This is a genomic window from Desulfovibrio oxyclinae DSM 11498, assembly GCF_000375485.1.
Taxonomy (GTDB): domain Bacteria; phylum Desulfobacterota; class Desulfovibrionia; order Desulfovibrionales; family Desulfovibrionaceae; genus Pseudodesulfovibrio; species Pseudodesulfovibrio oxyclinae.
The window spans coordinates 113,172-170,561 of record NZ_AQXE01000009.1 but is presented as its reverse complement, the minus strand read 5'-3'; the positions used below and the strand labels follow the sequence as shown (position 1 = coordinate 170,561).

50 protein-coding genes and 2 tRNA genes (2 of these 52 running past the window's edge) are annotated in these 57,390 nt (G+C 55.6%); 30 read left to right on the top strand and 22 right to left on the bottom strand.

Going from position 1 to position 57,390, the window contains the following annotated elements:
* The 3 genes from nifS to B149_RS0111375 all read right to left on the bottom strand — a co-directional run.
* Positions 1–986: the 5' portion of a cysteine desulfurase NifS gene (gene nifS / locus B149_RS0111385; protein ID WP_018125285.1), read on the bottom strand. 211 nt of this gene lie to the left of the window's left edge; the window shows 986 of its 1,197 coding nt (coding positions 1–986); it begins with the start codon at positions 984–986; its stop codon lies beyond the left edge, outside the window.
* 2 nt (positions 987–988) lie between these two features.
* The gene (gene nifU, locus B149_RS0111380; protein WP_018125284.1) at positions 989–1,843 is read right to left on the bottom strand and encodes a Fe-S cluster assembly protein NifU; all 855 of its coding nucleotides are present in this window, start codon (positions 1,841–1,843) and stop codon (positions 989–991) included.
* Between the two features lie 131 nt (positions 1,844–1,974).
* The gene (locus B149_RS0111375; protein ID WP_018125283.1) at positions 1,975–2,235 is read right to left on the bottom strand and encodes a DUF493 family protein; all 261 of its coding nucleotides are present in this window, start codon (positions 2,233–2,235) and stop codon (positions 1,975–1,977) included.
* 181 nt (positions 2,236–2,416) lie between these two features.
* On the opposite strand from B149_RS0111375, the gene B149_RS0111370 reads away from it, so the two are divergent.
* Both B149_RS0111370 and B149_RS0111365 read left to right on the top strand, forming a co-directional pair.
* A complete protein-coding gene (locus B149_RS0111370) occupies positions 2,417–4,567 on the top strand; it encodes an EAL domain-containing response regulator (RefSeq protein ID WP_018125282.1) in 2,151 nt (716 codons plus the stop codon).
* Positions 4,568–4,587: 20 nt separating this feature from the next.
* Positions 4,588–4,770 carry a hypothetical protein gene (locus B149_RS0111365; RefSeq protein WP_018125281.1) on the top strand — a complete coding sequence of 61 codons (183 nt, stop codon included), beginning with the start codon at positions 4,588–4,590 and terminating at the stop codon, positions 4,768–4,770.
* Between the two features lie 199 nt (positions 4,771–4,969).
* Here the strand turns inward: B149_RS0111365 and B149_RS0111360 are convergent, their stop codons facing one another.
* The 3 genes from B149_RS0111360 to B149_RS0111350 form a co-directional block, all read right to left on the bottom strand.
* On the bottom strand, positions 4,970–5,272 hold the full coding sequence (locus B149_RS0111360; protein WP_018125280.1) for a hypothetical protein: 303 nt from the start codon (positions 5,270–5,272) through the stop codon (positions 4,970–4,972).
* Positions 5,273–5,499: 227 nt separating this feature from the next.
* Positions 5,500–7,041, bottom strand: a complete 1,542-nt coding sequence (locus tag B149_RS0111355; protein WP_018125279.1) for a glycine betaine uptake BCCT transporter — start codon at positions 7,039–7,041, stop codon at positions 5,500–5,502.
* Between the two features lie 31 nt (positions 7,042–7,072).
* Positions 7,073–7,897 carry a universal stress protein gene (locus B149_RS0111350; RefSeq protein ID WP_018125278.1) on the bottom strand — a complete coding sequence of 275 codons (825 nt, stop codon included), beginning with the start codon at positions 7,895–7,897 and terminating at the stop codon, positions 7,073–7,075.
* 320 nt (positions 7,898–8,217) lie between these two features.
* Here B149_RS0111350 and B149_RS0111345 point away from each other — a divergent pair, with 320 nt between their 5' ends.
* The 4 genes from B149_RS0111345 (at position 8,218) to B149_RS18725 (ending at position 12,396) form a co-directional block, all read left to right on the top strand.
* Positions 8,218–8,604 carry an Hsp20/alpha crystallin family protein gene (locus tag B149_RS0111345; RefSeq protein ID WP_169332919.1) on the top strand — a complete coding sequence of 129 codons (387 nt, stop codon included), beginning with the start codon at positions 8,218–8,220 and terminating at the stop codon, positions 8,602–8,604.
* A 9-nt stretch (positions 8,605–8,613) separates the two neighbouring features.
* The gene (locus B149_RS0111340; protein ID WP_018125276.1) at positions 8,614–11,115 is read left to right on the top strand and encodes a Lon protease family protein; all 2,502 of its coding nucleotides are present in this window, start codon (positions 8,614–8,616) and stop codon (positions 11,113–11,115) included.
* A 99-nt stretch (positions 11,116–11,214) separates the two neighbouring features.
* Positions 11,215–12,216 carry a PEGA domain-containing protein gene (locus B149_RS0111335; RefSeq protein ID WP_018125275.1) on the top strand — a complete coding sequence of 334 codons (1,002 nt, stop codon included), beginning with the start codon at positions 11,215–11,217 and terminating at the stop codon, positions 12,214–12,216.
* A gap of 6 nt (positions 12,217–12,222) precedes the next feature.
* Complete coding sequence (locus tag B149_RS18725; protein ID WP_018125274.1) at positions 12,223–12,396, top strand: hypothetical protein; 174 nt, start codon at positions 12,223–12,225, stop codon at positions 12,394–12,396.
* A 61-nt stretch (positions 12,397–12,457) separates the two neighbouring features.
* On the opposite strand, the gene B149_RS0111325 is transcribed toward B149_RS18725, so the two are convergent.
* Positions 12,458–12,533: transfer RNA gene (locus tag B149_RS0111325), tRNA-Thr, on the bottom strand.
* Positions 12,534–12,780: 247 nt separating this feature from the next.
* On the opposite strand from B149_RS0111325, the gene B149_RS18005 reads away from it, so the two are divergent.
* Positions 12,781–14,493, top strand: coding sequence for a methyl-accepting chemotaxis protein (locus tag B149_RS18005; RefSeq protein WP_018125273.1), 1,713 nt, complete (start codon positions 12,781–12,783; stop codon positions 14,491–14,493).
* A 99-nt stretch (positions 14,494–14,592) separates the two neighbouring features.
* On the opposite strand, the gene B149_RS0111315 is transcribed toward B149_RS18005, so the two are convergent.
* Positions 14,593–15,225 (bottom strand): nitroreductase family protein, encoded by a 633-nt coding sequence (locus B149_RS0111315; protein WP_018125272.1) that lies wholly within the window; start codon positions 15,223–15,225, stop codon positions 14,593–14,595.
* 216 nt (positions 15,226–15,441) lie between these two features.
* Here B149_RS0111315 and B149_RS0111310 point away from each other — a divergent pair, with 216 nt between their 5' ends.
* The gene (locus tag B149_RS0111310; RefSeq protein WP_342661892.1) at positions 15,442–16,479 is read left to right on the top strand and encodes an aldo/keto reductase; all 1,038 of its coding nucleotides are present in this window, start codon (positions 15,442–15,444) and stop codon (positions 16,477–16,479) included.
* 264 nt (positions 16,480–16,743) lie between these two features.
* Here the strand turns inward: B149_RS0111310 and B149_RS0111305 are convergent.
* Positions 16,744–16,820, bottom strand: a tRNA-Pro gene (locus B149_RS0111305).
* Positions 16,821–17,005: 185 nt separating this feature from the next.
* Here B149_RS0111305 and B149_RS19015 point away from each other — a divergent pair.
* Both B149_RS19015 and B149_RS0111295 read left to right on the top strand, forming a co-directional pair.
* Positions 17,006–18,997, top strand: a complete 1,992-nt coding sequence (locus B149_RS19015; RefSeq protein ID WP_018125270.1) for a HAMP domain-containing methyl-accepting chemotaxis protein — start codon at positions 17,006–17,008, stop codon at positions 18,995–18,997.
* A gap of 86 nt (positions 18,998–19,083) precedes the next feature.
* Positions 19,084–19,599, top strand: coding sequence for a chemotaxis protein CheW (locus tag B149_RS0111295; RefSeq protein WP_018125269.1), 516 nt, complete (start codon positions 19,084–19,086; stop codon positions 19,597–19,599).
* 96 nt (positions 19,600–19,695) lie between these two features.
* Here the strand turns inward: B149_RS0111295 and B149_RS0111290 are convergent, their stop codons facing one another.
* The 3 genes from B149_RS0111290 to B149_RS0111280 form a co-directional block, all read right to left on the bottom strand.
* Entirely contained in the window at positions 19,696–20,151 is a 456-nt protein-coding gene (locus B149_RS0111290) for a metal-dependent hydrolase (RefSeq protein ID WP_018125268.1), read from the bottom strand.
* 333 nt (positions 20,152–20,484) lie between these two features.
* Positions 20,485–21,648, bottom strand: coding sequence for a SufB/SufD family protein (locus B149_RS0111285; protein ID WP_018125267.1), 1,164 nt, complete (start codon positions 21,646–21,648; stop codon positions 20,485–20,487).
* Positions 21,649–21,666: 18 nt separating this feature from the next.
* Positions 21,667–22,425, bottom strand: a complete 759-nt coding sequence (locus B149_RS0111280) for an ABC transporter ATP-binding protein (RefSeq protein WP_018125266.1) — start codon at positions 22,423–22,425, stop codon at positions 21,667–21,669.
* Positions 22,426–22,612: 187 nt separating this feature from the next.
* On the opposite strand from B149_RS0111280, the gene B149_RS0111275 reads away from it, so the two are divergent.
* Positions 22,613–23,356, top strand: coding sequence for a Smr/MutS family protein (locus tag B149_RS0111275; RefSeq protein ID WP_018125265.1), 744 nt, complete (start codon positions 22,613–22,615; stop codon positions 23,354–23,356).
* A 77-nt stretch (positions 23,357–23,433) separates the two neighbouring features.
* On the opposite strand, the gene B149_RS0111270 is transcribed toward B149_RS0111275, so the two are convergent.
* Entirely contained in the window at positions 23,434–24,528 is a 1,095-nt protein-coding gene (locus tag B149_RS0111270) for a glycosyltransferase family 4 protein (protein WP_018125264.1), read from the bottom strand.
* Complete coding sequence (gene sucD / locus B149_RS0111265; RefSeq protein WP_018125263.1) at positions 24,529–26,607, bottom strand: succinate--CoA ligase subunit alpha; 2,079 nt, start codon at positions 26,605–26,607, stop codon at positions 24,529–24,531.
* 207 nt (positions 26,608–26,814) lie between these two features.
* On the opposite strand from sucD, the gene B149_RS0111260 reads away from it, so the two are divergent.
* Positions 26,815–27,576 (top strand): hypothetical protein, encoded by a 762-nt coding sequence (locus B149_RS0111260; RefSeq protein ID WP_026167580.1) that lies wholly within the window; start codon positions 26,815–26,817, stop codon positions 27,574–27,576.
* Between the two features lie 29 nt (positions 27,577–27,605).
* Here B149_RS0111260 and B149_RS0111255 read toward each other — a convergent pair whose 3' ends face one another.
* Positions 27,606–28,520 carry a hypothetical protein gene (locus B149_RS0111255; RefSeq protein WP_018125261.1) on the bottom strand — a complete coding sequence of 305 codons (915 nt, stop codon included), beginning with the start codon at positions 28,518–28,520 and terminating at the stop codon, positions 27,606–27,608.
* Between the two features lie 64 nt (positions 28,521–28,584).
* A complete protein-coding gene (locus B149_RS0111250) occupies positions 28,585–29,703 on the bottom strand; it encodes a tRNA nucleotidyltransferase/poly(A) polymerase-related protein (RefSeq protein ID WP_018125260.1) in 1,119 nt (372 codons plus the stop codon).
* A 26-nt stretch (positions 29,704–29,729) separates the two neighbouring features.
* On the opposite strand from B149_RS0111250, the gene B149_RS17080 reads away from it, so the two are divergent.
* From B149_RS17080 to B149_RS17075, 4 genes are all read left to right on the top strand, one after another.
* Positions 29,730–30,638: a biotin--[acetyl-CoA-carboxylase] ligase gene (locus B149_RS17080; RefSeq protein ID WP_018125259.1), complete on the top strand. Its 909-nt coding sequence runs from the start codon at positions 29,730–29,732 to the stop codon at positions 30,636–30,638.
* Positions 30,639–30,716: 78 nt separating this feature from the next.
* The gene (locus tag B149_RS0111240) at positions 30,717–34,418 is read left to right on the top strand and encodes a pyruvate carboxylase (RefSeq protein WP_018125258.1); all 3,702 of its coding nucleotides are present in this window, start codon (positions 30,717–30,719) and stop codon (positions 34,416–34,418) included.
* A 180-nt stretch (positions 34,419–34,598) separates the two neighbouring features.
* A complete protein-coding gene (locus B149_RS0111235) occupies positions 34,599–38,189 on the top strand; it encodes a PEP/pyruvate-binding domain-containing protein (protein ID WP_018125257.1) in 3,591 nt (1,196 codons plus the stop codon).
* A gap of 65 nt (positions 38,190–38,254) precedes the next feature.
* Entirely contained in the window at positions 38,255–39,028 is a 774-nt protein-coding gene (locus B149_RS17075) for a DsbA family protein (protein ID WP_018125256.1), read from the top strand.
* 73 nt (positions 39,029–39,101) lie between these two features.
* Here B149_RS17075 and B149_RS0111225 read toward each other — a convergent pair whose 3' ends face one another.
* Both B149_RS0111225 and B149_RS0111220 read right to left on the bottom strand, forming a co-directional pair.
* Positions 39,102–39,368, bottom strand: coding sequence for a hypothetical protein (locus tag B149_RS0111225; protein ID WP_018125255.1), 267 nt, complete (start codon positions 39,366–39,368; stop codon positions 39,102–39,104).
* Positions 39,369–39,440: 72 nt separating this feature from the next.
* Positions 39,441–39,818, bottom strand: a complete 378-nt coding sequence (locus B149_RS0111220) for a flagellar protein FlaG (RefSeq protein ID WP_169332918.1) — start codon at positions 39,816–39,818, stop codon at positions 39,441–39,443.
* A gap of 381 nt (positions 39,819–40,199) precedes the next feature.
* On the opposite strand from B149_RS0111220, the gene B149_RS0111215 reads away from it, so the two are divergent.
* The 6 genes from B149_RS0111215 (at position 40,200) to B149_RS17065 (ending at position 44,595) form a co-directional block, all read left to right on the top strand.
* Positions 40,200–40,373, top strand: coding sequence for a hypothetical protein (locus tag B149_RS0111215; protein ID WP_156816811.1), 174 nt, complete (start codon positions 40,200–40,202; stop codon positions 40,371–40,373).
* Between the two features lie 186 nt (positions 40,374–40,559).
* A complete protein-coding gene (locus B149_RS0111210) occupies positions 40,560–41,675 on the top strand; it encodes a FapA family protein (protein ID WP_018125252.1) in 1,116 nt (371 codons plus the stop codon).
* An 8-nt stretch (positions 41,676–41,683) separates the two neighbouring features.
* Positions 41,684–42,439: a motility protein A gene (locus B149_RS0111205; RefSeq protein ID WP_018125251.1), complete on the top strand. Its 756-nt coding sequence runs from the start codon at positions 41,684–41,686 to the stop codon at positions 42,437–42,439.
* A 24-nt stretch (positions 42,440–42,463) separates the two neighbouring features.
* Positions 42,464–43,222: an OmpA/MotB family protein gene (locus tag B149_RS0111200; RefSeq protein WP_026167579.1), complete on the top strand. Its 759-nt coding sequence runs from the start codon at positions 42,464–42,466 to the stop codon at positions 43,220–43,222.
* Between the two features lie 18 nt (positions 43,223–43,240).
* Positions 43,241–44,005: an OmpA/MotB family protein gene (locus B149_RS17070; RefSeq protein ID WP_040372670.1), complete on the top strand. Its 765-nt coding sequence runs from the start codon at positions 43,241–43,243 to the stop codon at positions 44,003–44,005.
* A 140-nt stretch (positions 44,006–44,145) separates the two neighbouring features.
* Positions 44,146–44,595 (top strand): hypothetical protein, encoded by a 450-nt coding sequence (locus B149_RS17065; RefSeq protein ID WP_018125248.1) that lies wholly within the window; start codon positions 44,146–44,148, stop codon positions 44,593–44,595.
* Here the strand turns inward: B149_RS17065 and B149_RS0111185 are convergent.
* Positions 44,573–45,685 carry an ABC transporter substrate-binding protein gene (locus B149_RS0111185; RefSeq protein ID WP_018125247.1) on the bottom strand — a complete coding sequence of 371 codons (1,113 nt, stop codon included), beginning with the start codon at positions 45,683–45,685 and terminating at the stop codon, positions 44,573–44,575. The genes B149_RS17065 and B149_RS0111185 overlap by 23 nt on opposite strands.
* Before the next feature lie 247 nt (positions 45,686–45,932).
* Between B149_RS0111185 and B149_RS18000 the strand changes: the two genes are divergently transcribed.
* On the top strand, positions 45,933–48,674 hold the full coding sequence (locus B149_RS18000; RefSeq protein ID WP_018125246.1) for a transporter substrate-binding domain-containing protein: 2,742 nt from the start codon (positions 45,933–45,935) through the stop codon (positions 48,672–48,674).
* 66 nt (positions 48,675–48,740) lie between these two features.
* On the opposite strand, the gene B149_RS0111175 is transcribed toward B149_RS18000, so the two are convergent.
* A complete protein-coding gene (locus B149_RS0111175) occupies positions 48,741–49,265 on the bottom strand; it encodes an Hsp20/alpha crystallin family protein (RefSeq protein WP_018125245.1) in 525 nt (174 codons plus the stop codon).
* Positions 49,266–49,412: 147 nt separating this feature from the next.
* Between B149_RS0111175 and B149_RS0111170 the strand changes: the two genes are divergently transcribed.
* The 7 genes from B149_RS0111170 to B149_RS17995 all read left to right on the top strand — a co-directional run bounded on the left by B149_RS0111170 (position 49,413) and on the right by B149_RS17995 (position 56,215).
* Positions 49,413–49,949 (top strand): acyloxyacyl hydrolase, encoded by a 537-nt coding sequence (locus B149_RS0111170; protein WP_018125244.1) that lies wholly within the window; start codon positions 49,413–49,415, stop codon positions 49,947–49,949.
* A gap of 107 nt (positions 49,950–50,056) precedes the next feature.
* Positions 50,057–50,719, top strand: coding sequence for a DUF4197 domain-containing protein (locus B149_RS17055; RefSeq protein ID WP_169332917.1), 663 nt, complete (start codon positions 50,057–50,059; stop codon positions 50,717–50,719).
* 115 nt (positions 50,720–50,834) lie between these two features.
* On the top strand, positions 50,835–51,584 hold the full coding sequence (locus B149_RS0111160; RefSeq protein ID WP_018125242.1) for a class I SAM-dependent methyltransferase: 750 nt from the start codon (positions 50,835–50,837) through the stop codon (positions 51,582–51,584).
* Between the two features lie 1,625 nt (positions 51,585–53,209).
* Positions 53,210–53,791 (top strand): recombinase family protein, encoded by a 582-nt coding sequence (locus B149_RS0111155; RefSeq protein WP_018125241.1) that lies wholly within the window; start codon positions 53,210–53,212, stop codon positions 53,789–53,791.
* A 208-nt stretch (positions 53,792–53,999) separates the two neighbouring features.
* Positions 54,000–54,272, top strand: coding sequence for a hypothetical protein (locus B149_RS18570; protein ID WP_018125240.1), 273 nt, complete (start codon positions 54,000–54,002; stop codon positions 54,270–54,272).
* Between the two features lie 1,029 nt (positions 54,273–55,301).
* Complete coding sequence (locus B149_RS0111145; RefSeq protein ID WP_018125239.1) at positions 55,302–55,547, top strand: hypothetical protein; 246 nt, start codon at positions 55,302–55,304, stop codon at positions 55,545–55,547.
* Positions 55,547–56,215 carry a BRO-N domain-containing protein gene (locus tag B149_RS17995; RefSeq protein WP_018125238.1) on the top strand — a complete coding sequence of 223 codons (669 nt, stop codon included), beginning with the start codon at positions 55,547–55,549 and terminating at the stop codon, positions 56,213–56,215. Before B149_RS0111145 ends, B149_RS17995 begins: the two co-directional genes overlap by 1 nt.
* Before the next feature lie 158 nt (positions 56,216–56,373).
* On the opposite strand, the gene B149_RS0111135 is transcribed toward B149_RS17995, so the two are convergent.
* Both B149_RS0111135 and B149_RS0111130 read right to left on the bottom strand, forming a co-directional pair.
* Positions 56,374–56,790, bottom strand: coding sequence for a hypothetical protein (locus B149_RS0111135; protein ID WP_018125237.1), 417 nt, complete (start codon positions 56,788–56,790; stop codon positions 56,374–56,376).
* Positions 56,791–56,988: 198 nt separating this feature from the next.
* Positions 56,989–57,390 carry the end of a site-specific integrase gene (locus B149_RS0111130; RefSeq protein ID WP_018125236.1) on the bottom strand. It continues 1,203 nt past the right edge of the window, so 402 of the gene's 1,605 nt are visible here — the last part of the coding sequence; its start codon lies beyond the right edge, outside the window — the gene reads right to left on this strand; it ends in the stop codon at positions 56,989–56,991.

Below are 57,390 nucleotides of genomic sequence, written 5' to 3'. Positions count from 1 at the left end.
CTGCCGGAAGTGCAGGCCGAGCCGGAACTTGCGCAGATGGAAAGCTGGTCCATCATCAGCAGGATGGCCTCGCCCTCGACGTAGCCGAAGGAGATGTTGCTGGTGTTGGGCAGGCGTTTTTCCTTGTCGCCGTTGAGCTTGGCGTCGGTGATGGATTCCATCAGACCCGTTTCGAGCTTGTCGCGCAGAGCCTTCACGGAGTCGTTTTCCTCGGCGATGTGTTCGCCGGCGATCTCGCAGGCGCGGCCGAGGGCGATGATGCCCGTTGTATTCTCGGTCCCTGCGCGGCGGCCGCGTTCCTGATGTCCGCCGACCATGAAGGGCCGGAAGGGCAGGGCCTTGCGGACGTAAAGCGCTCCGACGCCCTTGGGCGCGTGCAGCTTGTGTCCGGAAAGGGAAAGCATGTCGATGGGCATCTCGCTCAGGTTCATGGGAATCTTGCCCACGGCCTGCACGGCGTCCGTATGAAACATAACGCCCTTTTCGCGACAGATGGCACCGATTTCCTCCACCGGGAAAATAACGCCGGTTTCGTTGTTGGCCCACATGACGGAGACCACGGCCGTGTCATCGCGGATGGCTGCCTTGAGGTCATCGAGATTCAGGTTGCCGTCGGTGTCCACGTTCAGGAAGGTGACTTCGTAGCCTTCACGTTTTTCAAGATGCTTGCACAGGCTCAGGATGGCCGGGTGCTCAACGCGGGTGGTCACGATGTGCTTCTTGCCGGGTTGCGCGTTGAGCGCGGAGCGGATCGCCGTGTTGTCGGACTCGGTGCCGCAGGCCGTGAAAATGATTTCCCGGGGCTCACAGCCCAGCAGTTTTGCCACACGTTCGCGGGCTTCGGTGATCTTTCCGCCGACCTCGCCGCCAAAGCGGTGCATGCTGGAAGGGTTGCCGTACAGCTCGCTGAAATACGGCAGCATCTCGTCGAGCACTTGCGGGTCAACCTTGGTGGTGGCGTTGTTGTCCATGTAGATGGTGCTCATGACTACCCCTCCTCAACGGTGATTTCGGGATCGACCTTTTCCTGCAGGCGCGCTTCCACGAGGCCCTTGAGGGTGGCCTGACTGGAAGGACAGCCCGCGCACATGCCGAGCAGCCGTACATAGACCTTGGTGCGATCCACATCCACCAGCTCGATGTTGCCGCCGTCCTTTTGGAGCATGGGGCGGATTTCCTCTTCGACCACCTGGTCGATGAGGCGCATACGCTGCATGTTCGTCAAACCATGCGCCGGGGGGGCGTCCTGCACGGGCACTTCGCATGCGGCCTTTTCGCCGTGCGCCTGCGCCAACAGGTCTTCAATGTCCGGGACGCACTTGCCGCAGCCGCCGCCGGCCTTGGTGAAGTTGGTCACGTCCTCGACGGTCTTGAGGTCGTTCTCGCGAATGGCGCGAAGGATTTCCTCGTCGAAGATGCCGAAGCATTCGCAGATGAGTTCGCCTTCATGGGAATGTTCGGCCACGGTTCCGGCTTCGCCGCGGTAGTTGCGGATGGCCTGTTCGAGCGCCTCCTGTCCCATCACGGAGCAGTGCATCTTCTCGCGGGGCAGGCCGCCGAGGTATTCGGCGATGTCCTTGTTGGTGAGCTTTTCCGCCTTGTCGATGCTCATGCCGATGATCATCTCGGTGAGGGCGGAGCTGGATGCGATGGCGCTAGCGCAGCCGAAGGTCTGGAACTTGGCATCTTCGATGACGCCGTCGTCATTGACCTTGAGAAAGAGCTTCAGCGCGTCCCCGCAGGCGAGGGAGCCAACTTCTCCGATGCCGTCGGCATCCTCGATGGTTCCGGTGTTGCGGGGATTGAGAAAGTGTTCCTTGACCTTGTCGGTATATTCCCACATGGGGCGCTCCTTTTGCTTGAGGCTATGGAATCGGTGCAGGGAATTTTTCCATGTCTACACCTGTTAAAACGCTTGCGCCGTGTTGTCCACCCGTTACGCGGGTTTTAATCTACTCTTTTGGTATGGAATGTCTAGAGCGACATGATGCCCGGAATGTCCGAAGCGCGCTCGTACACTTCCATGACTTCCGCCGCGGAGCAGACCGTGGGTTCCATGGTTACGCTGGTATATTTTCCGGTGCGGGATTCCTTGTAGGAACAATTGTGGTCGGAAAACTCTTTCTCAAAGAGGGAGAGGTTTTCCGTGGGAAGTATGAATTTGAACACGTACGGGCAGGGCCAGTCGTGGTGTTCGTCGAGGGTTTCCATGAACTGCCGGTTTTTTTCCGTCATGTTGTGTCTCCTTGGAGTATGCAATCCGATGACTATAAGGGTGGATTTCCGATTGTCAATGCGAACAGGATTGATGCGTGCATCCTGCCGAAAATCGGTGCAGTATATAATTCGTTATTCCCAAGATGACTGGTAGTAACTGTTCTAAGTCAAATTCCCGTTTAACCGCAGTGAAGAGAGCATGAGCGAGCGCATAAACATACTCATCGTCGACGACGAACAGATTAATCTGAAGCTGCTCAGAGGGATTCTCAAAGGCTTTCAGCTGAACATACTCTCGGCCATGTCCGGCGAAGAGGCGCTCAAGATCGCTGCCAGAGGCGATTTCGCTCTGATTCTGCTGGATGTGATGATGCCGGGCATGGACGGCTTCGAGTGCGCGGAAAGGCTGCGTGAAAAGCCGGAAACCCGTTCCACGCCGATTATTTTCGTCACCGCCATCAACAAGGAACAGCGTCACATCTTCCGAGGTTATGAACTCGGTGCGGTGGACTACCTTTTCAAGCCCGTGGAGCCGGAAGTCCTGCGCGGGAAGGTGCGGACCTTCGTGGAGTTGCATCGGCAGCGCAGGAGTATCGAAACCGCGGCAACGAGACTTTCCACGCTGGTGCACAAGCTTGAGGAATCCAGAAACGCGCTTGAGGAATCCGAGCGGCGTTACCGCATCGTGGCGGATTACAACTACGACTGGGAAAGCTGGATTTCCCCGGATGACCGTACGCTCTATGTCAGTCCGGCCTGCGAACGCATCAGCGGATACCCGCCGGAGCGGTTCATCAACGATCCCGGATTTATGGAAACCATCATGCATCAGGACGACATTCCCCTGTGGCGTGATTTCCTTTCCGACGAAGAGCACGGGGACGGCGGCTCGATAGATTTCAGAATCTACAACAGCAACGCCCGTATGCGCTGGGTCAATGCGGTCAAGCGCAGTGTGGTGGATCAGGACGAGCATCTTGGGTCGCGCGTCAGCCTTCGTGACGTGACGGAGCGCCGCGAGATGGAGGAGCGCATGGAGCATCAGGCGCTTCACGACCCCATGACCGGCCTGCCCAACCGGGTGCTTTGCATGGAGCGCGTGAATCGAGCCCGTCAGCGCGCCAAGCGTCATTCCATGTATTTCGCCGTGCTGCTGCTTGATCTGGACCGATTCAAGGTCATCAACGAGACGCTTGGGCACGTGGCTGGCGACAAGCTGCTGGCCGAAGTAGCGGATCGGTTGCGCGGCTGCGTGCGCGACATGGATACGGTGGGACGTTTCGGGGGTGACGAGTTCGTGCTGCTCGTGGAGGAATTCCATGACCACGATCATGTGAAAACCGTGGCGGATAAGATCATATCTGAATTGCAAAAGCCGTTCATGCTCGGAATGGACGAGGTTCGGTCCTCGGCGAGCATGGGCGTGGTCGTTTCCGACGGCAAGTGCGAGGATTGTTCCGAGGACATTCTGCATAATGCCCACATTGCCATGTATGCCGCCAAGGATGCGGGCAAGAATCAGTATACGTTCTTTGAAGATTCCATGCGGGAGAAGGCCGTGCGGACGCTCACGCTGGAAAAGGACCTGCGCCGCGCCCTCAGGGATGATGAATTCATTCTGCACTACCAGCCCATAATCAACCTTGAAAGTGCCGAGGTAACCGGATTTGAAACGCTCATTCGCTGGGAACATCCGGACAGGGGGCTGGTGAGTCCCGGGGAATTCATCCCCATTGCCGAGGATTCCGGGCTTATCGTGGAAATGGGGGAGTGGGTGCTGCGAAAAGCCGCAGGCGTGTTTACAGAATGGCTGAAGCAGTGCAGGCGTCCAGAGCAGGTATTCTTTTCGGTGAATATCTCGGCAAGGCAGTTCCGGGAACCGTCGCTGGTTCAGATGGTGGACAGCGTGTTGGCGGAAACAGGCCTGCCGCCCAAACACCTCAAACTGGAGATAACCGAAACGGTCATCATGCTCGACGTGATGGACTCCGTAAGGAAACTCAATGCACTCAAGGACATCGGGATATCTCTTTCCGTGGATGACTTCGGCACGGGGTATTCCTCGATGAGTTATCTCCAGAAGTTCCCCGTGGACCAGCTCAAGGTGGACCTGAGTTTTGTTCAGCGGCTTGATCGCGACCGTGACAGCGTTGAGATCGTTCGGGCCATCATCAACCTTGCCCACGCTCTCAAACTTTCCGTCGTGGCAGAGGGAATCGAGACTCAGGAGCAGAAGGATACCCTTTACTCCTTGCATTGCGACCATGGTCAGGGCTATCTGTTCTCGAAACCGGTTCCCGAATCGGACGCGAGGGAAATACTCCTTACTCCGAACGCCCTGAAGCTGTAACGAAACGCAAGGATTACACCATGACCATGAACAGCCCAAGCATCGTCACCTGGATGCTGTCCGTTCTCTGCGGGCTTGTCGGCATCCTCATCAATCTCGACGTCATGTCCATCCCGGCCCTCGAAGACCTGATCCGCCCCTTCTGGCTGGTCAGTACCGGCTTTGTCGGTCTCGCCCTCGGCAATGTCTTCAAATGGCTCTGATTTTTTTCGGTATTTCGAAAAACGAAAGGCCCGCTCAAGCCAAGGCGTTTTCTATAAATGTTGAAAAAAAGGCCCCGAATTCGGGGCCTTTTTTGAATTGGTAATTAGTGCCGATTCTAAACGAGAGGAACCATTTGTTCTCAGAAAAATGTATTTATTCATCTCCACGTTATGTCGAGTAGAAAAAGAGCAGATGGTTTCACTCTCGTTTTATACCCGGCATGTCATCCGCACATCCGTCGCAGTATTCTTCTAACCCCAAAAGTGCGGCGTGGACAGATGCTGGATCGCATCTGTCTCGGACAATCAAGTGCATGGCATCTATAAATATTTGCTTCTTGCGCTGTTCAAAATCCATATTTTGAATGTGGGTGTAACATGCAAGGCCGGTCATCAAGTAACGGTCACTTTTCCCAGTTGTGTCTGGCCAAGGAACCAGCGCAACATTGTCAGTTCCAGGATCCCAGCAAAGCATCATATTCAGGGCATTCTGCATAGGCATTTCCCTCCTCCGTTTGAGCAAGAATCTATCAAGGCCTAGCCGATACCAAAAGGGCTATCTCGTATTGGTGAAACCACAACCTGGGAAAATATCTCACCCATAAGAATCCCGTCTGTTCGCAATAGCAAACAGGGGGTTACCGTTGATTTAAGTCGTTTTCGTCAACATATATGGAAAACGTCTTGCGCTCAAGCGGGCCTTTCGTTTTATGAATGGTCGTTTTCCCTCTACTCTTCCTGAGAGAAGGAAACTGCTTCGCTTTTGGGCGTTTCCACGTAGCGCTCCTTGCGGAATTCGTATCGCACCCCGCGTAGCAGACAGAGGCACAGCAGCAGCATGATCCCCGCAAACGGCAGCGCCGCCGCGATGGCCATTCGCTGCAATCCTTCAAGTCCGCCGGAAAAGAGCAGGATGGCGGCCGTGGCGGAAACGGTCAGGCCCCAGATGAGCTTCTTGGCGGCCGGAGGATTTTCCTGTCCGCCGGAGGTCATCATGCTGAGCACGAAGGTAGCCGAGTCGGCCGAGGTGACGAAGAAGACCACCAGCAGCACCACGGTGAGCATGGTCAGCACTTCGCTGAGCGGATAGAACGAGTAGAGCTTGAAAAGCCCTGTGGAGATGTCTTCCGACACGGCGGCCGCAATGCCCGCTCCCTGATGCAGTTCCAGATTGAATGCCGCGCCGCCGAACACGCTGAACCAGACGAAGGTGAGCAGTGTCGGCACGATGAGCGCGCCCGTCACGAATTCGCGGATGGTCCTGCCGCGGGAGATACTTGCCACGAACAGGCCCACGAACGGCGACCACGAAATCCACCATGCCCAGTAGAAGAGCGTCCAGTTCTGCGTCCACTCCAGTCCCCGGAAGGGGTTGGTGGACAGGCTCATGCTGAACAGAGACGAAGCGTAGTCCGCAAAGGTGCTCACCAGCACGTTCATGGACATGTTCGTTGGGCCCACGAAGAGCATGAACAGCAGGATCAGGATGGCAAGCATCACGTTGGTCTTGCTGAGAATCTGGATGCCCTTGTCGAGGCCCGTCATGCTGGAGATCATGAACAGTACGGTGACCACGGCGATGATGATCAGGGTGGTGGTGAAGGTGCCCTCGAATGGGAACACCCAAGCAAGTCCCGTGTTGATCTGAAGTGCTCCCAAGCCTAGCGAAGTCACAATACCGAAGACCGTGGCGAATACGGCCAAGATGTCGATGAAGTACCCGATGGGACCGTAAATGCGGTCACCGATGAGCGGATAGAAGCAACTGGAGATGAGCGGCGGCATTCCGCGCCTGAAGGAAAAATAGGCGATGGAAAGGCTCATGACGATGTAGATGGCCCACGGGTGCACGCCCCAGTGGAAGAAGCTGTAGCGCATGGCGAACTTGGCGGCTTCCGGCGAGGCGTCGGCGATGTAGGCTGGCGGGTTCAGGTAATGGCTCATGGGTTCGGCAACGCCCCAGAAGATGAGACCGATGCCCATGCCTGCTGCGAAGAGCATGCTGAACCAGCCGAAATAGGAGAATCTGGGCTTTTCATGGTCGCCGCCGAGTTTGATCTCGCCGTACTTGCTGAACGCCATGAACAGGCTGAACAGCAGGAAGAGAAACGCCGAAAGCAGGTACGTCCAGCCGAAGTTGCTGATGATGTACGAGTGCATGTCGGCTGTCCATGCGTCCAGCCCCTCAGGTGTGTATACGCCGATCAGCACCAGCAGGAGCACGATCAGCAGGGATATTGCGAAAACGATGTTTTTTTTCAGCTTGAACATCGGGGATCGTTCCTTGTTGCTTGTCCGCCCCTCAGGAGGCGGAGATGCTGCAGATGCCGGGAATGATGAAGACGTTGCAACGCGCCTTGTGCGGCAGGATTTCCGCGGTGGAGCCGATGATGCGGCTCAAAGTGTCCGGCTTTTCCGATTTGCCCACCACGATCAGATCCACGCCTTTGGACTTTGCCTGCCGGATGATCTGCCTGCGAACCATGCCGATGGTCTCGATGACCTCGACCTGATCATAGGCATGGGCGCATTCGTCCGCCAGCCGCTGGAGGTTGTCGAGCACGTTCTGCTTTCGATCCTTTTCGGTGACCGGGTCCGGAGCTCGTTCTCCCACATGCAGCAGGTAGAGCTGGTGCGCCTTGAACCGGCTGTTGACCAGATACGGCATGACTACCGCGTCAGTGAACTTGAAGTCCGTGGCATAGAGCACGCTATCGAGATCCACCACGGGTTTGAAGAGCTTCGGATTGTAAACGAAAACGGGCAGGTTGCTCATGCGCAGGATGTCGGAGTCGATGCTGCCGATGAGCGCCTGCCGGAGCAGGGCCTTGGGCTGCCAGAAAATGGCCACGTAGTCGGCACCGGAGTTCTCGGCCGCCTCCATGACCATGGTGGGAGCGTGCCCCGTGCGGATGGTTGTCTCAACGGTGAGGCCGAGGTCCGCCACTTCCTTGGCGAGCTGGGAAAGCTGTTCGGCAGCTTCTTCCCTGCGCCGGTAGTTGCTGCTGGTCCTGACGTGAACGAGCACGACCTGGCTGGTGCCGAAGTTCTTCAGGAACGTGACCATGTCCAGCAGTTTCTTTTTGGGTTCCGCAAGACTTATCTTGAGCGCCGCTTTTTGGAGCACGCCTGTTCCTCCTTGCTTTCCATTGGTGCGGGATTGTTTATCCCGAGTCCTGCCTCCTGGCAAAACTGCCGCATCCAAAGGGGTTTAGCCGGCCGTTCGCCGGATGGACACACCCCGCATACATGCGGTGAACCGTTTCGTCAAAAGCATACTTCATGAAAAGGGCACGCGTCATCAGGGTTAGTCGCGTTATGGATGATGTCCGGGTGGTTGTCCTTTTCCCTCTTTATGCTATCAATTGCGGTAATGATGTTTCTCTCTCCCCAGCGTGCAAGGAGGACGTTTCGATGCCGGATTTGAGAATATGGAGTCAACGTGAATTGACCAAACTGAAACGGGACATTGATCGCCTGTTCGATGATTTCTGTTCCGATTTCGATCTGCCCAGAACCGGGTCTTCGATGGTGGGCGGCATACGGTTTCGCATGGACGACACCCGTCTGCTTGCCCGGCTGCGGCTACCGGAAGGCATGGACAGTGACGATATCGCGATAAGCGTCAACGATGACGTCATGGTCATTGAAGGCAGGCACCAGATGTCGGGTCCGGGAGTTTCCGGAACGCAGGTGTTCCGCAAGCGCGTCAATCTGCCGTGCCGAATCCGGCCGGAAGACGTGAAGGCTTCGTTCAGGGAAAACATGCTCGAAATCGAAATGCCTCGTTGCGGTTGCTCCACCGTTCGCACCATTCGCATCGAGAAAGGATGAGGAGTTGATATGGCTCAGCGCAAAAAGACACCGAAAGTTCCCGTTGAAAATCTTCGTCTGAAGGTCGATCCCTCAAAGTTGGGCTTCAAGACAACCGACGACATAGAGCCGCTCACCGATATCATAGGGCAGCAAAGAGGGGTGGAGGCGTTCCGCTTCGGCATGGGGATGCGCCGCAAGGGGTATAACATCTTTGTCACCGGCGAGCCGGGAACCGGCAGACTCTCCACGGTCCGGCAACTTCTCAAAAATCTCAACGGCGAGCGCGAGACACCGGACGACCTCTGTTACGTCAACAATTTCAAGAAGAACGAGTATCCCATCCTGCTGCGCTTCGAGGCCGGGCAGGGAAACAAGTTCAAGAAAGCCATGCAGGAGTTCGTGGAGGCGGTAAAGCGCGAGGCTCCGCAGCTTTTCGAGAGCGAGGAATACATCCAGCGCAAGAACGAGATTCACGAAGCGCATGAAAAGAAGGTCATGTCCTTCTACAAGGCCATTGAGGACAAGGTGAAGGACACCGGCCTCGTCATGGTCCGGATGCAGATGGGACCGTATCAACGCCCGGACATCGTGCCGCTGGTGGACAACGAACCCAAACGCATGATTCAGTTGGAAGAGATGGTCGAGAATGGCCGGTTCCCGCGCGAGGAGTTCGAGCGGCTCAAGGAGCTTCGCGAGAAGATCAAGCATGAGGTGGACGACATCGTCCAGAACATCCGTGACCTGAATCAGGAAGTGAACAAGAAGCACGACGAAGTGGACCGTCTGATGTTCCTGAATCTGGCCGAGGAGCACATGGCGCCGGTCCGGGAGGAATTTCCCGGAGAAAAAGTGGGCGACTACCTCGACTCGGTGCTGGACAATATGGTGGAGAATCTCGACGTCATCAAGAAGCTCGGAAAGTCGATGCAGGGCCCCATGCCCGGAATGATGATGCCGGGGCCCGATCCCGATGCGCTCATGCGGCCGTATTCCGTAAATCTGCTGGTGGACAACTCCGAGCAGGAAGGGCCGCCGGTGATCATCGAATCGTACCCCACGTACCGGAATCTTTTCGGCAGCATCGACCGCACCATGGAGCGCCACGGCGGTTGGCACACGGATTTCAGCCGCATCAACGCGGGCAGCTTCGTCAAGGCCAATGGCGGCTATCTGGTGATCAACCTCATGGACGCCATCATGGAACCGGGCGTATGGCAGACCCTCAAACGATCGCTCAAGACCGAAAAGATCGAGATCGAAACCTACGACCCGTACTATTTCATCACGGCCATTGGGCTGAAACCCGAGCCTATCGACATGGAAGTCAAGGTCGTGGTGCTGGGTGACAACAGGTTGTATCAGCTGCTCAGGTACTATGATCAGGACATGGCCAAAATATTCAAAGTGCGCGCCGATTACGAGTCTTCCATGGATCGAGATGAAGACGCGGTGAATCAGGTGGCCCGGTTTATCCGTCACGAGGCGGAGCGTGATGGCCTGCGTCCATTTGCTGCGGATGGCGTGGCCGCTGTGCTTGAGCAGTCCGTACGCATGGCGGGCAGGCAAGAGAAATTGACCACCGCCTTCCCCAAGCTCTCGGATCTGCTGGCCGAAGCCGATCACTTTGCGAGTGTGGACAAGGCCGACACTGTTGGACAGGAGCATGTCAGGAAGGCTCTTGAGGCCAGAGTGCACCGGACCAACCAGATCGAGGAACGCATTCAGGAGATGATCGACCGAGGCAGCCTGTTCGTGGACACGGATGGGGAGAAGGTCGGTCAGGTCAACGGCTTGGCCGTGTATTCGCTGGGCGATTATGCCTTCGGCAAGCCTTCGCGGATCACCGCCACCACCGGCATGGGCAAGGCCGGGATCATCAACATTGAGCGCGAGGCCGACATGTCCGGTCCCACGCACAACAAGGGCGTGCTGATCCTCGCCGGATATCTGCGAGAGATGTTCGCACAGGACAAACCCATCAGCCTTTCGGCGAGCCTCGCCTTTGAACAGAGTTACGGCGGCATAGACGGGGACTCCGCATCATCCACCGAACTCTACGCGTTGCTTTCCAGCCTGTCCGGGATACCGCTCAGGCAGGACATCGCCGTGACCGGATCCGTGAACCAGCGGGGCGAAGTACAGCCCATCGGCGGCGTGAACGAGAAAATCGAAGGTTTCTACCTGTGCTGCAAACATGCCGGGCTGACGGGGGATCAGGGCGTGATGGTGCCTGAGGCCAACGTCAAGGACCTCATGCTGCTGCCGGAAGTGGTCGATGCCGTGAAGGATGGCAAATTCAACGTATGGTCGGTGAAGACCATAGCGGAAGGCATCGAACTGCTCACGGGCGTGAAAGCCGGAACCATGAATAAATCCGGCAAGTACACCGCCAACTCCGTTTTCAGAAAGGTAAACGACAGGTTGCTGGAGCTGGCCGAAGGGTTGCGCGACTTCGGCAAGGGACCGAATGACGACAACGGCAAAAACGGTAAAAGCAGCGGAAAAAAGAGCTCAGGCAAGAAAACATGACAATGAAACCGGGCCGCTTCAGGGCGGTCCGGTTTTTCCGGCTTTCCTTGTCGGGGTGCCTCTGCTATCCATGGGGAAAATACCTTGATGGAGGGTTTGATGAAGAGATTTCCAGCACTTTTGCTTGTCGTTGTGTCCCTGATGTTTGCCGGATGTCAGGCCGAAGTTTTCAAACAGAATATCCCCGTCAGCACCAACCCTTTGGGTGCGCAAATCCTTGTGGATGGAAAGCCTGCAGGGCAGACTCCTGCCAATGTGGAGCTTACCCGCAACAGCGATCACATCCTCACGCTTACCAAACAGGGCTATCGTCAGGAGGACGTAACCATCAAGCGCCAGTATCAGGCTGACAGCACCATGCTCAATGCCGTGAATCAGGGCGTGCAGGACGGCAAGTTCTTTGACGACGCTTTCATGGGCGTCAACTCCGGCGTCGGCGCCATCGAGGATCAGAAATCCAGTGGCGAGGCGTATGTGCTCACACCCTCTACCGTCAAAGTGCAACTGACCCCGGTCGGGGGCATTGCGCATTCCGGCTCTTCCCATGGCGCGTCCCATGCCGCAACACCTTCGTCCGAACAGACCGATGCCCTGAGCGTCATGTCCGAATTCGATCACGAGGTGCTTGACCGGGTGCTGGAAAGCGGTAAATCCGGACAGAGCAGAAGCTGGAAAAGCCCCCAGAACCACTGGCACTTCAAGGTGGTTCCGCAGCCTGCCAAGATGATGAGCGGCACCCCGGTGCGCAAGTTCTCCGTTGTGGCAACCAAGGACGGAAAGCATCTTACGGCCGTGTATCCCGCATACCGCGAAAACTCCAACGACTGGCGCATCGGATACCCGCATCAGGTGACCGGCGCGCCCAAGACCGCCCCTGTTGACGGCAAAAAGGCCACTTTCGACGCGCTCAAGGCGGCGGCCGCCGGCATGGGCGACATCGGCGGCAGCAAGAAGGTCGGCGGATCCTCCCACAGCAAGGAATCCTTCGGCAAGGACGGCTCCTACTCCAAGACAACCACCAAGAGTTCCACTTCCGTTGGCGCCTCCATCAATCCCGAGGGCGCAGTGGACCTGCTGGAAAAGCTCACCGAAGGAGAATAAGGACGGATGAAGTTCGATCTGCTCAGACTCAACAAGTGGCGCAAGCTGATTATCGTGGCTTTCGTCGCCTCGCTGGGGCTCATGTATCTGGTTCCCACGGGCTATCATTTCCACGTGGGCCATGCGGTGCGTCTTTTTGTAGGCGCTTTCGTGTTCTGGGTGGTGGTGGACCGGCTGTGAATCCGGCCTTTTGAGACAATAAGAAAACCCCCGTTCCTTTCGGAGCGGGGGTCTTGTTTTCTGGAGCCTTCAGGCAGACTTGAACTGCCGACCTCGTCCTTACCAAGGACGCGCTCTACCGCCTGAGCTATGAAGGCATGGTCTCGGGGTAACCTCTTGAATCACAGCTGGTTGTACTCTACGAGGTGCTGAAATTCGGCATCGCCCGATGCGGAGACATTGGTTATGGAATTGCGGCGCGACTGTCAATGGAAAATTTTGCCCAATAACCATTTTCGGCTTTGTTATATTTGTTTTGCGTGCAGTGATTTCGGTTACTTTGCAAGGTTATAATTACCATCCGGCTTGTTTCACGATACATTTCGGCAAAACAGAGGGGGAAACATGTGGAGAGAGCTTAGCATCAGGGTTCGCATTCTGATTCTGCTGGGGCTCCTGATCGCGTCCACGCTGATAGCTTGTGGCGCGTTCTGGTACGGTCTGGAGCAGCTGTCCGAAAAGGGCACGCAGGAAGCTCGAAAGGCCATGATGAGCGGGTATGAGAGGACGCTCAAATTCTCGGTGCAGTCCGTGGCCACCAAGGTGGCGGATGCCGTGACACAGGCAAAGGCCAACGGAGCGCCGCTGGACGTGGCTGTTCAGAAGGAGCTCAAGAACATCCGCTTCGGCGAGAACGGGTACTATTTCGCATACGATACTTCCGGTGTGAACGTGGCACATCCGCTGCGTCCAGAATATCAGGGTGAAAGCCGGATTGGCAACAAGGACAAGAAGGGAAACCAGTATATCAGGGAGTTGATCGGAAAGGCTCGCGACGGGGGCGGTTTCGTCACCTACTGGTTCTTCAAACCCGGCGAGGACCAGCCTTCCCCAAAGCTTGCTTATGCCGAAATGATCCCCGGAACCGATTTCTGGGTCGCCACGGGGATTTACGTGGACGACATAGATAAGCGCAGTCTCGCCATTCGCGATGACTTCGAGAATTTTACCGGCACCATGGTGCTCTGGATAGGACTTGGCGTGCTGGCTCTGCTTGCCTTCGTGATCATCCCGATGGCGCTTTTCATTGCGGGGACCATCACCAAGCCTCTTTCTCGATGTGTGGAGACCGCTGAAATCATATCCGAAGGGGATCTCACCGTATCGCTGCACGATAATCGCCGCGACGAACTTGGACAGCTTTCCCGAGCCCTTGACAACATGCTGGAGAGGCTGCGTGAAGTGGTTTCGAACGTTCAGCAGGGCAGTGACAGCGTCGCCTCCGGCGGAGAGGAACTTTCCTCTGCGTCCCAGAGCCTTGCCCAGGGCGCTACGGAGCAGGCGGCATCGGTGGAAGAAGTCTCATCCAGCATGGAGCAGATGAGCGCCAATATCTCGCAAAACGCCGAAAACGCCAAACAGACCGAGTCCATGTCCAGGCAGGCAGCTCAGGATGCGGAGAAGGGCGGCAAGGCGGTTGCCGAAACCGTTTCGTCCATGCGCGAGATCGCGGAGAAAATCGGCATCGTGGAAGACATCGCACGACAGACCAACCTGCTGGCGCTCAATGCGGCCATCGAGGCGGCTCGTGCAGGTGAACACGGAAAGGGATTCGCCGTGGTCGCGGCCGAGGTCCGGAAACTGGCGGAACGAAGCGGTGAGGCTGCTGGTGAAATCAGTGAACTTTCGGCAAGCAGCATGAAGGTCGCCGAGGAGGCGGGCGGAATGCTCTCCAAGATGGTTCCCGACATCCGGCAGACCGCCGAACTCATGATGCAGATATCCCGAGCCACCACGGAACAGGAGACCGGAGCTTCCGAGATCAGCCGCGCCCTGCAGGGGCTCGATACCGTTGTACAGCAGAATGCTTCGGTTTCCGAAGAGGTTGCCTCAACGTCCGAAACGCTCTCGGCCCAGTCTGAACAGTTGCAGCAGACCGTGAGCTTCTTCAAGCTCGGCAATTCCGGGCCGGTGGTGGTTTCTTCAAGAGATTCCGGGAAGCCGCGAGCGCCGAAAACTGGTGCCGGCAAGACAAAGGAGAAGAAGGCTGCGGCCAGTCTGCCATCCGGCGGCAAGGACCTTGATATGGGCGGTGACGAGGAGTTCGAACGCTTCTAAGTGACGCCGGTCTGTCTCGGAGTCCAGCCTTTTCGGCTTACTGAAATACAAAATCCGCGGCCTGACAGGCCGCGGATTTTTTGTGCCATGAATGTCGGCTCAGTATTCCTTCAAGACCATGTCTTCATAGGACTGACGCCATGCCTTGGGATGAATGGTGATGCCCGGCTTGAGATGCCCGACGGCCATGAGCATGGGAATCCAGTAGTTCTCGGGAATGTCGAATTCTTTTTTCACTCCGTCGTGGTCAAAGCCGTCCATGGGATGGGTGTGAAGGCCGTAATGGCTGGCCGTGTACATGACGGACATGGCGAAAAGGCCGGCGTTCTTGTTGGCGAATGCCTGCATGGCCTCATCGTCACGTCCGTAGAGAGCCTGAGTCACCCCGGCGAACCATTCCCGCTGATCCGAAGCCATCTTTCCCGATTTGACGTTGTCCTCGAAAACGTTGCGCATGGTCGTATTCTCCGGCCTCCAGCCGCTTCTGTCGGCCAGGAACATAAGTATGACCGGCGCATCCGTCACCTTGGGCTGATCAAAGGCCAGCTTTCTGAGCGCGGCTTTCTTTTCGGGGTCACGGAAAACAACGAGCTTCCAAGGTTGCAGGTTGTAGCTTGATGGCGCTTTGACCGCCTGCTCCAGAATGGTTTTCAGCGTCTCGTCATCAACATCCCTTTCCGGATCGAAATGGTTGATGGCTCGCCTGTTTTTCAGGATTAAATCGAAATCCATGCCGTTTCCTCCAGTGTGTTGGATCTTTGGTTTTTCGGTGTGTAACTTCTTCATGGAACTGCGATTTTCTTTTACGTTCCACTGTTTGAAATATAAACGTAAATTGCACCATATCATCATGAAAGCCTTTTTGTCACCGAGGCTTTGCCTTGTTGGCGTTTTCATGCCGGTCGTCGTGAACTCGCCGGGCCTGTTGACAGACTCCCCTTTGCCTGTATGATATTGGATTTTGAAAAAACCAAAGAAGAGAGGTTTTCAATGCTGTATCACAACATACCCGGAACCGACCTGGAAGTGTCTCGAATCGCTCTTGGAACCTGGGCAATCGGAGGATGGATGTGGGGCGGAACCGATGAGAAACAGTCCATCGAAACCGTTCACGCCGCTCTGGATAAGGGGGTCAACCTCGTGGATACGGCCCCGGTATACGGCTTCGGAACCTCGGAGGAGATCGTCGGGAAAGCCCTTCAGGAATACTCCAGTTCGGACAAGGTGCATCTTTCCACCAAGGTCTGCCTTGACTGGACCGAGGACCACAAGGTCTATCGCAATGGCTCCAGAGACAGGATCATGTACGAGATAGAGCAGTCCCTGAAGCGGTTGCGGACGGATTCGATCGACATCTATTACGTGCACTGGCCCGATCCCACACGGCCAATAACCGAAACCGCATCGGCAATGCGAGAGCTGCTTGATCAGGGCGTGATCAAGGCCGTTGGCGTCAGCAACTACACTCCGGATCAGATGGAGGAATTTCGTAAGGAATGCCCGTTGCATCTCTGTCAGCCCCCTTACAATATCTTCGAGCAGGGCATTGATGCGGACATCAAACCGTATTGTGAGCGTAACGACATCTCGCTCATGACATACGGCGCGCTTTGCCGTGGTCTGCTCACCGGCAAGATGAAAAAGGACACCAGCTTTGATGGCGACGACCTTCGCAAGATGGACCCGAAGTTCAGCGAACCCCGTTTCAGTCAGTACCTGAAGGCCGTGGACAAGTTGCAAAAGCTGTCCGAATCCAAGTTTGACAAATCCATTCTTGCCTTTGCGGTCCGCTGGATCTTTGAAAAGGGTGTTCCCATATCCATATGGGGCGGTCGCAAACCAAGCCAGATGGACCCCATCGACGAGATCGTGGACTGGTCCATGGACGGCGCGGTGCTCTCCGAAGTCCAGTCCATTCTCAATGAGTGTATCGAAGCCCCTGTCGGCCCCGAATTCATGGCTCCGCCGACTGGCTTGCAGAAGTAGCCGCGGGTTGCGAAGGATATCCTGGTGACCAAGGCCGTACGCATCAATGCGGACGGCCTTTCTTTGTTGCGCGAACCTCAAACTGTCACAGGCACGTCGCCCCCGTGAAAGGGGCGTGAGGTGAAAACTTGTTAGCGCCATCGAAGCATGGTGAGGTGGACAAAACAACAAAGTCCGCTCTGAAGTCAGAGCGGACTTTGTTTGTGCTTATGAAAAGACAAAGGGATCGGATTTCTCCGATCCCTTTTGGGGTAGTCTTTTTTCTGGTCGGGATGAGAGGATTTGAACCTCCGACCCCTTGAACCCCATTCAAGTGCGCTCCCAGACTGCGCTACATCCCGACGCGGGTTGTCTATCTATGTGTACACGCCGCAGATGTCAACTGTTTTTGAGATTTTTTTTGTTTTTTCCTGATTTGAAGTGAATTGCAGGTGAAGATGATGAATATCGAAAATATAATTAATTGCTAAGAACTCACGAGCTATTTTCTTGAAGAATGACCGTTCCTTTAAAGCATGGAGGGTATATGCTCAAAAATATGAAGCTGGGCGCAAAGTTGGCCTTGGGGTTCGCGCTCGTCCTTGTCCTTGCCGGAGTCGTGGCGGCAATTGGATATTCCGGCCTCTCGAAAGTACAAAGCCGTGTAGTAAAAGCCGACGATGCCAACCGGCTTGTCCGGTACATTCTTGAGGCAAGGGTGCAGGAGAAAAACTATATGCTCAGAGGGGATGAGCAGTCCCTTGAAAAGCATGAGGCCGTGCTGCGGCAGATCATGAGCCAGACCGCTGAGACCATGGACAAGATGAAGTCGCAGGCGCACAAGGATCAGGTGGCCCGAGTGGAAGCCGGGGGTGAGAAGTATCGCAAGGAATTTCAGAGATATGTCGAACTGGCTGACAGAAAGGATGCAGCAATGCAGCGAATGCGTGCCAATGCCCGTGATGCCCTCGCAAGCACAGATCGCTTTCGAGCCGAACAGCAACGTACACTCGATCGCATTCTTGCCAGCGGGATGGGCGCCGGGACGATTGCGGAACAGGCGAGAACCAAAGCGGATGATTCGGACCGGATGATTGAGTGGTTTCTTGAAGCGCGAAAGAATGAAAAGGAATACATCATTTCCGGCGAGCGTAAGTATCTGGACGACAATCTTGCAGCCGTGGACGGGCTTTTGGCCATGGCAGAGGATCTGCGTAAGCAGGCATCGGACGACGAAGCCAGGGCCATGGTTGACGAGGTCTATACCTCTTTGTCGAATTACAAGGAGGACTTTGCCGCATTTGTGGAGCTGACTGCCGAGCAGGGGCGGATTGAGCAAAGCATGGTCACGCTGGCTCGCGAAGCGCAGAAAATATGTCTGGAAGCAAGGGCGGAGCAGAAGACACTGATGCTGGAAGATATGAAAAATGCCAACATCATGATGTTTTCCGGTACCGCTTTGGCCTTCGTCTTCGGCATCCTTGCCGCGGTGGTGCTGACGCGGTCCATCACACAGCCCATCAGGAAGGGGGTGCAGTTTGCCGGGGCCATGGCGGAAGGGGACTTCACCAGTCATCTCGACATTGATCAGAAAGACGAAATCGGCGTATTGGCCGGGGCGCTCAACCGCATGGTGAACAAGCTGCGTAACGTTGTCGGCGACGTACGAGCGGCCACGGACAATGTCGCTTCCGGAAGCGAGGAGCTTTCCGCAGCTTCGCAGACGCTTTCGCAGGGGGCCACGGAACAGGCATCATCCATCGAGCAGGTTTCCTCATCAATGGAGCAGATGGGCAGCAACATCAAACAGAATGCAGACAATGCCCAGCAAACGGAAAGTATCGCTAACGAAGCCGCCAAGAACGCACAGGAAAGCGGTGAAGCAGTCGGGAAAACCGTTGAGGCCATGCGTAATATCGCCGAAAAGATTTCCATAATCGAGGACATAGCACGGCAGACCAACCTGCTGGCTCTCAACGCCGCCATCGAAGCGGCTCGTGCGGGTGAGCATGGTAAAGGGTTCGCGGTTGTGGCCGCCGAAGTCAGAAAGCTTGCGGAGCGAAGCGGTGAGGCCGCAGGCGAGATCGGTGAGCTTTCCACGGAAAGTGTTGATGTTGCAGAGCGGGCGGGACGGATGCTCGAAGAGCTCGTGCCCAACATCAGGAAAACAGCGGAACTGGTGCAGGACATAGCCTCAGCCAGTGCCGAGCAAAGCACCGGCGCGCAACAGATAAACGATGCCATTCAGCAACTGGATACCGTCATTCAGCAAAACGCCTCGGGGTCCGAAGAAATGGCATCCACCAGCGAGGAGCTGGCAGGACAGGGGCAGATGCTGCAACAGACCATGTCTTTCTTCCGCGTGGGCGGTAGCGAGTCTTCCAGAACCTCTCGAGCTGCCGTGCAACCAAAGGCATTGTCCAATGGAGCAGGGAGAAAGAATGATTCAAGAAAAAAACGAGATGATGGGCAAGTCGCAGACAGCGGCAAGGGCGTTTCCTTGCAGCTGGGTGACGATTCCGAGTTTGAAAGATTCTAACAGGGTGGACTCCATTTGGAGCGGATGATATCTACATAGCATAGCTTTTGTGGAAACATCCCTAAGCCAAGCGACGGAGGGGTCAAATGAACGACGAAGTGCTCAAGGATATCAATCAATTCCTGACATTTACGCTGGGTAAGGAAATCTTTGCCCTTGATATCGGTACTGTCCGCGAGGTCCTTGAGCTGACCTCCATCACCAAGATTCCGCGTACGCCCGTATTCATGCGTGGCGTTATAAATCTTCGCGGCCACGCGGTGCCGGTGGTGGACATGCGCCAGAAAATGGGCATGTCCAAGGGTGAGGATACGGTCGATACCTGCATTATCATTGTGGAAATCGAGTTCGATGGTGAGTTGACCGTCATGGGTGCGCTGGTGGATTCCGTGCGCGAAGTTTTCGAAATGGCTCCGGACACCATTGAGCCTGCGCCGAAGATGGGTGCTGCGGTGAACGCAGAATACATCAAGGGCATGGGCCGTCAGGATGGCCAGTTCATCATCATTCTGGATATCAATAAGATATTCAGTGCTGAAGAACTCGCCATGGCTCGAGAAATGGCGGGCGAAAAGTCCGACGATCAGGAAGAGGCTGCATAAAAGCCATTACAGACGACCGACATTGAAAGCCCCTGTTTCGTGATTGGAACGGGGGCTTTTTCGTGTCTTTCAAGTGGCAGTTGGCATACTCGCGCCTTACCGAAATTCTCCATCCAGAAGCAGGTGCGAGAAGTATCCGACCGTGAATGCGCTGTAGAATTGCAAGAAAGGTGTGATGTCCGGCGGGTCGAAGAGCATGACCGGAATCAGAATGATGGGCAACGGAACGACGATCATGGCCCACCAGGTGTGTGTCCAGCCTCTATGTGACCCGATGGGAGGCAGCATGGCAAGAAATCCCAGCCATGAGGCCCATATGTAGTATTTCTTCAGGATCAGACCGAGGTCCACGGCCGCGAAGATCAGGTAGAACAGGTTTTGGCCTTTCGACTCGGTGTCTGTGTCGGGAAAAAGTGCCCCCATAAGACAAAAGCCCATAAGCCCTGCAATGAGTAGTGGGTTCATGTGCAGCAGGCCGAACATGACGGCCCCGGTGGCGCACATGCCGCCCACGAAGATTCCTCCGGCGAGATGTCCTTTGTATCCGGGCATGCGCGGCAGATTAGCCGTAAGCGACTGGCACCGCAAGCTTGTATTTCAACCACTTGAAATCAGCTTCCCACTCTCCTTCAACCTCTCTTCATGCCAAATAAACCCTGTAAAAGCAGAAGCCCGCCAGCTTACCCCAGCGCTTGTCTTCTTGCACATCCACCTATTATCCACACGCGCGAAGCGCCGCCAAAAGATTCTGGAAGGGGGAAGGGGAGTCCGAGGGGAAGGGGGAACCCTCTTGCCAAAGAGGGTTCCCCCTTCCCCTCGGCCGCCGGAGGCAAAAAAAGGGCTCCCTGAGGGAACCCTTTTTTTTATACATATCATTGCTGACAGCTACATGGCGCCGTGCTTCTGAAGTTCGTCGATCTGTCTGTCGATTTCCTTCTGGAGCTTTGCGGGCAGGCCCATGACGTCGGTGTTGAGGAAGCCGCGCACGATGGTGGAGGTGGCTTCGTCTTCGTCAAGGCCTCTGGCCATGAGGTATTCGATTTCTTCCTGGGCGATTTTGCCGACCGAGGCTTCGTGGGAGAGTTCCACGCCTTCAAGGGTGCCGTCGAGTTCGGGGATGGCCCAGATGCGTCCTTCTCCGAGGATGAGACCCTGACATTCGAGATGGCCTCTGGAGGGCACGTGGTTGGCGCCGATATGGCCGCGGTTGATGATGGTGCCGCCTGTGGAGATGGTGCGTGCGATGATTTCGCAGCGGGTGTCGGGGGCGTCCATGACCACGCGGTTGCCCATGTCGAGGTGCGAGCCTTCGGGGGCGACCACGACCGAGTTGAAGCGTGCGCGTGCGCCTTCGCCTTTGAGGGTGATGCTGGGGTACATCTGCAGGTCTTTGACCGGCTTCATGAGGATGTAGTTGTTCAGCAACACGCCGCCTTCTTCGACAACGCCGGCGGAGCGGGGGCGGACAGCCACGTTGCTGCCCCAGTTGTGCACCATGGTGAAGGTGAGCTTGCCGCCCTTCTTCACGTAGAATTCGGAGATGCCGAAGTGTGCGCCGCTGGTGGTGTCATGGGCCACGGAGCAGCCTGTGATGATGTGCAGCTCGGAGTTTTCCTCGACGACCACGATGTTGTGGACGTTCTGGCCGACCTGATCGGCCTTGAGGAAGAGGCAGGATTGCACCGGCTTTTCCACCTTGGCACCCGGCTTGGTGCGGATGAAGTATCCACCATGGGTGTTTTCATAGGTGTTGCGGGTGTATTCGTCCTTGTCCTTGTCCACGAGCTGCCAGCGGTATTCGGGCAGGCCGTCGTATTTCTCGATGGCGTCCTTGATGTCGAGGATCTCGACGCCGGGGTCGGTGGACTTGCAGTGGACATTGGAGTGGTCCATCTGCAGGAATGAGCCGCTTCTGTTGGCATCATCCACGTCAACGCCGGACATGATCAGGGTTTCCTTGTCCTGTGCGTCGAGGGTGCTCAGGTCTTCGATCTTGTCGCGATCGTAGCCTTTGAACTTGTAGTCGGTAAGTTTGAATTTATCGCTCATGGTCGTCTCCGTTCCGGCTTATTTGAGGCAGCGGACGCATTCCTGGTATCCGTAGGTGCGGATGTGCTCCAGAATGTCGCGGGGGCGCGCCTCGCAGCAGAGGTGTCCGTTGTAGAGCACCTGTCCGCGGTCCGCGTTGACGTAGTCGAGGATGTAGCCGGTGTGGGTGATGATCAGACCGGAGGTCTTCGACTGTTCCTTGATCTCCTTCAGCGACTGGTGCGGGCTGGCGTCGATGCGTCCGTCCAGCAACTGGCGGCAGACCTTGCCGATGAGCTGCATGTTTTCGAGGTCCACGCCGGACTCGGGCTCGTCGAAGAGCACGAGGTTGGGGCGCTGGGCCATCAGCTGAAGCAACTCGGAGCGTTTGATTTCGCCGCCGGAGAAGCCGGCGTTGATGTCGCGGTCCAGAAACTGCTCGAAGTTGACTTTTCTGGAGAGGGTTTCCACGTCCACTTCATCGCCCTGTCCGCACATCTGTACCAGATGCCGGGTGCGCAGGCCGTGAATGGTCGGCGGACGCTGGAACGACATGCCGACGCCGAGCCGGGCGCGTTCGTAGGTGGGGGCGTGGGTGATGTCCTCGCCTCTGAAAGTGATTTTGCCTTTGGTGACGGTGTATCCGGCAAAGCCCATGAGGGTCATGAGCAGGGAGGTTTTTCCTGAGCCGTTGGGCCCGAACAGGATGAAGGTCTCTCCTTCCTGAATCTCCAGATTAAGGCCCTTGAGAACCTCTTTATCGCCGATATTTACGTGAAGATCTTCTATCTTGAGCATTGGGGTATCCTCGTTTTCATACCTTGCGGCTTACGCACAGGGTGGCATACTTGACGCGGCCTGTTAAGTCCAGTGTGAAATAATCTCGGTGACCCTCTCGGGCGTAGGCGTTTGCGGCCTGAAGGCGAATGCGGTAAGGACTACGCGTCCGGTGCTTCCGGGCGATCAGCGAACAGGAGCCATACTCATGGGAAAGAAAAAGAATCGCGTCGGGTCGCTTGATGAACTCGGCAAGATGAAGATAGGGCCGGAAAAGCCCAAGGATTACGCATCCGAACTGCTCGAAAAGGGCAAGAAGAAGCGGCAGAAGAACTATGCCGAGGAGACCGAAGTGGTGGAGGAGGAACAGCAGCCGGACGAAGCGGATCTGTTCTTCAATGCCATGCAGGGTGTGGATACGCTGGACGGCAAGGGCCGCGAAATAGCCCCTGCCAAGCAGCCGGTGAAGAAACCCGTATCCAAGGATCCGGAAAAGCAGGCGCTGGATGATTTTCTCAAGGGTAACATAGAGTTTGAACTGGAGAACACCGAGGAATACATGCACGGTTACGTGCGTGGGCTGGACAGCAAGATTTTTCAGCAGCTCAAGGCCGGAAGCCTCAGCCGGGAGGCGCATCTGGACCTGCATGGAATGAACTCGGAGCAGGCGTACGACTCCCTGCTGTTCTTCGTTCGTGAAAGCTACCTGCAGGGCAAGCGGTGTGTTCTCATCGTTACCGGAAGAGGGCGCAATTCGCCCGGCGGCATGAGCATCATCAAACAGGAAACGCTGGGATGGCTGACCCGCGAACCGCTTCGGCGCATCGTGCTGGCCTTCTGTACGGCTCTGCCCCGCGACGGTGGCGGCGGTGCCATGTACGTGCTGCTGCGCAAGCAGAAAAAGCTCAAGGGCAAGGTCCAGTGGGACAAACAGATGAATTGGGATTTTTGATCCTGTGATCATTCTCACAAAGAACGGGCCGGATTCCTTGAGGAATCCGGCCCGTTCTTTGTGAGAAACAGTATTCGTCAGGCATCCAGAATGCGTTCAAACTGTGCAAAGGTCCTGTGCAGCTCGAATTTTTCGATGACCCGTTGACGTCCGGCCTCTCCGAGCTCTTGCCTGAGCGTTGCATTTGTAATGAGAATGTCCAGCTTGTCGGCCAGGGAGGTTGCATCTCCGGGCGCTGCGAGCAGACCGGTTTTGCCGTTGGCCACCACTTCGGGCATGGAATTGGCGTCAAAGGCCACCACGGGCAATCGGGCGGTCATGGCTTCCACCATGGCGTAGCCGAATCCTTCCCAGAGAGAGGGCAGGGCGAAAATGTCGAGGGAGCGGTTGAAGCCCTTGATGTCATCTGTGAAGCCCAGGAACTCCACCACATCAGCGACTCCGGCTTCAATGGCCTTGGCCTTGAGTTCCTCTTCCAGTTCGCCGGTTCCGGCGATGAGGACGCGGATATTCCTGCCGCGTTCTCTGAGTATGGCGGCTGCCTCAATGAGTAGGTCCTGTCCTTTCTGCGCGGTGAGCCGGGCCGCGTTTCCGATGACGATTTCATCGCCCATTCGTTCTACCAACGGTGTGTCCGGCAGGTTGTCGAAGGCGGCCACGTCAAAGCCGTTATAAAGGATATGGGTCCGTTCGTGCGGCAAGAGGGCCGGGTTTGCGGAGAGCACCTGCCGTCGCGTTTCTTCCGAATTGCAGATGAGCTTGGTTATCACGTTGCGGAAGAGGTAACGGTTCAAAGCGGTGTCCCGCGTAGGCAGGGCGATGCCGCGTCGAAAGACAACCTCGCGTACGCCAGCTTTTTTGGCTGCAATTCCGCCTGTTTTGAGGTCGGAAGGCAGAGCGGTCACCACCGTGTCGATTCGGCTTTTCTTAAAGAATGACTTTAACTTTTTTCGGATTATGGGATTCAGGAAGCTGAGGTTGCCAAGCCGTATCCGCATCACCTCGACGTCATGCTCCTGCTCCAGTCGGTCGCCGAGCTGGCTTGGCACGTTGCAAACGGCGTACACGCGGTAGCCGTGGTCGCGCAAAAGTTTGGCGTACTCGTGATTCCATTTTTCTCCGCCTCCCCACGGCTTGTTGCCGTTGAAGAAGCAGATGCTTTTCTCTCGCATTTATGAAAGCGCCTTTCTGGTCATTTCCGGTATTTCGCGCAGGCTGCGGCATACGTAGAAACCTGCGTCGAGCATTGTTTGAATCTTGCCGCTGATGCCGCCCTTCTGGTCGAGGATGGCCCCGGCGTGCCCGAGCCGTTTGCCCGGTGGCGCGGTCTGTCCGGCGATGAAGGATATCACGGGCTTGTCGAATCCCGTATCGCGGACGTAGCGCGCCAGTTCTTCCTCGGCCTGTCCGCCGATTTCGCCAAGGACGAGCACCGCCTTCGTGGGCTCGTGGTTGCGCAGCATCTCGAAGATGTCCGCGAAGTCCGTGCCGATGAACGGATCGCCGCCGATGCCGATGCCCAGCGACTGGCCCATGCCCGCATCCGTTAGCCGCTGGGCGGCCTCGTAGGTCAGTGTTCCGGAGCGGGACAGGATGGCCACCGGCCCCGGAGTGAACGGCTTCACGGGCATGATGCCGATCTTGATTTGGCCGGGCACGATGATTCCGGGCGTGTTCGGGCCGATGACGCGCGTTGGTGTCTCGCGTATCGCGTCGAAGGCTTCCATCATCTGGTGCTGGGTGATGCCTTCGGTGATGCAGACCGCCCACGGAACGTGGTTGAAGCCTGCCTCCATGACCGCGTCCGCCGCCATGGCAGGCGGCACGAAAATGATGGAAGCGCGCACCTCGTGATGCCGCAGGGCCTCGGCGACCGAATTGTAAACGGGAACACCGAGAACTTCCTGTCCGCCCTTGAACGGGGTAACGCCTGCCACCACGTTTACGCCGTATTCCTGCATGAGCCGGGTGTGCAACTGTCCCTCGCGACCGGTGATGCCTTGTACGAGTACCGGGGTGTCGGCGTCAATGTCGAAGAAGCATTCGGAGACGTAGCCGTTGTCGTTGGTCATCGCATGCCCTTCGCCGCCGATCGGTTCGGGGTACTCGACGGATTTCTTGCCGCTTGGCTTGAGACTCCTGAGCGCCTGCATTGCCTCCGCCATGTTTGTGGCGATGTGCAGTCCTTCCGTATCGAGCGAGCGTAGAATCTCCAGCGCGCTTTCGGAGTCCTTGCCCGACATTCTCGCCACCACCGGTTTCTGCGGCGGTTTGCCGCCAAGCGCGCCTTTCAGGGCCAGCGCGACCTTCTCGCAAGATAGGATGCCTCCGAAGAGGTTGATGAAAATCGCTTCCACGGCCTCGTCGCCAAAGAGCAGGTCCATGGCAATTTCCATGCGCTTCTGGTCCGCTCCGCCGCCGAGGTCGAGGAAGTTGGAGGCAGGCAGGGATGAGAAATTCAGCAGGTCCATGGTGGCCATGGCCAGTCCTGCACCGTTGACCATGAGGCCGACCCAGCCCGGGAGTTTGACGAAGGAGAGTCCGGCTTCCCGCGCACGATTTTCTTCTTCGGAGACGTGCTCGGGCTGATAGTATTTCTCCATCTCCGAGTGCAGGTCCACGAAGTTGTCGTCCATCTTGATTTTGCCGTCCAGAGCGACGAAATCGCCGCCGTGCGTGGTAACCAACGGGTTTATCTCCGCCAGCAGCAGGCCGTAGTCCAGCACCGCCCGGTAGAGCATGTGCAGCAGGCGTGAAAACTCCTTGAAGAATTGGCGATCCAGCCCGAGATGGAAAAAGGCGGCTCGCATCTGGTTGGGACGCGGGCCGCCTGGCAGCTGTATTTCCTGAACGAGAAGGTTGTCGTCGCCGAGCTGTTCTATCTCGACGCCTCCCTGTCTGCCCACCGTGAGCAACAGGCAACGGCGCTCCCGGGAAACGGCGAAGGAGAGGTAGAACTCCCTATCGATTTCCGCTGCGGGTTCAACCCGGATGAGCGGCACGTGGTCTCCCTTGATGCTCAGGTCGAAAATTCTGCCGGCAGTCTCTGTGAAGTCCTTTTCATCATCCACACGAAGGATGCCCCCGGCCTTGCCTCTGCCCCCGGCGAGAACCTGCGCCTTCAGGAACCACGGCGTCGGAAAACGGGGTCGTTTTTGTTCGACCTCTGCGGGCGTGATGGCGATTCCCTGCGGGACCGGAATGCCCGCCTCCTCAAACAGCAGCTTGCTTTGGTGCTCGTTCAACAGCATGTGGCGTCCCCGTGCGAGATTTGAGTGATTTTCCGCGAAACATTAGGTGCTTTGCCATGTTTTTTCAACGGAAATGTTCGGATTGACTGGGTGATCAGCCAAATTTTCGTCGGGGATGGGGGAAGGTTTGCTGAAGTGGTTGACCCGAAGCAGCGAAGGGTGTGGAATGGATGGTCTGGAAACTTGCCCAAACGGAGGAAGCAGCACGTGAGCAGCATGAAGGAATTTGCCGACAATCTGCAACGGGACGTTGTCTCGGAGATGGCTGAGCACTATTTCGGGGCGCGCAGGGACCTTGAAAAGATGATCGAAGTCATCGACCAGTGGGTCGACGAACTCAAGCAGATGGAAAAGCGTGTTCTGGCCGCGGCCGGTCGCCTGCACCATCTGCTACTGGAGGACGAGGTGGTGCGCGAATTTTACATCGCGCTTGATATTCTTCCGTCCTGCGTGCCGCCGTACGACTCCAGCCCGCCGGAGCCGGTGGTGGAGAAGGTGCCTTTTGCTTTCACGCTCAAGGGGCGCTGGAGCAAATGCGTCCGACAGGCCTATGCGAAGCTTCAGGCCGAAGTGGATGAATACCTCAACGGGCGCTACTTTTCCGACGAACAGGGCCGGAAGCGACTGACCTTGCACTACCTGCGCCTGAAGGCCATGACGGAATACGTCAACGACCAGGTGGAGCGCGTCAACAAGGATCTGGCTCCGAGTGAGGCGCTTCGCTACATCAGGAACATGGATTCCGAAAACCTGTCCAAGGAGAAATTCGTTGATCCCTGCGTTCCAGAAGAAGGCTGCGGCATAGACGATCAATTGCGCTTCAGGCCGTTTGACTTCCACAGCTTCGGTTTGCTGGAAATTCAGGACCTGCCTCACCCTGACAAGGTCTCACAGGACATCGCCGCGTTCTGTGATGCAGTCTATGCGCGCCGCAAGGATGAGATCAGACAGCTTATGGGAAAACTCTGATCCTGCCGTATCGGTGTTCTCCGGGTTGATCAGCCGTCGCCGTTCACCTGGCTGATGATATCCGCCAGTGTCTCCTGAGCCCGCTCCTCGGGAACCTGACAGGTTCCCACGGCACTGTGTCCGCCTCCGCCATGCCGCAGCATGAGGCTGCCAACATCGGTTTTGCTGGTCCTGTTGAGGATGCTGTGGCCGACCGTGAAGACCACGTTCTGTCTTCGGAATCCCCAGATGATGCGCGCGCTGACGTTGCACTGGGGGAACAGCGTATAGATCACGAAGCGGTTGCCGCAGTATATGGGATCCTGCTCGCGCAGGTCTATCACCACCAGATTGCGATGCACGGTGGCGTTTTGAAAGAGCATGTCCTGAAACGGTTTCTGGTGTGCCCTGTATCGCTGCACGCGCTCACGGACGTCCGGCAGCTCAAGGATTTCCTCATCAGACATGGAGCCGCAATATTCGATCATATCCAGCATGAGCTGGTAATTGCTGATGCGGTAATCCCGATAGCGGCCCAGCCCGGTTCTTGGGTCCATGATGTAGCCCAGCAGAACCCAGCCCTGCGGGTCGGTTATGTCCTGCGCGCTCAGGTCCGCGCTATCCACCTTGTCCACCGCGTCGAGCATGGGGCGTAGGCTGTCCGGAAATGATTCCTCGCCGTAATGCTCCCATATGACGCGGGCGCAACTCGGCAGCGGGCGCGAGGCTCCCTCGAAGCGAAGGTCGGACGAAAGCCGCTCCTGCTCGCTGCTGTGATGGTCGAACCACATGCCGCAGCCCGGCACGTAAGGGACGTTGGCGAGCACGTCGTGGCTGCTGACCGTAACCTTGCCGTCCTGAAGGTCCTTGGGGTGGGTGAAGAGGTAGTCGTTGATAACCCCGGCATGTTTCAGCAGCACGGCGCAGGCAAGGCCATCGAAGTCGGAGCGGGTGACGAGGCGCATGGAATTCCTCCTTGGTTCACGCAGGGCAGAGTTCCATAAACGTTATCCCTCGGGGGGAAACGTGTCAAAGCGGGCGCGTGATTTTTGCGGCTCTCATCTCCCGCAACCGCCTTCCGGACTCTTCGCCGAGGTTCTGCAACTCGGCCGGAAGCTTTACGCCCAGCACCGCTTTCGTATCCTCGCGCACCCGCTGGCGAAGGTCGATGCCGCTGTCGACGAGGACCAGTCGGAACAGCTCCCGCAGGCAGGCGTTCTTACGCCCGCGCATAATGAGGTCCACCCGCTTGGCCGGGCGCATCTCAAGGTACCGTGCAGCCTTCATGTGCTCTGCTGCGGCTGTGATCCCGGCGTGCAGGAAACGGTTGGGCATCCGGTTGCGCATGGCCATTTTCCCGGCAGCGGCTTCTCCGCGGCCTTCATGGCCGATGTGCTTCGGCAGGTCTTCGGCAGGAGTGGAGGTCTTTCCGAGGTCGTGACAAAGGGCCATCCAGACCGTGAGGGCGTTGCCAGGCCAGCGTTTGGCGCATTCGTCCATGACGCGGCAGGTGTGTTCCAGCACGTCGCTGTCGTGGTGCTCCGGAGGTCCGGCCGGAATGGAGGCCGCGTGGGCGAACTCGTTGAACCACGGTTCGAGGCAGTCGGCTTTTGCGAGAGTGCGCAGAAAATTCCCCGGACGCGGCGCATTCATGGCCTTTTCTACTTCTCTTGCCACGCGATCCGGAGGCGGAGTGTCCAGAAGGCCTTTTTCCGCACAGTCGCGCATGGCGTCGAGGAGTTCCGGCAGCACAGTGAATTCCGGCAATTGGGCCGAAAAACGCGCGCTGCGGATGACCCTGAGGGGATCGTCGGTCATGCTGCGATTCGAAGCGGGTCTCAGGACGCGGTTGGAGATGTCGTCGAGCGCCTTCTCGTGGCAGATGAGTTCGCAGTCCGGGCCAAGTAGCATGGCGTTGACTGTCAGGTCTCGCAGTTGCAGGTCTTTTTCCAGCGGCAGGGCGCGCGGAAACACGTATTCCGACCCGTCGAGCATAAAGACCGGAAACGATTTCCCGACCCGCTGTGCACGGGGAAAAGCCGTCAGAAATTCGTCCGGTTCGGCATCGAAAACAAGATAGTCCTTGTCGGTGGCCTCTCTGCCTAGTAGAAGGTCTCTGACGGCGCCGCCGCTGAGAAAAATGCGCATTGCGAAAAGCTAACAGAAACCGGTCCATGCTTCCACAGGGAATTTACCTCTTTTCCGATGGTTTGAACGATCTTGCGAAACCGTTTTCCCGCTCGCTTGACGAGAAGGGGGACGGCTGGGATGTTTTGCGCCGCAACGCGAATGGTTCGAAGCCGGTTCGCGAGGCCGGATTGTCTTTTGAAGCAATGCCGTCTGACGTCCCGGCGCCGCTATTTGTCTGCGGCGAGTGCGGTTCCACCATGGACGTGGGCGCGGAATTGCTCAGGCTGGGCCTGCTCCCCGAGTGGGGCGGCGTGGCCTGTCTCGTCCAGCAAAGCGGCCGTGGCCAGATGCGGCGTGAATGGCTTTCTCCGCAGGGCAACCTGTACCTGACCCTGCGTTGGCCCGATTCCCCCGGGGGAGAGTGGGGCCGCGCGGATTCAGGGTTGCAGTCCGTGGTGCTCGGTTGGTGCGTGATTCGCGCGCTCGAAGAGCTTGAGGTCGGGCTGGAGCTCAAATGGCCCAACGATATTCTTCAGAAAGGGCGAAAGGTTGCCGGGATTTTGCTGGAAGACCGCCATGGCGCGCTTCTGGCCGGGGTCGGCGTCAACCTGCGTTCTCGGCCCGAGGATGCGCAGATGCGGCGCGACGCGGCCTGCGCAGCCGGGGTGTTGCTGGCTCCGGGCGGTGCGCCTTCCGTGCCGGAGCTGTTGGCGCTCCTTGTAAATCGGGCAAAAAATATATATGAAAGCCTGATCTACGATTTTTCTCCCCGCGAATTTCTCTCGTTAGCAGAGAGTCGTTTAGCCTGGATGGGACGTGAGGTTCTTGTCCGGGAGGGGGAACAACCTGCCTCGGGGGGTCGCGTTGTCGGCCTGAATGCCGATGGCGGGTTGGTCTTGACCCGGAACGGCGTGGAGTCCGTCGTTCGCTCCGGGTCCGTCTCGCCGGTGTAGTCCGCCACCGATTCCGAAGAGCGGAAAGTCCGGATATTTCCGGGCGCGCACGGTCTCAGGAAGGAGAGTAGAGAAAGCATGCAGCCCAAATCCTTTGAGCAGGTACTCGAAGAGGTCCGGGGCAAGCGGATACTGGTGGCGAACCGGGGCATCCCGGCCCGCCGAATCTGCCGCTCCATCTCGGAAGTGTTCGACGCGGTCGCGGTCATGACCGCAACCGATGTCGACAAGACTTCTCCCGCCACATCCGGCGCCAACGAACTCATGCTGCTGGGGCCCGATCCCCGCGCATATCTCGACCTCGACAGGATTATCCGCGAGGCGAAAGCGCGTGACATCGTGGCCATCCATCCCGGCTGGGGATTCGGTGCCGAGGACGACAGTTTTCCCAAACGCTGCAAGGAAGCGGGCATCATCTTCATCGGTCCCGAACAGGAACCCATGCGCATCCTCGGCAACAAGGTCGCGGTGCGCAAGCTGGCCCAGGAGGTCGGCGTGCCGGTGGTTCCGGGGTCCGAAGGGGCGGTTTCCATTCCGGAAGCCCGCGAACTCGCTAAGGAGATCGGCTTTCCCATCATGCTCAAGGCCGAGGGCGGCGGCGGTGGCCGCGGCATTTACGAGGTCTACGAGGAATCGCAGCTTGAGAGCGCGTTCTCCAAGGCATCTGCGCTTGCTCAGGCATCGTTCGGCAACCCGCGCCTGTATGTGGAAAAGCTGCTGACCTCCATCCGGCACATCGAGATTCAGGTCATCTCGGACCAGTTCGGCAACGTGTTCGCCTTTGACGAGCGCGATTGCTCCGTGCAGCGCAATCACCAGAAGCTGGTTGAAATCACTCCGTCCCCGTGGCCGGTGTACAACGAAAAGCTTCGCGAAAAGCTGAAGGAATACTCCAGAAGGCTCGTGTCCGCAGTGGGATACCACTCCCTTGCAACGGTCGAGTTCCTCGTGGACCAGAAGGGTACGCCGTACCTCATCGAGGTCAACACCCGCCTTCAGGTGGAGCACGGCATCACCGAATGCCGCTACGGCATCGACCTCGTGGAAGAGCAGATCGCCGTTTCCTTCGGCTCGGAACTGCGCCTCAACGAAGAAAACGCCAAGCCGTTCCAGTGGGCCATGCAGTGCCGCATCAACTGCGAGGATCCGCAGAAGGACTTCGCTCCCAATGCCGGCCGCATCTCGCGTTACGTGTCTCCGGGTGGTCAGGGCGTTCGAATCGACTCCTGCATCTGTGACGGGTACCGCTTCCCGTCCCGCTACGATTCGGCGGCCTCGCTACTCATCACGTACGGCAGGTCCTGGAACAAGGTCGTCAAGCTGACCCAGCGCGCGCTGCGTGAATACATGATCAGCGGCGTGAAGACCACTATCCCGTTCCACCGCAAGATTACCAAGCATCCCGGATTCATCGCCGGAGACTATGACACCAACTTCGTGCGCCAGAACCGCGCGGAGCTGATGGACTACTCCGACCGCGAACCGGATTCCCTGCGGCTCTCGCGTCTTGTGGCCGAGATTTCCGCCAAGGGCTATAACCCCTACGTCAAGCTGGGCGAGTACCGCGGCCGTGAAGACAAGCGCCTCGGACGCTTCGACCCCGTGTTGCCGGACCTTCCGGTGACCGGCTTCGAAGCCCGGTTCAAGCGCGGCATGCGGCGCGACACGATTCTCGACCGCCTGCGCGAAGACCGTGCGGCGGGCATCGTGCATATGACGGACACCACCACCCGCGACATCACCCAGTCCAACTCGGGCAACCGTTTCCGGCTGGCCGAGGATAAGCTGGTGGGACCGTACCTCGACAAGTGCGGTTTCTTCTCGCTGGAGAACGGCGGCGGCGCACATTTCCACGTGGCCATGCTCGCGAACATGACCTATCCCTTCACTGAAGGGCGCAAGTGGAACCAGTTCGCCCCGGATACCCTCAAGCAGATCCTCATCCGCTCCACCAACGTGCTCGGCTACAAGCCGCAGCCCAAGAACGTGATGCGGATGACCGGCGAGATGATCAACGAGCACTACGACGTCGTTCGTTGCTTCGACTTCCTCAACCATGTTGAGAACATGCGGCCGTTTGCCGAAGTGGCGCTGTCTTCCGACACCGCCATCTTCGAACCCGCCATCTCTCTGTCCTGGGCCAAGGGTTTCGGCGTGGACCGCTACCTGACGGTGACCGACGAGATCATCAGCATGTGCGCCGACGTGGCCGGGGTTTCCAAAAAGCAGGCCGAGAAGATGATCATCCTCGGCCTCAAGGACATGGCCGGAGTCTGCCCGCCGCGTTTCATGCGCGAACTTATCGGCACGATCCGCCAGAAGTATCCCGAGCTTGTCCTGCATTCGCACCGCCACTACACCGACGGTCTTTTCGTGCCGAGCATGGGCGCGGCCGCCGATGCCGGTGCGCATATCGTGGACGTGGCCATCGGTTCCTCCGTACGCTGGTACGGTCAGGGCGAAGTCCTTTCCACCGCGAGCTACATCGAGGACGAAGTCGGCCTCAAGACGAATCTGGACAAGGACGCTATCCGTACCTGCAACTTCGTGCTCAAGCAGGTGATGCCGTATTACGACAAGTACACGGCTCCCTACTTCCAGGGCATTGACCACGACGTGGTTCGCCATGGAATGCCCGGTGGCGCAACCTCCTCCTCGCAGGAAGGCGCCATGAAGCAGGGCTACATCAAGCTGCTGCCCTACATGCTCAAATTCCTTGAAGGAACCCGTAAGATCGTGCGGTACCACGACGTCACTCCGGGCTCGCAGATCACCTGGAACACCGCCTTCCTTGCCGTCACCGGCGCGTTCAAGCGCGGCGGCGAGGTGGAAGTGCGCAGGCTGCTGAATATCCTGGACATCGTGAACCTCTGCGATGAAGAGGAACTCACGTACCATGAGCGCGACGCGCGTCTCGACCTGTACCGTGATTCCAACGACGCCTTCCGTCAGCTTCTGCTTGGCCGTTACGGCAAGCTCCCGCTGGGATTCCCGCCGGATTGGGTCTATCAGTCCGCGTTCGGCAAAAACTGGGAAAAGGCACTCAACAGTCGTACCGAAGATTCGCCGCTCAAGACCCTGCCTGATCTGGATGTGAAGGCTGAAGAAGCCACGCTTCAGGAGCGTCTGGGCCGGTTCCCGTCACCCGAAGAGTTCGTGATGTATCTGAACCATCCGGGCGATGCGATCAACACCATCGACTTCTGCGAAAAATACGGCAATATCAACAATCTGCCTCTGGACGTTTGGTTCGAGGGTCTGGAGAAGGGCGAGGTGCTGCACTTCCAGGGCGACTGCAAGAAGCCCCATATGATGCGCATCATCGACATTCCGGAGCCTGACGAGAACGGCATGTGCCTCGTGCGCTACATGCTGGACTCCGAGAACGTCAGCCATCAGGTAAAGGTGGCCGAGCCCGTCGGCTCCGACAAGGACGCCATCGAGATGGCCGAGGCCGGCAACGAGAACCACATCGGTTCCCCGTGCAACGGCGACCTCTGGGTCATGCACGTGAGGCCGGGGGATGCGGTAAAGGCAGGGGAGGAGATATTCAACATCTCCGTCATGAAGCAGGAGAAGTCGGTTTACGCGCCTATTGACGGCGTGGTGAAGCGCGTTCTCAAGGCCGCAAACTACGAGGAAGACAGGAAAATGGTCCCCGTGGTGGAAGGCGAACTGCTCGTGGAGCTCGGCCCGCCCGCAGACAATTGCCCCACCTGCAAGGAAGCGGTTCCCATCGCCGATTGCAGGTTCTGTCCCTCTTGCGGACAGAAATTGTAGCTATGCATCGCTGCAGGCACGCGCCATGTGATTTTTCCTGCGGGAATTATTGACGGAACGTGCCTGCAGCTTGTAGGCATATATTCTGAGCTGATTTACGATTTGTGCGTTTCGTAACCCTTCAATTACATGGTATGACTTGCCTGAATGTTGGTTCGGGCATGAGTCAGGAGGAAAAAAATGGGGAAGACCCAGAAGCCTGCGGCCAAGGCTCCGGCCAAGAATAAAAAGAAGAGTGAGGCCGGAGTGGACAAGTTGAAACAGAAAATGGTGCTCACCGGTGCGGATATTGCCGGTATCGGTGAAGAAGCCGAACTGTTGGTGGGTGGCAAGAACTATAATACCGCCATTATCAGTCAGGTTGAGGGCATCCGGGCTCCGGAGTTCAGAGCCATTTCATCCATCTGTTTCCACAAGATCCTGGACGAGACCAAGGTGCACGCCTCTCTTGTCCGGTCTATCGTGGATAAAGAGTACAACGCCATCGACTGGGCGTCCGACGATACGAACAAGGATTCCGAATTCCTCCAGAAGTTCGTCCGCAGGCTCGGCGCCAAGGTGCGCGAAGCCACGGAGACTCATAGCGGAACCCCCATCAAGCTCAGAACGTTCATCAATAACGTGGTCGAGGGCTTTGCCACCTCTCCTGAAGGTATCGACCAGCTGCGCAAGCGCTCCGTGCTCGTGCAGACCGCGATCCTCTCCGTTGAGGTGCCCGAGGACGTCAAGAAGGAAGTCCGCGGCGCGTATTCTTCCATTTGCAAGGAAGCGGGACTGGATGACGTTCCTGTTGCCGTGCGTTCCTCCGCAGCAGGCGAGGACAGCCGCAAGAAAGCGTTCGCCGGGCTTCAGGATACCTACCTGAACATCGTGGGCGAGGAGTCCTGCCTTGAAGCCTATCACTGGGATTGCTCTTCCGCGTACAACCTGCGTTCCATGACCTATCGCCGCGAGGCCATCCTCGATGCGATCATGACCGCGGAGCGTACCGGTGACGATTCCATTGCCGAAAAGGCCAAGGAAGAGTGGGCCATTGAGCACACCTCCCTTTCCGTGTGCATCATGCGCATGATCAATCCGGTGATCTCCGGTACCGCGTTCAGCGCCGACACCGCCACCGGCTGCCGCGGAACCGACCGCAATGACCTCGTTTCCATTGATGCCAGTTACGGCCTCGGCGAAGCGGTCGTGGGCGGCATGGTCACCCCCGACAAGTTTTACGTGTTCCAGCGCGAAGGCGGCAACGAAGTCGTCGTGCGCTACATGGGATGCAAGGAAAAGAAGATCGTCTACAAGGAAGACGGCTCCGGAACCAACAGCGTGAAGGTGCCCGCAAACGACGTCTTCCGCTGGTCCCTGTCCATTGCCCAGGCCGAGGAAGTGGCGCGCGGCGTGCGCAACATCTCTCAGGCCTACGGCGGCATGATCATGGACACCGAGTTCTGCATCGACGCTTCGGACCGTCTGTGGTTCGTGCAGGCTCGTCCGGAGACCCGTTGGAACGAAGAATTCGAGCAGCATCCGCACAAGATATTCATGCGGCGCCTCGAAGTGGACAAGAAAGCCAAGGTCGGCGCGGAAGTCATCCTCGAAGGCAATGGCGCGTCCCGTGGTGCGGGGCAGGGCGTGGTCAAGTTCCTGCGTTCCGCTCTTGAGCTGAACAAGGTGAACAAGGGCGACATCCTCGCGGCCGAACGCACCGACCCGGATATGGTGCCGGGTATGCGCATCGCCTCCGCCATTCTCGCCGACGTTGGCGGCGATACCAGTCACGCGGCCATCACTTCCCGTGAGCTGGGCATTCCAGCGATCATCGGCCTGCAGCGTCTCGAAGTCCTGCGCTCTCTCGAAGGGCAGGAAATAACCGTGGACGGTTCCAGCGGCAAGGTCTACCGCGGCCAGCTTCCCCTTGAGGAGGTCGGCGGCGAAATCGACATCAGCGCGCTTCCCGAGACCAAGACCAAGATCGGCCTGATCCTGGCCGACGTGGGACAGGCTCTGTTCCTCTCCCGCCTGCGCAACGTGCCTGACTTCGAGGTCGGCCTGCTGCGTGCCGAGTTCATGCTTGGCAACATCGGCGTTCATCCGATGGCGCTCGAAGCATACGACAATGATACCCTCAATGATCTCGTCAGCAAGCAACTCGCCGAAATGGACGCTCGCCTGACCAAGGTCATGAAAGAGCAGCTGGCGGACGGCCTCATCGCGCTGCCGCTGAAGCTGCGCGAATACGTGGGCCGCATCACCGGCCTGACCCAGAAGATGGATTCCCTCTCCGATCAGGAAGGAGCCCGCGGCACCGACGAAGTGTTGGCGCTGCATCGCAAGCTTCGCGAACTGGACAAGAAGCTCGACACCCACATCGAGATGGCTACCGAGCGACTCGACGTGCTCAAGACCTCCGTGGACCTTGAAGCTCACGTTGCCGTCATTCTCGGCTACACCGACCTTCTCGACGGTGCTCCGGATCAGCGCGACACTGAAGCGTGGCAGGCATGGCGCGACCACAAGGATGACGTCAAGCGTACCGTGGAACAGGTTGCCAACGACCCCGAAGTTACCGGCTACATCAACAAGGTGGCTGAGCTGCGTCGCGAAGTGGCGCTCAAGATGGGCCTCAAGTCCGAAATGGACGAGGTGAAAACCCTTTCCGAACGCATCCGCAAGCTGCTTGAGTCTCGCGGATACCGCACCGGCAAGGAAAACTACATCCAGACACTGGCACAGGGACTGGCTCTCTTCGCCATGGCCTTCTACGGAAAGGACATCGTCTACCGCACCACCGACTTCAAGACCAACGAGTACCGCAACCTCGTGGGCGGCTCGCTCTTCGAAGGGCATGAAGACAACCCCATGATGGGTTACCGCGGTGTTTCCCGCGATATCCACGACTGGGAACTGGAAGCCTTCAAGCTGGCGCGCGGCATGTTCGGCGGAAAGAACCTGCACATCATGTTCCCGTTCGTCCGCAACCTCGAAGAAGCCCGCAGCATGAAGCGTTACCTCAAGCAGGTGCACAATCTGGAATCCGGCAAGGACGGCCTCAAGGTCATCCTCATGTCCGAGATTCCGGCAAACGCCGTGCTCTGCAAGGAATTCCTGAAAGAAGTTGACGGCTTCTCCATCGGCTCCAATGACATGACCCAGATGGTGCTGGCAACGGACCGCGACAATTCGCGTCTGCAGCACATCTACGATGAAGAAGATCCCGCAGTGGTCTGGGCAATCCTGTCCACCATCTTTGCAGGGCAGAAATATGGCAAGAAGGTCGGCTTCTGCGGGCAGGGCGTTTCCAACAGCCTCATCCTGCGCGGCCTCGTCTCCATCGCCGGTATCGTTTCCGCTTCGGTAGTCCCGGATACCTATCACCAGACCAAGGAAGACGTCGCCAAGCTGGAGGCCGAGAACATCCCGACCCGCGATCTGGGCAAGTGGCTCTCTACCCAGCACATGAACCGTCTGAGAAAGCTGCTTGACGAAAATGGCTACAGCCACATTCTCAAGCGCTACAAAACTCCCGACGACTTCATGGAATGGTATGAAGGCGAACTCGACCGTTTCAGCGAACAGCTGCGCGACAACATCGAGACGCAGAAAGAAGAGTTCTACCGCCAGGAAATGCAGAAGTTCCGCGGCATGTTCCACAAGCCGGTGATCTACGCATCCTGGGACTGGAGCCACACCGTGGAAGACGCACTGCGTCACGCTGGTTTCACCACTTGGGAAGAGCAGGAAGCCGCCCTTGCCAAGCAGCGAGAACAGAAGTGGTAGCAATCGAATAGAAAACAAGCGGCTCCGGTTTCTCCGGGGCCGCTTTTCTTTTGGGAGAGATACATATGAAGCTTCGTTTCGTAATGGTGCTTGCTGTGGGCGTGCTGCTTGCCGGTTGCGCCACCGCCTCCAAAAAGACCGTTGAACAGACCATTCGGGATAATCCGTCTCTTGTTCTTGAAGCCCTGAAGCAGGACAAGATGGCGCTTCTGGAACTTGTGGAAGAGGGTGCCAAGGAGCGTCGCCTTTTGCAAAGGGTTGACCAGTGGCGGATGCAGGCGGCTGATCCGGTGAGTCCTGAAATATCTGATGACAGGCCGTTTCTCGGCAATCCGAATGCTCCGATCACCATCGTGGAATATTCCGATTTCCTTTGCCCATACTGTTCCAAGGGCGCGAGGACCGTAAACAAGATCGTTGAAGAATCGGACGGCAAGGTTCGCGTCGTGTTCAAACATTCTCCCAGAAATCAGAACGCGTATCGGCTGGCGCTCATGTATGAAGCCGTCGCCGAGCAGGATCGGGAAAAGGCCTGGGAATTTGGTGAACGCCTTTTCGAAGTACAGCAGCAGATTTTTGAGAAGGGCGAGCCGGTGGTCATGGAGATTGTCGAGGAACTGGGCATTGATGCGCAGCAACTCAAGAAGGACATGATGAGTGACGAGCTCAAGGCCCGCGTCAGGGCGGATTCCGAAGAAGGCGCCGGATTCGGCGTTAGCGGTACGCCGACGTTCTTTGTCAACGGCGTAAAGGTCGAAGGAGCGGTGCCGGAAGAGCAGCTGCGCAAGGTTATCGAGATAGTGGAAGAAGTTCAGAATATTTGCACGGACTGCGAATAGTCTGAATCACAGGAAAAGAAATCCCCCTGACGGCAAAGCCGTCAGGAGGATTATTGCGTTGTGTGAAAACTCGTCAGGCCAAACGCTCGGTAATGGACCCCACGCCGGTTTCCATGAACATGGCGTTGAGTCGCCGGGTGTTGGGATCGTTCGTGGTATCCACGTGCTCCCCCGTATTCCTCGGAGCAACTTCCACGTCAGGGGAGTCCGTCTTGGTCCGTGCGGTATCGATCTCCGCACCCTCCGCCTGCATGAACGTGGATTCCAGTTCGATCGGCCTGATCTGGGAATCGTAGCCCATGGCCTGAACGCTGTTGTTCGATAAACTGATGTCGGACATGGCAGACCTCCGATGTTGCACCAACATGATGCAGCATCGGAGGGAGAAAAGCAAGTGGCCGAGGTTCAGGAATCAGTATGAGCGGTTCAGGAAGCCGGTAGGTCTTCCTTCTCGAATATTCTTCGACAGCTTCAGAAAGTCGTCGCTCGGAATCTTGCGGACGACATTCCCCGCATCGTCGCGAAGTTCGATCTGAACTGTATCCAGATTTTCATCCACCTTGAAGGCTACGTTGACGTTGCCTTCCTGTAGCTTGCTCTGGATTTCGCCGGCGAGCTTGATTGCTTCGTCTTTGCTCAGTTCAGGCTGTTTCCGCTCTCCCGCAGCGTCTGTCCTTGTCGCTGTACGGGGACTAGAGGTTGCCTTTTCCGTCTCAGTGCGCGGGTGGGCAGCGCCCCCCTCGCGAGAGTTCCCGGTACCGATGGTGTTGTTCAATTCCGGGATATTCATGATCTTCCCTCCCTGGTTAAACATGAATAACCCATTACAGGTTTTCCTTGTACACCTTATCGGCTGCAAGCCTGCTGTTCTTTAGGTTGTGATGTCGATGTATACAACCGAATCGCTTTTTTCATTCGGCAGAGATTATGTCCGGCCCGCAAGGTGCCGCCAATCGGCCATCTGTGGTGGAAAAAGCTGCCTCATGAAGTCCAGAAGAATGACCTATAAGGCGTCGAATGGTATTAGAGTTTTTCTAGAGAAAATTTAAGATGCTTCTTTTATTGATTTTAATAACCTGAATGTTGAAGGTCGTTGGTTTCGACTTTTTGGGACTTCGGGAATGCTTTTTGCTAGTCAGCAGGGCGGGCAAATTGTACCGGAGGTATGGCATTGAGACTGATGCTGATGATTATACTGCTCTCCGGCTTCGGTGCACTGTTTACCTACCAGCAGATGCAAGAGAGCAGAAAGTGGCAATTTGATAAGGAAATGAAAAAAGCCAACCATTATGAGGAATTCCTGACACGATCCAGTGTGCATCTTTATTTCCCGTCCGAACGATAGTTTGAAACGTGGAGTGCATGAAAAACCGGAGTGATCCGGTTTTTCTTTTTATTACAGGCGATTGGATTTTGGTCGCTGGCGTTGTCGTCGGTGCAAGCCGTTGACGAAATGGGGGAATTCAAATAGTCTTTGATAATTACATCTCTGAACAATACTGCAACCTGTTCTCAAGACGACTAGGGGCCAATGCCGTTCTTTCTGAAGCATCATTTCGACCCTGATTTCGACTACACCCGTCTTCAGCCCCGAAAGCACGAGGATGGGAGTGTGGATCATTATCAGCTCGACTACGTCCAGAACGTGGTGGAGGGACAGTTGCTTGCCGAGCTCGTGGAAGTCTCCGAGGAAGAGGCCAAGCAGCTGGAAGAACGATTTGTTCTGGAAGAAGGCGTGTTCCCTGCCGGCAGAGGGACTGGCCTGAGGCGAAGTCAGCCGGAAAAGCTCTATGCCGCCGTCAACGGCTACGTTCTCTACATGGACGGGCGGATTACCGTAAAGCAGACCCTGAACGTTCGGCGTGATCTCGACTTCAATACCGGCAATATCCGTTTTGTCGGCTCCTTGAATGTCTATGGTTCCATCCGTGCCGGATTCGACGTCCATGCCAAGGATATCGACATCCAGGGGCAGTTGGAAGGGGCGACTGTAAGGACGCATGATCAGCTCTTGTGCCGTGGCGGCGTCAAAGGACAGGGGCGCGCCTTTCTTGAATCCGGCGGCGACATGAAGCTGTCTTTTTGCGAAATGGCCACCCTCAAGAGCAAGCGAAACGTTCTGGTTCGCGGTTCCATCATGCACAGCAAGGTCTTTTGCGGCGAACGGCTTGCCGTCGGCGGTCGAATGCAGGGCAGCGAGGTTTATTGCCACAAGTATGTCTATGTAGGGGAGCAGCTCGGCGGCGGGCTGGATGCGGACATGTCCATCCTGCTCGGGTATCATCCCATGATGCTTTTTGTGGATACCAATCTGCATGCACGGCTGAAGCGACTCCGGGCCGACGCAAAGCACAGCAGGAATCAGATCGAAAAGGGTGGCTTTCCCGCCAAGGATCATGCCCCGAAGCTTGAGGAAACCGAAAAGCAGATTCGTGAATGCATGGCCAAGCGCGCCCGACTCTGGGAAGGGGTGCGCAGGACTGAAAAGCTTCACGAATGCAAGGTGATGGTCCCGGGGCGGGTGAGGTCAGGCGTTGAGATCAGTATCGGCCCAGCCTATCATAAGGTGCAGGAAGATCTTGAAGACGTCTTTTTCTATTACAAAGACGGTGAAGTGAAAATCGGCGATCCAGCCGCCATCAAGTAAGCGACTCTATGGATATTGCAACTCTTATCGGCATTGTCGGCGGTTTTGGCCTTATCGTGACGACCATCATTCTCGGCGGGAACCCCGGCGGATTCGTGGATATCCCCTCTGTGGTCGTCGTCATTGGCGGTACGTTCGCCTCGGTTTTCGTCATGTTTCCGCTCAAGGTCGTCATCGGGACGTTCAAGGTCGGCCTCAAGACGGTTCTTTTTGCGCCGCCGGACCCCAACGATATCATCCAGACCATTGCCGAACTCGCGGACAAGGCTCGCCGTGAGAGCCTCGTGGCACTGGAAAAGGTGAACATCGAGGACCCGTACCTCAAGAAAGGCGTCATGCTGGTCGTGGACGGCTCAAGCGAACAGCTTGTGCGGTCCGTCATGGAGATTGAGCTGGACTTCATGAAACAACGACACCGCACCGGGCAGGGTGTTTTCAAGGGGCTTGGCACCATGGCCCCGGCTTTCGGGATGATCGGGACACTCATCGGTCTCGTGAACATGCTGCAAAACCTCGAAGACCCTTCGACCATCGGTCCGGCAATGGCCGTTGCGCTGTTGACCACGTTCTACGGCGCGGTGCTTGCCAACGTCATCTTCCTGCCTCTTGCGAAGAAGCTTGAGGACCGCTCGGAGGAAGAGGCCCTGTTCATGCAGATCATGATGGAAGGGGTTTCGTCCATTCAGAAGGGCGACCATCCTTCGGTGGTGAAGGAAAAGCTTCAGGCCTTTCTCTCTCCGGCGCTTCGCGACGAGAGTGCATAACCATTTCTTCGGGAGTCTGTTTGCATGTCCGATGAAGCGGGCGAAGCAAGAAAGAAAGCGCAGCCGCCTCCGCCGGATGAGGGGCTACCACCATGGATGGCGACCTTCGCCGACATGATGACGCTGCTGCTGTGCTTTTTTGTGCTGCTGCTCTCGTTTGCCAACCAGAATGTCGAGAAATTCCGTGACGCGCTCGGTTCCCTTAAGGATGCCTTCGGTGTTCAGGAAGTGCGCGCCAAGTCTGAAGACATGGCCATGTTCAGCACCTCGAAGAAGGCGCAGAAGGCCATATCGAGGATCAATCAGGACGAACGGTTGTTGCTTGGCGTGATCATGCGCATCAAGTCGCTTTTCGAGGATGACGACGGTGAGTTAAAGAAGGGCATGGGCGTGACCTCTGACCGTGACGGGGTCATTTTCAACACGAGAGCAAGCCGTCTATTCGAACCGAATTCGTCTCGCCTTCGATCCGATGCCGGAGACGTTCTGGATAAGATAATCAAGCTTCTCAAGGATTACCGGCTGAATCTGGTGGTTCGTGGTCATACCGATGATGTGCCGGTGACAGGCGGCATGTATCCGTCCAACTGGGAGCTTTCCGCGGCACGGGCTGCGGTTGCACTGGACTACATTCTGAAAAACGGCAATTTCCCGATCAACAGGGCCAAGGCCGTGGGGTACGCGGATACGCGCCCTGCCGTGCCGAACGACAGCAAGGAAAACAGGCTCAAAAACCAGCGCGTGGAATTCTACCTGCACATGCCGCAGCGGGATGCCTGGTAGCGGGCCTATACAGACATCATGGCATCCGACAAGAATCCTCAGGCCCAGCAGCCTGCTCCGGCCAGAAAGGCCCCTGAACCGCCTCCACCGGAGGAGGGGATTCCGCCGTGGATGGCGACTTTTGCCGACATGGTCACGTTGTTGCTGTGCTTTTTCGTTCTTCTTCTTTCCTTTACCACGCAGGACATCAAGAACTTCAAGATTCTCATGGGTGCCATTCAGGAGTCCATGGGTGTGCAGAAGGACGAAATGGTCACAAACATTCCCTATGCACAAACCAAGCTCACATTCGAGGACAGGAAGGCCGAGAACCGGCAACTTGTCGAGATAGGCGTGCGTCTCAAAGAGTACATACGGGCCAAGGACCTGACAAAGACCGCAAGAGTCAGCAACGAAAAATCCGGTGTGATGTTCCGTGTGAGCAACTCAGCGCTGTTTCCGAAAGGGTCCGCCGAGCTCAACCGGTCGGAGGCCGAACGTATTCTTGGCGGCGTCATCGAGGTGTTGCAGGAGCGCGAATCCTATAATTGCGTGATTCGCGGGCATACGGACGGGGAAAGACCTACTTCCGGGGTCTTCCGTTCCAATTGGGAGCTTTCCGCGGCAAGGGCGGCCGCATGTCTGCGCTGGATCGTCGAACACTCGGGCCTTGATCCGGACCGGCTCAAAGCCGTGGGATACGCCAGCGCAAAACCAATCCTTCCCAGTACCACCGAAGCCAACCGCCGCATTAACCGGCGTGTGGATTTTTTCATTCTTCCCGACAATTATCGTACCTGGTAGCCATCTACCGATCTTTCCATACAAGCTGCCTTTACTGTGCTGCCGTTTCTTTGCTATCAGCCTGTACGGGCCTGCAGCGTGCTGCCGCACACCAAGGCGGGACACCTCGGTAACGCGGGCTCGATACCATGGGGGGATTCATGAAAGACCACAACCTCGCCATCGTGGGGCTCGGCAGGGTTGGAACCGCATTTCTGGAACAGCTTCTGGACAAGCAGGACGAACGTATCGGCATCCGCTGTGTCATAGAACCCGACGATACGGCGGGCAAGCTGTTGGCGCGGGAAAACGGCATTGAGATAGTGGACGTGGATGAGCTGGTGGAGATGGGCATGTCCATCGATGTCGTGTTCGATTTTACCGGTGATGTCGCCTTTCGTCCGATGCTTGAAGGCAAGCTGGCGAGCGTGCACAACTCCCATACTTCCGTTTGCAATTCCAATATTGCACGATTCATCTGGGCGCTGATGTCCGATGACTGTCTGCCGGAGGTGCACGGTTCCAAGTATCAGGCTCTGGCCGACATGCTGCTTGAACGCGGTATGGAAGGAGAAGACCTGCCTTCAGTCAAGGCATCTCAAGAGTCCTGAACCGCCCGTTCTCGACTTTAAGAATGTAAACGGGGCGTTTGACGTCCCCGTACTCGTCAAGATCGAAGGTTCCCGTAACGCCGGGAACCTTCAGCATGGGAGCGAGGTTGCGGGGCAGGGCGTCAGGGTCTCCCCCGGCTTTTTCCAGACCGGTAGCCACCACGAGCATTGCATCGTAGGCCCGCGCCGCCGCAAAGCCGGGCCGAATGCCGAACCTTTTCTTGAAACGCTTTACGAAATCCAGAAAATCCGGGTGGCTGTTGTCATCCGTGTAGCTTATTGCCGAGATGACTCCTTCGGCCGCCTGTCCTGCCTGCTTGATCATGCCGGGGGTAACGGCCCATGAACTCATGACAAGCATCGTGTCTGGAAAGCGTGGCCTGAACGCCTTGGCGAATTCTGCGAAATCGTGTGCTGACGCGGCCAGAACCACGGCGTCGGGACGAGTTCGCTCAACGCCGTGGATGAGCTGTTTGATCCAGTGGTTGTCCCGAGCTGAAAACTGCATCCGTCCGATTATCTTGCCGTCATCGTTTTGGAAGCTCGTGGCAATGGCATCGTTGACCGTGAAGGTATAGTCGGAATTGTCGATGTCTTCCGCAAGCAGGAGACTGCGCACGTCCGTATGGGTGAAGAGGAAGGTGGACAGTCCTGCTGCCCACTCCGTGTTCTCCGGTTGAACCCTGAAGAACAGGTCCTTGATCCCGGTCAGGTGGGGTGTTGATACGGTGGGGGAGATGTAGGGTATGCCGTGTTGTTTCATGAGCGGCAGGGTGGCCATGGCAACGGAGCTTGTCATGTGCCCGATGATGGCGCATACATCCGCTTCCGCAAGTTCCATGTCCGCCTTGACCGCGCCGGAGCGCGTCCCTTCGTCGTCGCGCACGATGAGTTTGACCGGGCGCCCCATGATGCCTCCACGGGCGTTGAGGGTCTCCACTGCCAACAGAACCCCCATCTCTCCCTGTCTGCCCATTTCCGCGTAGTGTCCGCTCAATGGGGCGGAAAAGCCTATTCTGAACTCGCTTTCTCCGCAGCCTGCGAGAAAGGTCATCAGCATGAGAAAAAGGACTTTGGGCAAGCGGACCATCAACATCTTCCCCTTAAAGAATGAAAAACTGGCTCCATATATACCAAGTTAGCTTCAAATGAGGTCATTTTGCAATTATTGTCGTGAGATGTCCGATTGCAATTGTTGGTCAATTGTGCTCTAGTTGCTAACGTTTCAGGTGTATTTACACGAAGATGGGCGGTAACCCTTGCGTACTCGATTTCATGGCCGATTTCTTTTTGCGGTGGCGCTCGCATTCGCCTGTGTTGCACTCGCAGGGCCGTCAATGGCGAAGTCCTATCTGTTCAAAGGGGATGAGCAGTATCCCCCGTATGAATTTTTAGACGAGGACGGACTGCCAAGAGGGTTCAATATCGACATCATCAAGGCAATTGCCAGGGTGATGGATCTGGATATCCGTATTGAACTCGACCAATGGAGTCAGGTTCGCAAAGAGCTGGAAAGCCGTCGCGTCGATGGCGTGACCGGGATGTTCTACTCCAAATCCCGTAACCGTCTCGTCAACTTTTCCACCCCCCAGTTGGTTCTTTCCCACGCCATTTTCGTACGTGAAGGCTCTGAAATCCACAGTCTCGACGATGTCGTCGGCAAGGAGATCGTTGTCCAGCTCGGCGATATCATGCACGATTATCTGATCAGCCGGGATATCGCGGGAGCGATTATTTCCGTGGCCAATCAGGAGGATGCCCTGCGGCTTCTGGCTTCGGGCAGGCATGATTGCGCGTTGTTGGTGAAGCTTCAGGGTGAATATCTGGTCCGCAAACTCGGGCTGACAACGCTTTCATCCGTTGGTGCGCCCATCGAACCGAGGAAATACTGCATTGCAGTGAACCGCGACGAACCCATGCTCCTGGCCCGCATTAATGAGGGCATGTCCATCATCAAGGAATCCGGCGAGTACGACCAGATATATGACAAATGGTTCGGAGTGACCGGCGAGGTTGCTAAGCGGCCTCTGGATGTCTGGGCGGCGTACGGTTGGTATATCGTGGTCGGAGTCGGTGTCGGACTGTGCCTGCTCGCTGCGGTCATAGTGCTCTCGCGAATGCTGATGCGAAAGAAACGTGAGTTGCAAAGCCGTCTTCAGGAGTGCAGCCGTGCGGAGGAGGCGCTTGTTGAAAGCGAAAAAATGCATCGCAAACTCATTGAAAGTGCTTCCGAAGGATACTGGCTGGTGGACGACAACCATCGTACAGTGGATGTGAACCGCAAACTTACGGAAATGCTCGGCTATGATCGCAGCGAGATGCTCGGACGCAACTTTGAGGACTTCGTGGAGCCTTCCGATGTGGATCGTTATTACGATCAGGTGGAACTGATTACCGTCCAGAACGAGCGGGTCTACGAACTGAGCTTCCGCCGCAGCGACGGCTCCGTGCTCCAGAGTATCGTCAGTGCCGCTACGCTTGAAATGGCTGAAGGGGGACCGCCTCACTCCTTTGCGTTTATCACCGATATCTCGGAGCGTAAGCAGGCCGAGGAAGAGTTGAAGAGGCTGAACCAGACCCTCATATACATTTTCGATTCCATTGAAGCAGGGATATCGGTCATCGACCCTGCTACCCGGGAACCGCTTTTCCTCAATAAACGTATGCTGACTCTGTCCCATGGCGAGGACGGAGCCAAAGAGCTTATTGAACGATGGAAAGGGCACATACAGGAAGCAAGTACAAGTGCGCGGCAGACGCGCTGGGAGGACTTCGTAAGCGGCCACAAGGAGTTTGTCCTGAACAAGGCGGCTTCGTCCAACTGGATTGATGGTCGGCAGGTGGTTATCCTGCTTACGTTCGATATCACCGAAAGAAAGCGCATGGAGCGTGAGGTCATTCTTGCCAAGGAGGCGGCGGAGAGCGCCAATACGGCCAAGGGTGAGTTCCTTGCCAACATGAGCCACGAAATCCGCACGCCCCTGAACGGTGTGATGGGTATGCTTCAGCTCATTAAATCCACCGAGTTGAACAATGAACAGGGCGAATACATCAATACGGCCCTCTCCTCCTGCAAAAGCCTGTTGCGCGTTCTCAGCGATATTCTTGACTTCTCCAAGGTGGACGCCGGGAAGCTCGAAATAGAGGAGGACGTGTTCGACCTTGCCGAACTGCTCAATGATGTCGGCAGCGTTTTCAGGCAGCAGGCCGGAGACAAGGGTGTATTCCTCGACTGGGAGACCGTGGACGATCGTCCCGCTACGTTTGTGGGCGACGCGGGGCGGATTCGCCAGATCCTGATCAACCTGATCGGCAACGCGCTCAAATTTACGAACCATGGGCAGATTACGTTTGAAGCCTATTCACTCAAGAGGCGCGCACCCGACGGCTCGGCACGTATCTTCTTCCGTGTGTCCGACACAGGCATGGGAATACCCGACAGTATGCTCGATGTGGTTTTCAGAGCCTTTTCCCAAGTGGACGGGTCGTACTCGCGGCGCTATCAGGGAGCCGGGCTCGGGCTTGGCATCGTGCGCAAGCTGGTGACGCTCATGGGCGGTAATATCTGCATTTCAAGCCGCATGGGGCAGGGCACGGATGTGTTCTTCACGGTGAACGTCAAGCCTGCGCATCGAAGCGCCGTTGAAGAGGAAGACATGCAGTCCGAGCAGGAACCGGCTTCCTCTGCCCCGGAAGAGGGTATCAGGATTCTCGTGGTGGAGGACGAGCGCGTGAATAGCTTCATGGCCAAACGTCTGCTGGAGAAGGAAGGATTTGTGGTGCAGGTGGCAACAAACGGTCAGGAAGCAGTGGAACGGCTCCAGAGCGAGAGGTATCACTGCATTCTCATGGACATCCAGATGCCCGTGATGGATGGAATGTCGGCCACGAGCATCATTCGCGACGAGAGCAGCGATGTTCTGGACCATGAGGTGCCCATCATCGCCATGACGGCGCACGCCATGAAGGGGGACAAGGAAGAGTTCATTCGGGTCGGCATGAACGGATATATAGCCAAGCCCGTGGACAAGGACTCCCTGTTACTCGAAATAGCCCGTGTCAGGTCCCTGCTGCACTGAAAGACCGTGTTGGTTTGAGGTATTAAAAAAGCCCCGGCAGAGCCGGGGCTTTTTTTGCTGCGAGAGTTATTCGATGGGAATACTTTTCTTTTCATGGTGCTCGACCTTCAGCCGAGGCATGGTCACGGTCAGAATGCCGTTTTTGAAATTGGCCTTGACGCCTTCACGGTCGGCGTCGTCCGGAAGGTCCAGTACGCGCTGGAAAGAGCCGTAACGCCTTTCAACGCGATAGTATCCTTCTTCTTCAGTCTTTTCTTCCTGTTTTTTCTCGCCCTTGATGACCAGATTGTTTCCCATCAGATCAATCTTCACATCCTGCTCATCAATGCCCGGCAGTTCCACGGTGACGGTGTAGTCCTTTTCGGAACCGACGATATCCACTTTGGGCTTGAACACGTCGCTTCCTCCGAAGAAGGAGTGGCGGTTGAACCCCCGGAAAGCGGAGTCGAACAGTCGGTCCACCTCATCATGCAGGCTTTTGAGAGGGTTGGAGGTATGCGGTTCCACCTCGCTTGTGCGGGCTGGCATGGACTGTTCCTGCTCTTCTTCCTTTTTCAACCAGTTCCACGGATTGAGCTTCGTCATATCCATTGACTCCCTCCTTGGGTTTGGTGTGTCTTCACATTTACCAATAAAAAGGATTGCCTTTTTGTCAATGGGGAAGGCTGGAGCAGATTCAAACAATAATGTCGTTCAGCTCAAGTTGACGGGATGTGGGTGTGTGCGTAAGGAGATAAAATGAGGAACTGCATAAAACAAATCGTGGCGGCACTTGTCCTTTCGCTACTCCCGGTGCTGGCTAACGCTCAGGGACCGGTTTCCGAGGTGCGTGGCGGAATCTACTCCCATGATATCGACTTCGTCAGCTTCAACCGCGAGGATGGTGTCGATCTGAACGCCGAAGTGTTGTTCGAGGCTCCAGATATCCTCCAATCTCTTTGGTCTCCCCGCCCTCATGTCGGGGCGACGGTCAATACTGAAGGGAATACTTCCTTTTATTACGGAGGATTCACCTGGGAGTGGGATTTCCTCGATAATTATTTTGTGGACGCCAATCTCGGCGGTGCATTGCATGACGGAAGAAACGTTACGGATGACCCGGATCGGAAATCCATGGGGTCGGATGTCCTGTTCCGTCTTGGAGCCGCCTTGGGGTACCGCCTGAACGAGAACTACAATATATCCTTGCAGGTGGAACATTATTCCAATGCCGGAACAGGCGCCGCCAATGAGGGACTCGACACCCTCGGGCTTCGCGTTGGCTACAGATTTTAACATCCTTTTACCGGGAGCGTTCCATGAAAAAAATGCTCGGTATTGCAATCCTTTTGTTTTGCGTCTGTGCTTTTGTTCAACCGTCCTTCGCCGGATGGGCGGATGTCATGGACAAGGCGACGGATCTTTACGAGGACTCCACCTCGGATAAAGGGGCTGCAGGCAGTGATCTGAGCCGCTCAGAGATTGTACAGGGGCTTCGCGCCGCGCTGGAAAAAGCGGCAAAGGCGTCGGTGGATTTCCTCGGGCAAAAGAGGGGATACCTTGATAATCCGGAAGTCCGAATCCCGATGCCGGAAAGTCTCGGCACAGTCGAGAGTGCATTGCGGCTTGCAGGCCAGGAGGAGCTTGCCGATTCATTCGTCAAGAGCATGAACCGCGCTGCGGAGAGGGCTGTTCCCGAAACGCTGGATATCTTCAAGCAGACGGTGAAGGATATGAGCTTCAAGGATGCACGGGGCATTCTTGAGGGTGACGATACGGCCGCGACCGACTTCTTCAGGCGTAATGCCTCGGACGGGTTGAGAGAGCGTATACGGCCCATCGTTTCCGAGGCCATGGACTCGGTCAATGTCACGCGATACTATTCCCAAATGACTTCGGCAGCCCGCATGGCCGGTTTCGGCGGGAGCGGTGTTGACCTTCAGGGATATGTGACCGAGGAAGCCATGGATGGCCTGTTCCTGATAATGGAGCGAGAGGAGCGCAGTATCCGCAAGGACCCTGTCGCGCGGACTTCCGAGATTCTCAAGAAAGTGTTCGGCAGGTAGGAAAGCCGCCCTTGGGTCGGTTCCCATCTGGCATTATTTCAAAAAATGACCTCCGGTTTCATCGTAGGATGCGAGCCGGAGGTCTGTTGCGAAACAGCGTGTAAGGATTGTTGATATGGACGAACTCTCTTTGCTGGTGGATCTGCACCGAAAGGGATTGAGGCAGGGCCCGGGAGGGGAGGCTGAAACAAGGCTGGCTCTGTCCCTTGCCGGGCTTGATAGCGCAAAACCTCTAAACGTTGCGGATATAGGATGTGGCACGGGTGCGTCCACCATTCAGCTTGCTCAGACGCTGAATGCCAATATCGTTGCCGTTGATTTTCTGCCGGAATTTCTGGAGGAATTGCAGGAGAAGGCAAAAAGAGAGGGCGTTGAAGGAAGCATCACCACTTTGAACTGCTCCATGGACGCTCTTGCGTTTTCGCAGGACCAGTTTGACGTAATCTGGTCCGAGGGGGCCGTTTACAACATGGGTTTTGAGGCAGGCGTGGCGGCTTGGCGTCCTTTCTTGAAAACTGGCGGAAAGCTGGTTGTCTCCGAGATCACGTGGCTTACCGGGGACCGGCCAGCCGAGCTGCAATCATATTGGGAAAGTGAGTACCCTGAAATTGCTCCTGCTTCGGCCAAGATCGAAGTGCTCGAAAGGCACGGCTACAGCTTGGAGGGATTCTTTGTCCTTCCCAGGAGTTGCTGGACCGAGAATTACTATCAGCCATTGGCAGCCAACTTCGATGCCTTTCTTGAGCGGCATGATTACAGTGAATCTGCCAAGAAGGTTGTCGCGATGGAAATGCAAGAGATCGCCCTGTACGAACAGTACAGCGACTTTTACGGTTACGGTGTCTATGTGGCCCGAAAGCTGTAGCTGGAGAGCGTGAACCGCACCGGAGTATGCTTGCTGCAAACAGACCGCTGCCTCGTCCCATCTCACGCACCGACACCGACAGTACCCATAAGACTTGTCCACCTTTCACCACACGTACATGGCGTGTGTAAGAAGTGTGTAAGTGATGGATACGCGAAAAGAGCAGGATTGCTCCTGCTCTGATAACGCTCTGAAATGGTGGTAGGAAGTGTCCTTCTGGTGGAGGCGGGGGGAAGAGGACATTTGCCCTTTCGTACCTACCTCATTTGAAGGTAATTCGTACACGATTTCAAAGGGCTATGAGCAGGTCGGCTTGTTCGCCTTTTCCGCGTATCAGCCTCAAATTGTGCAAGTCCTGTGTAAGATATTTGGGCGGGAGTTGGCAAGTATCAGGTAGCACCATGTCTAGGGGCCTTGGATAAAATGCTCAAAAATATCTGAGAGGGCATGTACGAAATGATGAGTAGGGCTCATTCCCCCATAGGGTCTCTTTTTTCCTAAAAGAAAAATAAACTGCAAGATCCCTTACCATTTTCAGAGGCCGCGAGGCAAAATGTCTGCAGCCCTATGCGTTCTACGTCTTCTCCTCTTTGGGCTACTTGTATGCTTTGACTATGCACCTCACGGCACTAAATTGGTTAATGTGCTGCGTAGGATAATCACCTGAAGAATATAGTGATCCAAACTTGCTTACCTGTCCTGCCTATTAAGCTGCAACTTTTGCTGTCACGCAATAAAATTGCTAGTGTTATTTTTTAGTGCATAGCAATGAGCGTTCGACATTTGAAAGTGTTTCATGATTCTATTCAGCCACACAATTATTTCCACGCCAAGTAACCCGATTGATATAGCCATTCACAATCTCAAAAGTAATGGTGCAGGATAAGTTCACTGGGACAGAAGGAGTGCCGCCGTAGGAGTCCGTGTAGATTGTGTTTCCAATAACTGTACTCTGATAGCTAGGGTTTGTTCCTGGAATAACGGCAGTTCGGGAGTTGGCATAGGTAAGATATTTTACTCCACCAGATTCATACACCCTGTGTGGTGGGCCATACTGCGATAGTAATTTGGACTCAGGTTGGTTGACCCAAGTTTCCATGTTTTTTTGGAACTTTTCAGCGGTAGCACATCCTGACACAAAGAAGGCCAGAGTAAATAATAGGTATAGAGAATAGCTTGTCTTCACGTTGGCCCCTCCCCGACGTAGTTGATTAAGTTGATTTATCGTACAAGGTGATAGATTTTTACATCTAGTCGTGAGGTCGTGTCCAGTGAAAACAGCGTAAAAATTAGGAATGATAAACATTGTGTGTGGCTATGTGTCAGTTTTATGGAGTTGCTTGTCTAATGGAGAGCTACTTTTTGGACCTTGGTATAACTTAATCTAGTGTTCCATTTTATGGATTTGTCTAGATAATAATACCCTCTACCCTGTCCAACAAGCTACACCTTTCTTTACTCTCTGGTCGGACCTTGGCAAAGCAGTCTTCACCGTGTGTAGAAAGGCTGTTTTTGAATTGTTTGACATGGTGTCTATTTAAGTCTATAAGGTTTGTAGACACACGCGCGCACGCACTCACTCACTGAGGCAGACAAAGAGAGACAGAAAAAGGGAGGAGCTATACATGACCGCCGCTACCACCCCAAGGAAAGGCCAGAACATCGGATACGTCAGGGTAAGCACGGTAGTACAGAACACCGAACGTCAGCTTGAGAAGGTAGAACTTGATAGGGTCTTTGAGGAAAAGGCCAGTGCAAAGGATACAAAGCGGCCTCAGCTTCAAGAGTGTATGAAGTACGTCAGAGAAGGGGATACTCTCCACGTTCACAGCATAGACCGTCTGGCCCGTAATCTTCAGGACTTGGAATCGATCGTGAATACCCTGAATGGAAAAGGGGTACACGTTCACTTCCACAAAGAGGGATTGACGTTCACTGGTGAGGATAATCCTACCCAAACCCTCTACTTTCAAACCATAGGTGCTGTAGCGCAATTCGAGAGATCAATCATTAAAGAAAGGCAGAGAGAAGGTATTGCTCAAGCACAGAGCAAAGGTATTCACTGCGGACGCAAGTCTAAACTCACCGCAAATCAGGTTCAAAAGATCAGGGAAAGACTCTCTGAGGGGGCCACAAAAAAGGCTCTAGCGGAAGAGTATGGAGTGACAAGACAGACTTTGTATTTAGCACTCAGGAGCAATGGATAGGATACTGTCCTACACTTAAACCATAAGTCAGGGATTCAACGCAAAGGTGGTAGCTTTGTACCTATCTGCGTAGCTGTTGCAGAGATTTGATTTGATCTTACATTGAAAACTGTCTTCAAATTTGCGCTGTAAGCTTTTGTGATTTCCTTTTCGACATAGGGTCTGCCTCGAACACAAAAGTCCAACACAGCCAATCCTCGAAAGTCTCATGGGTATGTGGGCTGTAGCTGAGGGGAGGGAGTGCGCCTGTGAAGTCCTTGCTGAGTTGAATCTACCCTTCTCAGTTGCAGGAGCTGTAGTCTACTGGGTTGAAGCAATGGCTCGTGATGAAGGGAAGGCCGTGAAGAAGTGGCAGCAGAAGGCCCTTGATCGTGAACTCAAGATTTTCGCTGATAACGTAGTAAATCCAATGGGTTACACAGGGAAAAGAGGGCGTAAGGGTAGAGCAAGAAAGCCCTCTTTTATAGGCCGTCGCAACTAGCTGAAATCACTCGGATAATTTCGCCCCCTCATCTTAGGAGGAAAGGGACCCTCAGGAAACTGTTATATGTATAGTGTATGTGTAGTTTCTATGTGTAGTCTCTATGTGAAGGTATAGCAGTAAGTGTAGGTATAGTCCTGTCCTTCTGTTATACCTTCACTCTCTACCCTCTATCTATGCTTATTAAGATTCTATACCTGTAGTGGTGTGCGTAGTTGCTCTGTCTAGCCTCTCTATCTAGCCCTCTGTAGCTGATCTGTACCCTTACTACCTCTACCCAAAACAATCCCACTACTACCAAAGGGAGAACAGCAGCGGCAACGGCAACGTCGGCAACGGTGAGATGGTAGGTAGGTGGGCAGTAACGTAGAACCTTCAAATTTGCTCTGTGTTGCCTTGGGATTCTTTAGACGAGCTAGTAGTCCAGATTTGAGACAGGATTGATTGTGAGGCAAATGTGGAAGCCTCACGCAGGACTGTTTTCTCTCTCTCTCTCTGTGTATGCATTAATCTGCTTTTGGTAGTAGTAAAGTGTTAAAATCTTAACACTCGTCCTTTGCCAGTATAGAGAGAGGGTAGTCACCTTCTTTTCTCTTTCTCTCGCTTGCTAAGTCTTATTCGTCGTTACAGCCCATCAATCCCACCACCACATATATTTTCTCAGTAGAGGATAGGTATTTTCACAGTACCTTCCTCTATTTTTTTCGATTCCCGACCAATCGAGTAGGGATTAATTCGTGCTCACACACAAAAGTGACTTCCTCTGTTTTTTTCAATTCCACAGACTGATTGTGTCGGGATTTATGTTGTTCATGCGTCACAAATAGCCTCAGTTGTTTTCTTCTTCAGACTTCCTTATCGCACTCACCTCAACAGCCTCAACAGCCTCAGCAGCAGAGTGAAAGAGAGGGAGAGAGGTAGCCTGTGAAGCTATACGCAAAGCAGGACTGTACTACGCACCTACATTCCGCTGTGAACTGGCAGGGGACTACGATGTAGGAAACTCTTGGAAGGAGACACATTAAAACAATGAAAACACGAACCGAAAAACTGCCCGCCCCTGCTACGTTCGAACCCTTTGAACTCGTCATTACCATCGAGTCGGAGGAGGAACTGGTAGAACTCTGGCATCGCTTCAATGTAAACTACAACTCCAATTATAAGTGGTACGACTTCAAGAAAGGTCCGAGATGCGGCTTCTTGGTGTGGAAGACTTTGGACAAACAGGCCACAAAGCTTGGTGTCGCAGTAGGAGTAGAGGAGGCGGCACTCTAATGAATATGAACAACAACACAAGACACAACAACAAGAAGATCGACACGTTCTACTTCAATGAAGCAAACAGGAATCTCCGTGTTGTAGTTGGTAAGGATGATGGAGAGCCTTGGTTTGTGGCGAAGGATGTGTGTGAGATGCTTGGGACTGAAACCCGTGATATCCGTAAGGTGCTTGATGTTGATGAGGTGGATACTATCCACATTGGGAATCGTGGAGGCCGCCAATCCCTCATCATCAACGAATCCGGCCTCTACTCTCTGATCTTGCGCTCCCGCAAGCCCGAGGCCAAACGTTTCAAGAAGTGGGTAACCTCTGAGGTGCTGCCGTCCATTCGCAAGAACGGAGGGTACGTTTCGCCCTCAGCTACCCCGTCCCAGTTGGATATCCTTGAAGGTCAGCTCAATGCGCTTCGTCACTTGGAAGAACGTACACGTGAACAGGAGCAGCGGATTGAAGAGGTAGAACACAAGTTCCATCATAACGGATGTGAACCCGGCTACATGTCCGTTGCCAAGGCCCATCAGAAGTACGGATTCGCGATGGTAAGGCCGATCTTCAACAAGGTCTTGGAAGAACTGGGCGTAGAGCTGAAGCCTTTTTCCTATACTGTGCCGTACACGGATAAGCCTTGTGTGGCAGATAGTGTTCATGTGTTGGCTGGATAGACGAAAGAAAAGGCACTGATTGCGCGGGTAGAGGTAGTCTTGGCAGCGTTGTAGCAAACGCCTTTTTCAACTCCTTCTACCCGCACGACCAATGCCTCTCATATATATAAGACGAGTCACAGGATGGATTGCTTCTCTTTGTGTGTGCGTGCGTGAGCCTATTTGTGGGCTTCTCTTCCTCTCCCTCTGAGGCTGTTGTAGAAGTATTCAATGTCTCTCTCAGAGTAGTTTTCTACGACTCCATCCATCTCTAAGATTTCCTCTTTGGTATGGCCCACGTAGTGATGAATCTTCCGGTGCATACGCTCTGACCAATCCACTACCTTGTCCCTGATTTCTTCCCATTCCGTGAGCATGGCCTTGAACTCTTTTCCTACCCGCTCTCTTTCCTCTTGTGATTGGAGGGTAGGCAGGTCCATCAGGAATGAGATGTCAATGTGCGCACCGGGAAGGACTTGCTCTGAATGGCTTTCTCCATCCCATACAGAGAACACGCCTACGCTTTTCTCTGAAACGTCAGCGTGGAGGTATTTACCGTCCTGTGCATGGATGATGATTTCTTGCTGTTGCCGCATTGTGATAGTCTCCTTGCTTTGAATTGTACTTGCAAAGAGTCGAGGGCTAGCACAAACAAAACTTATACATCAACAACGAACTATACATGTTTTGCAAATATATAAAAAACGACATGTTCAAACCATCTTTTTTACTAAATCAAGGCTGTAGATTAGTAAAAAACATCATGTTCTAGTCTTTTTTTACTGCCTGAAACTTCAGATCGTACTAACCCACTTTGAACCTGTTAAATGATCTAGCGGAATCGTCCTGTGGAATGTGATCTTCGATACGATCTCATCTAGAACAAGCTGAGGCTCATACCTTTTACCGTATCTCCCCATCGTCATGGATTGAGTAGAGTGCCCATCGAACTCGTGTAGGAGTTGAGCGTCTACCCGCTGTTGCTTCAGGTGATTGATGAGCGTGTGCCGGAAGCTATGAAAGTCTTTTTTCCCTTCCCTCTCTAGGTCGGATACAATCCCGCACTTGTTCTTGTAGCCTTGTTTTGTGGAGCTATTCCCATTGAACCATCTGCTGATCGTCTGTGCATAGCCATCCCTGCCTTTCTTGATCTCAGGGAAAAGCCTTACCTCCTTCTGGTCTTTGAGAGATTGGAC

What these genes read in the sequence shown, in the direction of transcription:
- B149_RS0111365 (WP_018125281.1), top strand. Translation starts at nt 4,588, where the DNA reads ATGACCATGAACAGCCCAAGCATCGTCACCTGGATGCTGTCCGTTCTC.
- B149_RS18725 (WP_018125274.1), top strand. Translation starts at nt 12,223, where the DNA reads ATGAAGTTCGATCTGCTCAGACTCAACAAGTGGCGCAAGCTGATTATC.
- B149_RS17070 (WP_040372670.1), top strand. Translation starts at nt 43,241, where the DNA reads ATGGCATCCGACAAGAATCCTCAGGCCCAGCAGCCTGCTCCGGCCAGA.
- B149_RS0111290 (WP_018125268.1), bottom strand. Translation starts at nt 20,151, where the DNA reads ATGCCCGGATACAAAGGACATCTCGCCGGAGGAATCTTCGTGGGCGGC.
- B149_RS0111145 (WP_018125239.1), top strand. Translation starts at nt 55,302, where the DNA reads ATGAAAACACGAACCGAAAAACTGCCCGCCCCTGCTACGTTCGAACCC.
- B149_RS0111275 (WP_018125265.1), top strand. Translation starts at nt 22,613, where the DNA reads ATGGGAAAGAAAAAGAATCGCGTCGGGTCGCTTGATGAACTCGGCAAG.
- B149_RS18005 (WP_018125273.1), top strand. Translation starts at nt 12,781, where the DNA reads ATGTGGAGAGAGCTTAGCATCAGGGTTCGCATTCTGATTCTGCTGGGG.
- B149_RS0111355 (WP_018125279.1), bottom strand. Translation starts at nt 7,041, where the DNA reads ATGTTCAAGCTGAAAAAAAACATCGTTTTCGCAATATCCCTGCTGATC.
- B149_RS0111170 (WP_018125244.1), top strand. Translation starts at nt 49,413, where the DNA reads ATGAGGAACTGCATAAAACAAATCGTGGCGGCACTTGTCCTTTCGCTA.
- B149_RS0111315 (WP_018125272.1), bottom strand. Translation starts at nt 15,225, where the DNA reads ATGGATTTCGATTTAATCCTGAAAAACAGGCGAGCCATCAACCATTTC.
- nifU (WP_018125284.1), bottom strand. Translation starts at nt 1,843, where the DNA reads ATGTGGGAATATACCGACAAGGTCAAGGAACACTTTCTCAATCCCCGC.
- B149_RS0111370 (WP_018125282.1), top strand. Translation starts at nt 2,417, where the DNA reads ATGAGCGAGCGCATAAACATACTCATCGTCGACGACGAACAGATTAAT.
- B149_RS0111185 (WP_018125247.1), bottom strand. Translation starts at nt 45,685, where the DNA reads ATGGTCCGCTTGCCCAAAGTCCTTTTTCTCATGCTGATGACCTTTCTC.
- B149_RS0111210 (WP_018125252.1), top strand. Translation starts at nt 40,560, where the DNA reads ATGCCGTTCTTTCTGAAGCATCATTTCGACCCTGATTTCGACTACACC.
- sucD (WP_018125263.1), bottom strand. Translation starts at nt 26,607, where the DNA reads ATGCTGTTGAACGAGCACCAAAGCAAGCTGCTGTTTGAGGAGGCGGGC.
- B149_RS0111255 (WP_018125261.1), bottom strand. Translation starts at nt 28,520, where the DNA reads ATGCGCCTCGTCACCCGCTCCGACTTCGATGGCCTTGCCTGCGCCGTG.
- B149_RS0111160 (WP_018125242.1), top strand. Translation starts at nt 50,835, where the DNA reads ATGGACGAACTCTCTTTGCTGGTGGATCTGCACCGAAAGGGATTGAGG.
- B149_RS17055 (WP_169332917.1), top strand. Translation starts at nt 50,057, where the DNA reads ATGGACAAGGCGACGGATCTTTACGAGGACTCCACCTCGGATAAAGGG.
- B149_RS17075 (WP_018125256.1), top strand. Translation starts at nt 38,255, where the DNA reads ATGAAGCTTCGTTTCGTAATGGTGCTTGCTGTGGGCGTGCTGCTTGCC.
- B149_RS0111175 (WP_018125245.1), bottom strand. Translation starts at nt 49,265, where the DNA reads ATGGATATGACGAAGCTCAATCCGTGGAACTGGTTGAAAAAGGAAGAA.
- B149_RS0111310 (WP_342661892.1), top strand. Translation starts at nt 15,442, where the DNA reads ATGATATTGGATTTTGAAAAAACCAAAGAAGAGAGGTTTTCAATGCTG.
- B149_RS17995 (WP_018125238.1), top strand. Translation starts at nt 55,547, where the DNA reads ATGAATATGAACAACAACACAAGACACAACAACAAGAAGATCGACACG.
- B149_RS0111375 (WP_018125283.1), bottom strand. Translation starts at nt 2,235, where the DNA reads ATGACGGAAAAAAACCGGCAGTTCATGGAAACCCTCGACGAACACCAC.
- B149_RS0111235 (WP_018125257.1), top strand. Translation starts at nt 34,599, where the DNA reads ATGGGGAAGACCCAGAAGCCTGCGGCCAAGGCTCCGGCCAAGAATAAA.
- B149_RS0111155 (WP_018125241.1), top strand. Translation starts at nt 53,210, where the DNA reads ATGACCGCCGCTACCACCCCAAGGAAAGGCCAGAACATCGGATACGTC.
- B149_RS0111135 (WP_018125237.1), bottom strand. Translation starts at nt 56,790, where the DNA reads ATGCGGCAACAGCAAGAAATCATCATCCATGCACAGGACGGTAAATAC.
- B149_RS0111225 (WP_018125255.1), bottom strand. Translation starts at nt 39,368, where the DNA reads ATGTCCGACATCAGTTTATCGAACAACAGCGTTCAGGCCATGGGCTAC.
- B149_RS0111340 (WP_018125276.1), top strand. Translation starts at nt 8,614, where the DNA reads ATGGCTCAGCGCAAAAAGACACCGAAAGTTCCCGTTGAAAATCTTCGT.
- B149_RS0111270 (WP_018125264.1), bottom strand. Translation starts at nt 24,528, where the DNA reads ATGCGAGAGAAAAGCATCTGCTTCTTCAACGGCAACAAGCCGTGGGGA.
- B149_RS17065 (WP_018125248.1), top strand. Translation starts at nt 44,146, where the DNA reads ATGAAAGACCACAACCTCGCCATCGTGGGGCTCGGCAGGGTTGGAACC.
- B149_RS19015 (WP_018125270.1), top strand. Translation starts at nt 17,006, where the DNA reads ATGCTCAAAAATATGAAGCTGGGCGCAAAGTTGGCCTTGGGGTTCGCG.
- B149_RS0111285 (WP_018125267.1), bottom strand. Translation starts at nt 21,648, where the DNA reads ATGAGCGATAAATTCAAACTTACCGACTACAAGTTCAAAGGCTACGAT.
- B149_RS17080 (WP_018125259.1), top strand. Translation starts at nt 29,730, where the DNA reads ATGCTTCCACAGGGAATTTACCTCTTTTCCGATGGTTTGAACGATCTT.
- B149_RS0111360 (WP_018125280.1), bottom strand. Translation starts at nt 5,272, where the DNA reads ATGCCTATGCAGAATGCCCTGAATATGATGCTTTGCTGGGATCCTGGA.
- B149_RS0111295 (WP_018125269.1), top strand. Translation starts at nt 19,084, where the DNA reads ATGAACGACGAAGTGCTCAAGGATATCAATCAATTCCTGACATTTACG.
- B149_RS0111205 (WP_018125251.1), top strand. Translation starts at nt 41,684, where the DNA reads ATGGATATTGCAACTCTTATCGGCATTGTCGGCGGTTTTGGCCTTATC.
- B149_RS18570 (WP_018125240.1), top strand. Translation starts at nt 54,000, where the DNA reads ATGGGTATGTGGGCTGTAGCTGAGGGGAGGGAGTGCGCCTGTGAAGTC.
- B149_RS18000 (WP_018125246.1), top strand. Translation starts at nt 45,933, where the DNA reads ATGGCGAAGTCCTATCTGTTCAAAGGGGATGAGCAGTATCCCCCGTAT.
- B149_RS0111335 (WP_018125275.1), top strand. Translation starts at nt 11,215, where the DNA reads ATGAAGAGATTTCCAGCACTTTTGCTTGTCGTTGTGTCCCTGATGTTT.
- B149_RS0111200 (WP_026167579.1), top strand. Translation starts at nt 42,464, where the DNA reads ATGTCCGATGAAGCGGGCGAAGCAAGAAAGAAAGCGCAGCCGCCTCCG.
- B149_RS0111240 (WP_018125258.1), top strand. Translation starts at nt 30,717, where the DNA reads ATGCAGCCCAAATCCTTTGAGCAGGTACTCGAAGAGGTCCGGGGCAAG.
- B149_RS0111250 (WP_018125260.1), bottom strand. Translation starts at nt 29,703, where the DNA reads ATGCGCATTTTTCTCAGCGGCGGCGCCGTCAGAGACCTTCTACTAGGC.
- B149_RS0111220 (WP_169332918.1), bottom strand. Translation starts at nt 39,818, where the DNA reads ATGAATATCCCGGAATTGAACAACACCATCGGTACCGGGAACTCTCGC.
- B149_RS0111280 (WP_018125266.1), bottom strand. Translation starts at nt 22,425, where the DNA reads ATGCTCAAGATAGAAGATCTTCACGTAAATATCGGCGATAAAGAGGTT.